Source organism: Sphingomonas hankookensis (genome assembly GCF_022664465.1).
Classification (GTDB): domain Bacteria; phylum Pseudomonadota; class Alphaproteobacteria; order Sphingomonadales; family Sphingomonadaceae; genus Sphingomonas; species Sphingomonas hankookensis.
This window is the reverse complement of record NZ_JAKREV010000001.1, coordinates 1,074,604-1,130,190: the sequence shown is the minus strand read 5'-3', so window position 1 is coordinate 1,130,190 and position 55,587 is coordinate 1,074,604. Positions and strand designations below refer to the sequence as shown.

At 67.2% G+C, this 55,587-nt stretch carries 56 protein-coding genes (2 of these 56 cut by a window edge); 20 read left to right on the top strand and 36 right to left on the bottom strand.

Annotation, left to right across the window (positions count from 1 at the left end):
• Positions 1 to 14 carry the end of a molybdenum cofactor biosynthesis protein MoaE gene (locus MF610_RS05240; protein WP_242193433.1) on the top strand. The gene continues 433 nt to the left of window position 1, outside the view, so the window shows 14 of its 447 coding nt (coding positions 434-447); its start codon lies off the left edge, out of view; the stop codon is at positions 12 to 14.
• A 469-nt stretch (positions 15 to 483) separates the two neighbouring features.
• Here MF610_RS05240 and MF610_RS05235 read toward each other — a convergent pair whose 3' ends face one another.
• Both MF610_RS05235 and MF610_RS05230 read right to left on the bottom strand, forming a co-directional pair.
• Entirely contained in the window at positions 484 to 1,185 is a 702-nt protein-coding gene (locus MF610_RS05235; RefSeq protein ID WP_242193432.1) for a fasciclin domain-containing protein, read from the bottom strand.
• 103 nt (positions 1,186 to 1,288) lie between these two features.
• Complete coding sequence (locus tag MF610_RS05230; protein ID WP_242193429.1) at positions 1,289 to 2,191, bottom strand: hydrogen peroxide-inducible genes activator; 903 nt, start codon at positions 2,189 to 2,191, stop codon at positions 1,289 to 1,291.
• Positions 2,192 to 2,319: 128 nt separating this feature from the next.
• Between MF610_RS05230 and MF610_RS05225 the strand changes: the two genes are divergently transcribed.
• Together MF610_RS05225 and ahpD are read left to right on the top strand one after the other, a co-directional pair.
• A complete protein-coding gene (locus tag MF610_RS05225; protein ID WP_242193428.1) occupies positions 2,320 to 2,862 on the top strand; it encodes a peroxiredoxin in 543 nt (180 codons plus the stop codon).
• A gap of 107 nt (positions 2,863 to 2,969) precedes the next feature.
• The gene (ahpD, locus tag MF610_RS05220; RefSeq protein ID WP_242193426.1) at positions 2,970 to 3,491 is read left to right on the top strand and encodes an alkylhydroperoxidase, AhpD family; all 522 of its coding nucleotides are present in this window, start codon (positions 2,970 to 2,972) and stop codon (positions 3,489 to 3,491) included.
• Positions 3,492 to 3,557: 66 nt separating this feature from the next.
• Here ahpD and MF610_RS05215 read toward each other — a convergent pair whose 3' ends face one another.
• Entirely contained in the window at positions 3,558 to 4,319 is a 762-nt protein-coding gene (locus MF610_RS05215; RefSeq protein WP_242193423.1) for a sulfite exporter TauE/SafE family protein, read from the bottom strand.
• Between the two features lie 150 nt (positions 4,320 to 4,469).
• Here MF610_RS05215 and epsC point away from each other — a divergent pair, with 150 nt between their 5' ends.
• The gene (epsC, locus tag MF610_RS05210) at positions 4,470 to 5,153 is read left to right on the top strand and encodes a serine O-acetyltransferase EpsC (protein WP_242193420.1); all 684 of its coding nucleotides are present in this window, start codon (positions 4,470 to 4,472) and stop codon (positions 5,151 to 5,153) included.
• Positions 5,153 to 5,494, top strand: a complete 342-nt coding sequence (locus MF610_RS05205) for a DUF2794 domain-containing protein (RefSeq protein ID WP_242193419.1) — start codon at positions 5,153 to 5,155, stop codon at positions 5,492 to 5,494. Before epsC ends, MF610_RS05205 begins: the two co-directional genes overlap by 1 nt.
• Positions 5,495 to 5,661: 167 nt before the next feature.
• On the opposite strand, the gene MF610_RS05200 is transcribed toward MF610_RS05205, so the two are convergent.
• From MF610_RS05200 to MF610_RS05150, 11 genes are all read right to left on the bottom strand, one after another.
• A complete protein-coding gene (locus MF610_RS05200; RefSeq protein ID WP_242193417.1) occupies positions 5,662 to 6,687 on the bottom strand; it encodes a hypothetical protein in 1,026 nt (341 codons plus the stop codon).
• A 67-nt stretch (positions 6,688 to 6,754) separates the two neighbouring features.
• Positions 6,755 to 7,168 (bottom strand): VOC family protein, encoded by a 414-nt coding sequence (locus tag MF610_RS05195; RefSeq protein WP_242193416.1) that lies wholly within the window; start codon positions 7,166 to 7,168, stop codon positions 6,755 to 6,757.
• 7 nt (positions 7,169 to 7,175) lie between these two features.
• On the bottom strand, positions 7,176 to 8,069 hold the full coding sequence (locus tag MF610_RS05190) for an SDR family NAD(P)-dependent oxidoreductase (protein WP_242193413.1): 894 nt from the start codon (positions 8,067 to 8,069) through the stop codon (positions 7,176 to 7,178).
• 118 nt (positions 8,070 to 8,187) lie between these two features.
• Positions 8,188 to 8,592 (bottom strand): Fe-S oxidoreductase, encoded by a 405-nt coding sequence (locus tag MF610_RS05185; RefSeq protein ID WP_242193409.1) that lies wholly within the window; start codon positions 8,590 to 8,592, stop codon positions 8,188 to 8,190.
• Between the two features lie 79 nt (positions 8,593 to 8,671).
• Positions 8,672 to 9,364 carry a phosphate regulon transcriptional regulator PhoB gene (gene phoB, locus MF610_RS05180; RefSeq protein WP_056453272.1) on the bottom strand — a complete coding sequence of 231 codons (693 nt, stop codon included), beginning with the start codon at positions 9,362 to 9,364 and terminating at the stop codon, positions 8,672 to 8,674.
• Positions 9,365 to 9,366: 2 nt separating this feature from the next.
• Positions 9,367 to 10,068, bottom strand: coding sequence for a phosphate signaling complex protein PhoU (gene phoU / locus MF610_RS05175; protein WP_242193408.1), 702 nt, complete (start codon positions 10,066 to 10,068; stop codon positions 9,367 to 9,369).
• Between the two features lie 10 nt (positions 10,069 to 10,078).
• The gene (gene pstB / locus MF610_RS05170) at positions 10,079 to 10,861 is read right to left on the bottom strand and encodes a phosphate ABC transporter ATP-binding protein PstB (RefSeq protein ID WP_242193400.1); all 783 of its coding nucleotides are present in this window, start codon (positions 10,859 to 10,861) and stop codon (positions 10,079 to 10,081) included.
• Entirely contained in the window at positions 10,861 to 12,159 is a 1,299-nt protein-coding gene (pstA, locus tag MF610_RS05165; protein WP_380870647.1) for a phosphate ABC transporter permease PstA, read from the bottom strand. Before pstA ends, pstB begins: the two co-directional genes overlap by 1 nt.
• Positions 12,152 to 13,534, bottom strand: a complete 1,383-nt coding sequence (pstC, locus tag MF610_RS05160; protein WP_242193396.1) for a phosphate ABC transporter permease subunit PstC — start codon at positions 13,532 to 13,534, stop codon at positions 12,152 to 12,154. Before pstC ends, pstA begins: the two co-directional genes overlap by 8 nt.
• Positions 13,534 to 14,598: a substrate-binding domain-containing protein gene (locus tag MF610_RS05155; RefSeq protein ID WP_242193395.1), complete on the bottom strand. Its 1,065-nt coding sequence runs from the start codon at positions 14,596 to 14,598 to the stop codon at positions 13,534 to 13,536. The genes pstC and MF610_RS05155 overlap by 1 nt, the downstream gene beginning before the upstream one ends.
• Before the next feature lie 34 nt (positions 14,599 to 14,632).
• Positions 14,633 to 15,835 carry an ATP-binding protein gene (locus MF610_RS05150; protein WP_242193390.1) on the bottom strand — a complete coding sequence of 401 codons (1,203 nt, stop codon included), beginning with the start codon at positions 15,833 to 15,835 and terminating at the stop codon, positions 14,633 to 14,635.
• A gap of 116 nt (positions 15,836 to 15,951) precedes the next feature.
• Between MF610_RS05150 and MF610_RS05145 the strand changes: the two genes are divergently transcribed.
• The 4 genes from MF610_RS05145 to MF610_RS05130 are packed head-to-tail and all read left to right on the top strand — an operon-like array spanning position 15,952 to position 18,479.
• On the top strand, positions 15,952 to 16,347 hold the full coding sequence (locus MF610_RS05145; protein ID WP_242193386.1) for a hypothetical protein: 396 nt from the start codon (positions 15,952 to 15,954) through the stop codon (positions 16,345 to 16,347).
• A 7-nt stretch (positions 16,348 to 16,354) separates the two neighbouring features.
• A complete protein-coding gene (locus MF610_RS05140) occupies positions 16,355 to 16,627 on the top strand; it encodes an HPr-rel-A system PqqD family peptide chaperone (protein ID WP_242193385.1) in 273 nt (90 codons plus the stop codon).
• A complete protein-coding gene (locus tag MF610_RS05135) occupies positions 16,624 to 17,487 on the top strand; it encodes an HprK-related kinase A (protein ID WP_242193384.1) in 864 nt (287 codons plus the stop codon). The genes MF610_RS05140 and MF610_RS05135 overlap by 4 nt, the downstream gene beginning before the upstream one ends.
• The gene (locus MF610_RS05130) at positions 17,484 to 18,479 is read left to right on the top strand and encodes a nucleotidyltransferase domain-containing protein (protein ID WP_380870645.1); all 996 of its coding nucleotides are present in this window, start codon (positions 17,484 to 17,486) and stop codon (positions 18,477 to 18,479) included. The genes MF610_RS05135 and MF610_RS05130 overlap by 4 nt, the downstream gene beginning before the upstream one ends.
• 260 nt (positions 18,480 to 18,739) lie before the next feature.
• Here the strand turns inward: MF610_RS05130 and wecC are convergent, their stop codons facing one another.
• The 4 genes from wecC to MF610_RS05110 all read right to left on the bottom strand — a co-directional run bounded on the left by wecC (position 18,740) and on the right by MF610_RS05110 (position 22,807).
• Positions 18,740 to 19,993, bottom strand: coding sequence for a UDP-N-acetyl-D-mannosamine dehydrogenase (wecC, locus tag MF610_RS05125; protein WP_242193382.1), 1,254 nt, complete (start codon positions 19,991 to 19,993; stop codon positions 18,740 to 18,742).
• The gene (gene wecB / locus MF610_RS05120; protein WP_242193381.1) at positions 19,986 to 21,098 is read right to left on the bottom strand and encodes a non-hydrolyzing UDP-N-acetylglucosamine 2-epimerase; all 1,113 of its coding nucleotides are present in this window, start codon (positions 21,096 to 21,098) and stop codon (positions 19,986 to 19,988) included. Before wecB ends, wecC begins: the two co-directional genes overlap by 8 nt.
• Before the next feature lie 223 nt (positions 21,099 to 21,321).
• The gene (locus tag MF610_RS05115; protein ID WP_242193380.1) at positions 21,322 to 22,107 is read right to left on the bottom strand and encodes an SDR family NAD(P)-dependent oxidoreductase; all 786 of its coding nucleotides are present in this window, start codon (positions 22,105 to 22,107) and stop codon (positions 21,322 to 21,324) included.
• Positions 22,108 to 22,132: 25 nt separating this feature from the next.
• Positions 22,133 to 22,807: an HAD-IA family hydrolase gene (locus MF610_RS05110; RefSeq protein WP_242193378.1), complete on the bottom strand. Its 675-nt coding sequence runs from the start codon at positions 22,805 to 22,807 to the stop codon at positions 22,133 to 22,135.
• A 61-nt stretch (positions 22,808 to 22,868) separates the two neighbouring features.
• Here MF610_RS05110 and glmU point away from each other — a divergent pair, with 61 nt between their 5' ends.
• Together glmU and glmS are read left to right on the top strand one after the other, a co-directional pair.
• Positions 22,869 to 24,227, top strand: a complete 1,359-nt coding sequence (gene glmU / locus MF610_RS05105) for a bifunctional UDP-N-acetylglucosamine diphosphorylase/glucosamine-1-phosphate N-acetyltransferase GlmU (protein WP_242193377.1) — start codon at positions 22,869 to 22,871, stop codon at positions 24,225 to 24,227.
• A gap of 33 nt (positions 24,228 to 24,260) precedes the next feature.
• Entirely contained in the window at positions 24,261 to 26,084 is a 1,824-nt protein-coding gene (glmS, locus tag MF610_RS05100) for a glutamine--fructose-6-phosphate transaminase (isomerizing) (RefSeq protein ID WP_242193376.1), read from the top strand.
• A 217-nt stretch (positions 26,085 to 26,301) separates the two neighbouring features.
• Here glmS and queA read toward each other — a convergent pair whose 3' ends face one another.
• Positions 26,302 to 27,339, bottom strand: a complete 1,038-nt coding sequence (gene queA, locus MF610_RS05095) for a tRNA preQ1(34) S-adenosylmethionine ribosyltransferase-isomerase QueA (protein ID WP_242193375.1) — start codon at positions 27,337 to 27,339, stop codon at positions 26,302 to 26,304.
• Positions 27,340 to 27,354: 15 nt separating this feature from the next.
• A complete protein-coding gene (locus MF610_RS05090) occupies positions 27,355 to 28,038 on the bottom strand; it encodes a peptidylprolyl isomerase (protein ID WP_242193372.1) in 684 nt (227 codons plus the stop codon).
• 251 nt (positions 28,039 to 28,289) lie between these two features.
• Here MF610_RS05090 and petA point away from each other — a divergent pair, with 251 nt between their 5' ends.
• The 5 genes from petA (at position 28,290) to MF610_RS05065 (ending at position 33,176) form a co-directional block, all read left to right on the top strand.
• The gene (petA, locus tag MF610_RS05085) at positions 28,290 to 28,874 is read left to right on the top strand and encodes a ubiquinol-cytochrome c reductase iron-sulfur subunit (protein WP_242193368.1); all 585 of its coding nucleotides are present in this window, start codon (positions 28,290 to 28,292) and stop codon (positions 28,872 to 28,874) included.
• 10 nt (positions 28,875 to 28,884) lie between these two features.
• Positions 28,885 to 30,195 (top strand): cytochrome b, encoded by a 1,311-nt coding sequence (locus MF610_RS05080; protein WP_242193366.1) that lies wholly within the window; start codon positions 28,885 to 28,887, stop codon positions 30,193 to 30,195.
• 10 nt (positions 30,196 to 30,205) lie between these two features.
• Positions 30,206 to 31,072 (top strand): cytochrome c1, encoded by an 867-nt coding sequence (locus MF610_RS05075; RefSeq protein ID WP_242193364.1) that lies wholly within the window; start codon positions 30,206 to 30,208, stop codon positions 31,070 to 31,072.
• The gene (locus MF610_RS05070; protein ID WP_242193362.1) at positions 31,069 to 31,620 is read left to right on the top strand and encodes an adenine phosphoribosyltransferase; all 552 of its coding nucleotides are present in this window, start codon (positions 31,069 to 31,071) and stop codon (positions 31,618 to 31,620) included. The genes MF610_RS05075 and MF610_RS05070 overlap by 4 nt, the downstream gene beginning before the upstream one ends.
• A gap of 809 nt (positions 31,621 to 32,429) precedes the next feature.
• Complete coding sequence (locus MF610_RS05065) at positions 32,430 to 33,176, top strand: hypothetical protein (protein ID WP_242193360.1); 747 nt, start codon at positions 32,430 to 32,432, stop codon at positions 33,174 to 33,176.
• 116 nt (positions 33,177 to 33,292) lie between these two features.
• Here MF610_RS05065 and MF610_RS05060 read toward each other — a convergent pair whose 3' ends face one another.
• The 10 genes from MF610_RS05060 to MF610_RS05015 all read right to left on the bottom strand — a co-directional run bounded on the left by MF610_RS05060 (position 33,293) and on the right by MF610_RS05015 (position 43,197).
• Positions 33,293 to 33,751 (bottom strand): MaoC family dehydratase, encoded by a 459-nt coding sequence (locus tag MF610_RS05060; RefSeq protein ID WP_242193357.1) that lies wholly within the window; start codon positions 33,749 to 33,751, stop codon positions 33,293 to 33,295.
• A gap of 39 nt (positions 33,752 to 33,790) precedes the next feature.
• Positions 33,791 to 35,047 (bottom strand): alkaline phosphatase family protein, encoded by a 1,257-nt coding sequence (locus tag MF610_RS05055; protein ID WP_242193355.1) that lies wholly within the window; start codon positions 35,045 to 35,047, stop codon positions 33,791 to 33,793.
• 43 nt (positions 35,048 to 35,090) lie between these two features.
• Positions 35,091 to 36,191 (bottom strand): redox-regulated ATPase YchF, encoded by a 1,101-nt coding sequence (gene ychF, locus MF610_RS05050; RefSeq protein ID WP_242193353.1) that lies wholly within the window; start codon positions 36,189 to 36,191, stop codon positions 35,091 to 35,093.
• A 69-nt stretch (positions 36,192 to 36,260) separates the two neighbouring features.
• Positions 36,261 to 37,166, bottom strand: coding sequence for a cation diffusion facilitator family transporter (locus MF610_RS05045; protein WP_242193351.1), 906 nt, complete (start codon positions 37,164 to 37,166; stop codon positions 36,261 to 36,263).
• 4 nt (positions 37,167 to 37,170) lie between these two features.
• Positions 37,171 to 37,755: a TIGR02466 family protein gene (locus MF610_RS05040; RefSeq protein ID WP_242193349.1), complete on the bottom strand. Its 585-nt coding sequence runs from the start codon at positions 37,753 to 37,755 to the stop codon at positions 37,171 to 37,173.
• A 357-nt stretch (positions 37,756 to 38,112) separates the two neighbouring features.
• Positions 38,113 to 39,012 (bottom strand): CE1 family esterase, encoded by a 900-nt coding sequence (locus MF610_RS05035; protein ID WP_242193347.1) that lies wholly within the window; start codon positions 39,010 to 39,012, stop codon positions 38,113 to 38,115.
• Between the two features lie 331 nt (positions 39,013 to 39,343).
• Positions 39,344 to 40,204 carry an AraC family transcriptional regulator gene (locus tag MF610_RS05030; protein ID WP_242193346.1) on the bottom strand — a complete coding sequence of 287 codons (861 nt, stop codon included), beginning with the start codon at positions 40,202 to 40,204 and terminating at the stop codon, positions 39,344 to 39,346.
• Positions 40,205 to 40,416: 212 nt separating this feature from the next.
• Positions 40,417 to 40,983 (bottom strand): aminoacyl-tRNA hydrolase, encoded by a 567-nt coding sequence (gene pth / locus MF610_RS05025; protein ID WP_242193345.1) that lies wholly within the window; start codon positions 40,981 to 40,983, stop codon positions 40,417 to 40,419.
• A 340-nt stretch (positions 40,984 to 41,323) separates the two neighbouring features.
• Positions 41,324 to 42,007, bottom strand: coding sequence for a 50S ribosomal protein L25/general stress protein Ctc (locus MF610_RS05020; protein WP_242193342.1), 684 nt, complete (start codon positions 42,005 to 42,007; stop codon positions 41,324 to 41,326).
• 320 nt (positions 42,008 to 42,327) lie between these two features.
• Positions 42,328 to 43,197 carry a TraB/GumN family protein gene (locus MF610_RS05015; RefSeq protein ID WP_242193340.1) on the bottom strand — a complete coding sequence of 290 codons (870 nt, stop codon included), beginning with the start codon at positions 43,195 to 43,197 and terminating at the stop codon, positions 42,328 to 42,330.
• Positions 43,198 to 43,321: 124 nt separating this feature from the next.
• Here MF610_RS05015 and MF610_RS05010 point away from each other — a divergent pair, with 124 nt between their 5' ends.
• The 4 genes from MF610_RS05010 (at position 43,322) to MF610_RS04995 (ending at position 49,586) form a co-directional block, all read left to right on the top strand.
• Positions 43,322 to 44,188 carry a glycine--tRNA ligase subunit alpha gene (locus tag MF610_RS05010; RefSeq protein ID WP_242193610.1) on the top strand — a complete coding sequence of 289 codons (867 nt, stop codon included), beginning with the start codon at positions 43,322 to 43,324 and terminating at the stop codon, positions 44,186 to 44,188.
• Positions 44,185 to 46,623 carry a glycine--tRNA ligase subunit beta gene (gene glyS / locus MF610_RS05005; RefSeq protein WP_242193338.1) on the top strand — a complete coding sequence of 813 codons (2,439 nt, stop codon included), beginning with the start codon at positions 44,185 to 44,187 and terminating at the stop codon, positions 46,621 to 46,623. Before MF610_RS05010 ends, glyS begins: the two co-directional genes overlap by 4 nt.
• 100 nt (positions 46,624 to 46,723) lie before the next feature.
• Positions 46,724 to 49,384 carry a pyruvate, phosphate dikinase gene (gene ppdK / locus MF610_RS05000; protein ID WP_242193333.1) on the top strand — a complete coding sequence of 887 codons (2,661 nt, stop codon included), beginning with the start codon at positions 46,724 to 46,726 and terminating at the stop codon, positions 49,382 to 49,384.
• Positions 49,385 to 49,391: 7 nt separating this feature from the next.
• Positions 49,392 to 49,586 carry a hypothetical protein gene (locus MF610_RS04995; protein WP_242193329.1) on the top strand — a complete coding sequence of 65 codons (195 nt, stop codon included), beginning with the start codon at positions 49,392 to 49,394 and terminating at the stop codon, positions 49,584 to 49,586.
• Between the two features lie 277 nt (positions 49,587 to 49,863).
• On the opposite strand, the gene MF610_RS04990 is transcribed toward MF610_RS04995, so the two are convergent.
• The 6 genes from MF610_RS04990 to MF610_RS04965 form a co-directional block, all read right to left on the bottom strand.
• The gene (locus MF610_RS04990; protein ID WP_242193327.1) at positions 49,864 to 50,379 is read right to left on the bottom strand and encodes a hypothetical protein; all 516 of its coding nucleotides are present in this window, start codon (positions 50,377 to 50,379) and stop codon (positions 49,864 to 49,866) included.
• A gap of 108 nt (positions 50,380 to 50,487) precedes the next feature.
• Positions 50,488 to 51,477: a type II secretion system F family protein gene (locus tag MF610_RS04985; protein ID WP_380870637.1), complete on the bottom strand. Its 990-nt coding sequence runs from the start codon at positions 51,475 to 51,477 to the stop codon at positions 50,488 to 50,490.
• Positions 51,478 to 51,479: 2 nt separating this feature from the next.
• Complete coding sequence (locus MF610_RS04980; protein ID WP_242193320.1) at positions 51,480 to 52,457, bottom strand: type II secretion system F family protein; 978 nt, start codon at positions 52,455 to 52,457, stop codon at positions 51,480 to 51,482.
• A 15-nt stretch (positions 52,458 to 52,472) separates the two neighbouring features.
• Positions 52,473 to 53,768: a CpaE/TadZ family protein gene (locus tag MF610_RS04975; RefSeq protein WP_242193319.1), complete on the bottom strand. Its 1,296-nt coding sequence runs from the start codon at positions 53,766 to 53,768 to the stop codon at positions 52,473 to 52,475.
• Entirely contained in the window at positions 53,768 to 54,415 is a 648-nt protein-coding gene (locus MF610_RS04970; protein ID WP_242193318.1) for a CpaD family pilus assembly protein, read from the bottom strand. Before MF610_RS04970 ends, MF610_RS04975 begins: the two co-directional genes overlap by 1 nt.
• Before the next feature lie 11 nt (positions 54,416 to 54,426).
• On the bottom strand, positions 54,427 to 55,587 hold the 3' portion of the coding sequence (locus MF610_RS04965) for a type II and III secretion system protein family protein (RefSeq protein WP_242193315.1). 486 nt of this gene lie beyond the right edge of the window; the window shows 1,161 of its 1,647 coding nt (coding positions 487-1,647); its start codon lies off the right edge, out of view — the gene reads right to left on this strand; the stop codon is at positions 54,427 to 54,429.

Genomic DNA, 55,587 nt, shown 5'->3' with positions numbered 1-55,587 from the left:
GGGACGGGGCGTAGCGTTTGGGGCCGGTCCTTCGATACGCCATTTCGACAGGCTCAATGGCTACTCAGGACGAACGGGGTTTTTCCAAGCCGTCCTACAGTTCTTGCCCACACCCACACCCAATCTTGCGCCCAGCCCTCAACCACACCGTTTGGTTCGAGTAGCGATCGAGCGAAGTCGAGAGCGCGTATCGAGAACGGGGTTCCGCTGGGCAATTCGCCCCAGTCTGCCACGACGACACACCTCCCTCCGTCACCCCGGGCCTGACCCGGGGTCCCGCTTTCGACCGCAGGCAGAAGAAGAAGCGGGACCCCGGATCAAGTCCGGGGTGACGGGTTGGTTTCGTTTGTGGCGGGCCGTTCTCGACGGACGCTTCTCGACAAGCTCGAAGCTGCTCGAACCAAACGGAGTGGCTCGGGATAGGGCAAACAAAAACCGGGCGGGATCGCTCCCGCCCGGCTGTCGCCTAACCCAAAACCCGGATCAGCCCAGCTTCGGAGCCAGCACGCCGTTCACGACATGGACGATGCCGTTCGACTGTTCGACGTCATACTGCGTGACATAGCTCTTGCCACCGCCGACATCGGTCAGCACCAGCGCGCCGTTCTCCAGCGTCGCCTTCAGCGGCTGGCCCTCGACGGTGGTCAGCGTGGCGGTGCCGCCGCCAGCTTCGACCTGCTTCTTGAGCGCTTCGGCGTCGAGCTTGCCGGCCACGACGTGATAGGTCAGCAGCTTGGTCAGCGACGCCTTCTGCTCCGGCTTCATCAGCTGGTCGAGCGTGCCGGGGGCGAGGCGCTGGAACGCTTCGTTGGTCGGGGCGAACACGGTGAAGGGGCCCGGGCCCGACAACGTCGCGGTCAGGTCGGCGGCCTGTACCGCCTTGACCAGCGTGGTCAGGTTGCTCGCCTTCGACGCGTTGGCAACGATCGTCGCGGTCGGCAGCATCGGCGCGCCGCCGACCGTCACCGGCGCCTTGGCAGCGGCGTTGACGTTGGCATTGGCACCGGTCTGCACCGTGCCGGCCGGGGTGGTCACGGTCGCGGTGGTGCCGGTCTGCGCGCCGGTCGAGGCGGTTGGGGCCGCGGGCACCGGCTGGGCCGGGGCGGGCTGGGTCGTGGTCTGCGCGTTGGCGGCGGCTGCCAGCGACAGGGTCAGCGCGGCGGCGGAAATGGTGGCGCGAATCATCGGTATTCTCCCGGTGGTTGCGGAAAAGGATGCGATACCGAAACGGCATCGACCGGGGAAATACGGTTAGCGGCGGCGAACGGTTCCCCGCGTGCGACCAAACTCAACCGCGATGCGCGGCAAGTACCTCTGCCAGCAACCGAAAATCCCGTTCGCGCGGGGATGCCCGACGCCACACTAGCGCAATGCCCCGCGACGCGTTCTGCGCCTCGATCGGACGCGCGCTGACCGCAGTATTGTCGAGAATGCCGGCGTCGATCGCCATTTGCGGCAGCATGGTGGTGCCAAGGCCGTTGTCGACCATCTGGACGATGGTGTGCAACGACGTGCCCATCATCATCGCCTGTCCCCGCGCCTCGGGCTGCTCGCACGCCCGCAGCGCATGGTCCTTCAGGCAATGCCCGTCCTCCAGCAGCAGCAGCCGTTCGGGATCGATGTCGTCGGCCACCAGCGCTTCGCCGCTACCCGCCGCATCGTTGCCGGGTACGGCGAGGAACAGCCGATCCTCGAACAGCGGCGCGACCTCCACCTCGCCGCAGGCATAGGGCAGAGCGAGTAGGACGCAGTCGGTGCGACCATGGTGCAGTCCCTCGCAGGCCGCCGCGCTCGGTTCCTCGCGCAAATACAGCCGCAGGTCGGGATAATCCTGCCGCAACTGCGGCAGCAGCCGGGGGAGCAGGAACGGGGCGATCGTCGGGATGACGCTCATCCGCATCTCGCCCGACAGCGGCCGCCCGGCGGCGCGTGCCATGTCGGTAAGTTCTTCCGCCTCGCGCAGCACCTTACGCGCCTTGGCAACGATGCTTTCGCCCAGTGGCGTGAAGCGGACGACACGACGGGTGCGTTCGACCAGCACCACGCCAATCAGCGTCTCCAGCTCACGGATACCCGCCGACAGCGTCGACTGGGTCACGAACGACGCCTCCGCCGCGCGGCCGAAATGGCCGGCGTCGCGGAGCGCGACCAGATATTGGAGCTGCTTGAGCGTGGGCAGGTACACCGACATGCCGCCTACTTATTGGCTCCGTCGATCGATCCCAAGGGGAATTCCGATTGGATCGGTCCGGAACGTACACTATATCGCGATGCAGCAATTCACGGTGCGGCAGCGCACCAAATGGAAAGGGCATTTTCATGCTGACCGTTGGCGACAAGCTTCCCGAATTCACCGTTCCCGTCCAGCAGGGCACCGATGCGCTCCCGGCCGGCGAAACGCTGAGCCACGACGCGTTTCCGGGCAAGTGGAAGGTGCTGTTCTACTGGCCGAAGGACTTCACCTTCGTCTGCCCGACCGAGATCGTCGGCTATAGCGAGCTGAAGGAAGATTTTGCCGATCGCGACGCCGTCCTCATCGGCGCATCGACCGACACCGCGCACGTCCATCTGGCATGGCGCAAGTCCGATCCGGATCTGGCCGCCGCCGACTTCCCGTGGATCGCCGATAACGGCGCGGTGCTGGCGAGCAAGCTCGGAATCCTCGACAAGAACGAGCATGTCGCGTTCCGCGCGACCTTCATCGTCGACCCGGACAACATCATCCAGGCGGTGCAGGTCAACGGCCTGAACGTCGGTCGCAACCCGGCCGAAACGCTGCGCGTGCTCGACGCGCTGCAGACCGACGAGCTGTGCCCGTGCAACTGGAACAAGGGCGACGACGTCCTCCAGGTCGCAGCCTGATTTCGACGGGGCGGGCCGAGGCTCGCCCCATGCTTCCGACACCCCAGCGCAGACCGGGTCGCACGGCCCGGTCGGCTGGGGTGTCGTGTATCTGACGGAGTTCCCCCATGTCGCTCAAGGAATTTGCGGGCCAGCTGCCCGATTTCGCCAAGGATATCCGCCTGAACGTCGGCTCGCTGCTGAACGAGACGGTGCTCGATCCGCAGAAGAAGTTCGGGACGATGCTGGCCTGCGCGCACGCCACCGGCCACAAGCCGCTGGTCGATGCCGCCGAGGCGGAAGTCGCCGACAAGCTGTCGCCCGAAGCCGCCAATGCGGCACGCGCGGCGGCGGCGGTGATGGCGATGAACAACGTCTATTACCGCTTCGTCCACCTCGCCAAGAACAAGGAATATGGCAACATCCCCGCCAAGCTGCGGATGAACGTCATCGCCGCGCCGGGGATCGACAAGGTCGATTTCGAACTGTTCAGCCTTGCCGTGTCGGCGATGAACGGCTGCGGCATGTGCATCGACGCGCATGAGGACGTGCTGAAGAAGCACGGTATCAAGGCCGAGGTCATTCAGGGCGCGGTGCGGATCGGCGCGGTGATGGCGGCAGTCGCGACGGTGCACGCGGCGGTCGCGTAAGGCGCTTCCTCACCTGAAACTCTAACGTCACCCCAGCGCAGGCTGGGGTGACGTCGTTTATCTGGATCAGGAAAGCGCGCGATACACGCTGTACAGGCTGGTCACCGTCAGCACGATCCCGACGAGGATCAAGAGCGTCCGCGCCGGGATATGCTTGGCGAACATCGCCCCGAACGGGGCGGCGACGATGCCGCCGATCAGCAGGCCTGCGACCGCAGTGGTGAACGCCTCCAGCCCAAGATGGATCAGGAAGGTGGCCGAGATGCTGACGGTCAGGAAGAATTCGACCGTGTTGACCGTCCCGATCGTCGTGCGCGGCGTGGCGCCCTGGACCAGCAGGTTGGAGGTCACCACCGGTCCCCATCCGCCGCCACCCGCCGCGTCGAGGAAGCCGCCCACCAGCCCCAGCGGGGCGATGACCTTCGGCTCCTTCGGCTCGGGCGGTTTGCGCAGGCCCCGCCACAGCAGATACAGGCCGATCGCCGCGAGATAGCTCATGACGAACGGTCGCGTGACCGACGCGTCGAGCGAGGACAGCAGGTAAGCCCCGGTCACCCCGCCGGCGACGCCGGGCAGCAGCAGCCGCCAGAACAGCTTCCAGTTCACATTCTTGTGCAGCACATGGCTGATCCCCGACACGCCGGTCGTGAAGCATTCCACCACGTGGACGCTGGCGGAGGCGGTGGCGGGCGGTACGCCCAGCACGCTCACCAGCAGCGTCGACGAAATCACCCCGAACGCCATGCCCAGTGCCCCGTCGACGATCTGGGCGGCAAATCCGGCAGCCACGAATTCGGCCAGGCGCGCCCAGTCGATATTCTCGAACATCCAATTTCCTTCGATATCGGCTCAGCGGCGGACAGTGATGACGGCAAACGACAATGCCTACAAGATACATAGGGTTTGTTGCGCCTACAGCACGACTTGGCGGGGGGCGGCCGGCGACCTACATGAACCCTTCGACTAAGGGGACTGCCCATGTTCGCGCGGCTGTTGCGCTATCTGGATTCGATCAAGGCGCGCGACCCCGCGCCGCGGTCGCGCGCCGAAATCCTGACCTATCCCGGCGTGTGGGCGGTGGCGTTCCACAAGGTCGCGCATCGGCTGTTCCGGGCGCGCTGGTATTTCGCGGCACGCTCGGTCAATCATTTCTCGCGCTTCCTGACCGCGATCGACATTCATCCCGGTGCGACGATCGGGCGGCATTTCTTCATCGACCACGGCTTCGTCGTGATCGGCGAGACGGCGGAGATCGGCGACGGCGTCACGATCTACCAGAACGTCACGCTCGGCGGGACCAGCCCCGACAATGGCGTCGCGGGCAAGCGGCATCCGACGATCAGCCATGGTGCGATCATCGGGTCGGGCGCACAGGTGCTGGGCCCGATCACCATCGGCGTGCGTGCGCGCGTCGGAGCGAACGCGGTGGTGACGAAGGACGTGCCCGAGGGAACGACCGTCGTCGGCATCCCGGCACGCCCGACGGTGGTCGAGGGCGGGCAGGCGGCTGATCCGCGCTTCGTCCCCTATGGCACGCCGTGCCGCGACACGTTCGATCCGCAGACGCAGCGGGTCGAGCTGTTGCGCTGCGAGGTGGAAACGCTGCGGGGGCGGCTCGACGAGCTGCTCGCCGAGCAGCGGGACCATCGCGACCGCGCTTGATGGGCATCGTCACCCCCTTTCCCAACCAAAAGCAGCCCGGGCAGGTCGGGTTCGAACGCGTCGAGCTGACCCGCATCCTTGACCTCTATGGCCGGATGGTCGCGGCCGGACATTGGCGCGACTATGCGATAGATCTAGGGCGTGATGCGGCGGTGTTCAGCGCGTTCCGCCGCGCGACCGAACGGCCGGAGTTCCGGATCGAGAAGCGGCCAAGCCTGCGCAACAAGCAGGGGATGTGGGCGCTGGTCGGTGAGGCTGGTGCGGTGGTGAAGCGCGGGCACGAGCTTGGTCCGGTGCTGGCGCCGGTCGAGCGGCGGCTGATGAAGCTGGTCGAGGAATGATGTTCCGTCGCCCCAGCGCAGGCTGGGGCCTCCTGCGGCGAGGCGTGCGCTCGATTACAGGGAGATCCCAGCCCTCGCTGGGATGACGTTCGCGGTGGGGGAAGGCGCACACAAAAAAACGGCCCCGGTTGCCCGGGGCCGTAAGGTTCGCTTCCTAAGGAATGGTTTCAGGCCATCGCCACCGGCGGCAGGCGTTCGCCCAAGCCGCCGACCAGTCCAACCACCGCGCGGCGCATCGGTTGCCAGAAAACCGACAGCGTCAGTAGCGCCGATCCGATGACGAAGGCGGTGAATGCCGCCGACAGCTCGACCGCGCCCGCCTTTTCGAACAGCGCGTAGAGCGCGTAGAGGACATAGGCGAGGCTTGAGACCAGCAGCGCGCGGCGATCGACCGCAAGTGCGACGATCCCGAACAGGATGTAGAGCGCGATCACCACCGCCGCCATCGGCAGCGTGACGCTGGGCCCGAACACGCCCAGCAATTGGAACAGCGAATGCGCGATCAACGGTGCGGCGACGAGGTGCAGCCAGAAGGCGACGTCGCTGCGCCGGGTGCGGCGGTCGCGATCGCTCATGTCCCAACGCATGGCGGCGACGAACACGCCGATGCCACCGATCAGCGTGACGGGATAGAAATTGTCCTTCAGCGACGGCACGGCGGCGACGATCAGTGCCGATACGGTCACGACCAGCGCCGCTGCCCCCGCCGCGACGGTGATCGGCACCATGAACCGGCGCCAGTGCGCCCATGCCGCTCCTGCGGCGACCACGCCGATGCCGGCAAAGATCATCGCGGTCGTCCGGTCGGGCACGTTCTGCGGATCGATTTCGACCACAATCCCGAACAGCGTCGCCGCAACCCCGCCGACGAACGCCAGCAGCAGCAGAATGCTGGGCAGCGCCATGCGCCGCTTCGCCGTGAAATATTCGGCAAGGAACCACGCCGCCCCCGCGACGCCCAGGCCCCCCAGCGGCGTCAGGATCGTGCCGCCGATCCATGCCAGCGATACCAGCAGCAACGCCAGCGCGACCGACACGAAGATGTCGTTGAACCCGGTAAGCAGGCGGAAATGTTCCTCGTCCACCACCGGCGTCGCGCGTTGCTGCGCGATATGGGCCCGCAAAGCGTCGGCAGCGTCGCGTGATAGTATGCCCGCCTCCACCGCACCGTTCAGATCGCTTTCGCTGTACATGCCTCTACCTCCCTGTATTGGTCAGGTATAGCAGTTGTGTGTTGTCGATGCAATACACCTATGCAGGTCAGTAGACCGGCCACAATCCGGGCGTGGCCAGTTCGAGGACATGGCCGTCGGGATCGGTGAAATAGAGGCTGCGCCCGCCGCCGGGCCAGCGGACCTCGCTGGTGATCGCGATGCCCTGTTCGGTCAGGTGGCACTGCCATGGATCGTAGTCGACAGCGGCGATGGCGAAAGCCATGTGCAACCGGCCGCTGCCGTCATGGCCGGGGATGATGCCGCCGGGCGTCGCCATGTCGTCGGCCGACCCGCCGGCGACGAACAGCAGCAACACGCTGCGCCGCCCCGCGTCCAGTGCCGCCATCCGCGCGTTGCGCATCAGCAGCGGACGGCCGAGCGTCTCGGCAAAGAACGCCACCGAGCGATCGAGGTCGCGCACGTACAGCGCGGTTTCGAGGACACCGTCGATCGGCGGCACCGCCACGCTATTGCAACTGCTTCAGGATCGACATCGCCTGTTCGGCGCCCGATCCCGGCACGATCTCGCCACTGCGGTCGGTGATCGCCGCCCAGTGCGCCGCGACCCCCTCCGCCGACAGCTCGTCGCCTGTTAACCGGACGCCGGGGGTCAAGGTGACATAGGCCGCCTGAAACACGCCCGCGCCCGCGCCGACGATCGCGCCCGACGGCGCGTCGTCGGACACGAGATAGACCGCGGCGGGCGCGACGCTGTCGGGGGTGAAGGCAGCGAACGCCTGTTCGGGAAAGATGTCCTGCGTCATGCGGGTACCAGCGGTCGGGGCGATGGTGTTGACGCGGATCCCGTATTTCGCACCCTCCAAGTGCAGCGTCTTGGCAAGGCCGACGATGCCGAGTTTCGCAGCACCATAATTGGCCTGTCCGAAATTGCCGTACAGTCCGCTCGACGACGCGGTCATCAGGATGCGGCCATAGCCCTGCGTCCGCATCGCTTCCCACACCGCGCGGGTGGCGTTGGCCGATCCGGTGAGGTGCACGTCGAGGACGAAGGCGAAGTCCTCCGGCGTCATCTTGGCAAAGCTGCGGTCGCGCAACACGCCGGCATTGTTGATGAGGATATCGACCCGACCGAAGCGGTCGATCGCCTCCGCCACCATCGCCGCCATCGCGGCAGCGTCGGTCACGCTGGCACCGCTGGCGATCGCTTCGCCGCCCAATGCCGCGATCTCCGCGACCACCCGCTCGGCGGCGTCGGATGCGCCGGTGCCGTCGCGGCCGGCGCCGACATCGTTGACGACCAGCTTCGCACCGCGCCGGGCGAGGTCGAGCGCATAGCCCCGGCCGAGACCGCCGCCCGCGCCGGTAACGATGGCGACCCGTTGATCGAAGCGAAGCGGCATGGACGGTCCTTATCTGGTTGCTACCCGCAACCTATCGGTCCGCCATTCCCAGGCAATGAAAAAGGCGCCCCGCCGGGTGGGCGGGGCGCCGTTGCTGGCCGGTCAGGCCGGTGCGGTGTTACTTACCGCCCGGATTGCGGCAGCTGTCCTTCACGGTGCGCGAGCACACCGGATAGCTTTCCTTCGCCGCCGGCGGCGGGGTCATCTGCGGCGGGGCGAACTGGACCTGCGGGGTGCCGGCCATCGGCGCGCCTGCCATCGGAGCGTTCGGAGCCATCGGTGCGCCCGGTGCCGGGGCGGCGGTCGGCGCCATCGGGTCGGCCGGCGGCGTCGTCGGCGCGGCGGCGGGATCGGCCGAAGCGTCGGGTGCCGGCGGCGGGGTCATGTTGTCGGCGGGCGGCGTCGGCGCAGCCGGGGTGCCCGGCTGCATCGTCGTGTCGGCCGGCGGCGTGGTCGGCGGGGTGGTCTGCGCGACAGCGGCGCTGCCCATCAGCAGGGCGGCCATGAATGCAACAGTCTTCATCGGATAGCTCCTTTTTCGACTTTTATCGTTGAGGCTGCGAACCAAACGACCCAAGTCGAAAAGGTTTCCGACGAAGTTTTCAGCCTGTCGCGTCCAGCGCGTACCCTGCCGAACGGACGGTGCGGATAATATCCGGACGATCGCCGACGTTGATCGCCTTGCGCAGACGCCGAATATGTACGTCGACGGTACGCGACTCGATATCCGAATCATGGCCCCAGACTGCATCGAGCAGTCGTTCGCGCGAGAAAACCCAGCCGGGATGTTCGAGGAAGTGCTTGAGAAGACGGAATTCCGTCGGCCCAAGCGGCACGACTTCGCCGCCGCGCCGGACGCGGTGGCCGACCGTATCCATCTCGATATCGGCATAGGTCAGCGCCTCACCCGCCAGTGCCGGGCGGACACGACGCAGCACCGCGTTGACGCGCGCGACCAGTTCGCGCGGGCTAAACGGCTTCGTCACATAATCGTCGGCACCGGTCTCCAGCCCGCGCACGCGGTCCTCTTCCTCGCCGCGCGCGGTCAGCATGATGATCGGCACGTTCTGCGTCTCGGCCTGTCGGCGCAGCTGTCGGCAGACCTCGATCCCCGACAGCCCCTCGACCATCCAGTCGAGCAGGACGATGTCGGGCGTCGCCTCGCGCGCGAGCAGCAACGCTTCCTCGCCCTCGTGCGTGCGGACGACCTCGAAATCCTCGCGCTGGAAATGAAAGGCGATCAGTTCGGCGAGCGCCGCATCGTCTTCCAGCAGCAACATCCGTGCCTTGGTCATGATTATCCTGCGAATTCCGTGGTTTCACGCTCGGCCATCGTCTGGCCGGTCGCGGCGAAATAGACCATTTCGGCGACGTTGGTCGCATGATCGCCGATACGTTCGAGGTTCTTGGCGACGAACAGCAGGTGGGCGACCTGGCTGATCGTCTTGGGGTTTTCGACCATATAGGTCACCAGCACGCGGAAAATGCTGTTGTAATAATCGTCGAGCGCATTGTCGCGCTTGCAGATTTCCACCGCCGCCTGCGCGTCGCGCGCCGAAAAGGCGTTGAGCACGTCATGCACCATGTCCGACGCCAGCTGCGCCATCGCCGGCAGGATGCTGAGCGGTTCGATGCGCGGGTCGTGGGTTTCGCCGTGGATCGACGACACCCGCTTGGCGATGTTCTTCGCATAGTCGCCGATGCGTTCGATCACCGCGGCGATCTTCAGCGCGGCGACGACTTCGCGCAGGTCGTCGGCCATCGGCGCGCGCAGCGCGATGACGCGCACGACCAGCTTTTCGACCTCCGCCTCGATCGCGTCGATCGCCTTGTCCTGCGCCCGAACCTGCTTGGCGAGCGCGGGATCGTTGCGCGACAGTGCCAGCATCGCGTCGGTGATCGCCTGTTCGGCGAGGCCGCCCATCTGCGAAATCAGCGCGCGCAGATGCCCGATATCGCGGTCGAATGCCTTGACGGTATGTTCGTGGCCCGTCGCCATCTCGCCTCCCTCAACCATAACGCCCCGTAATATAGTCTTTTGTGCGCTCTTGCCGGGGGTTGGTAAAGATGTCCGAGGTCCGGCCATATTCCACCAGCGTGCCGAGGTGGAAGAAGGCGGTGCGCTGCGACACGCGCGCCGCCTGCTGCATGTTGTGGGTGACGATCGCGATCGCATAGCGGCCGCGCAGTTCGTGGATCAGCTCCTCGATCTTGGCTGTCGCGATCGGGTCGAGTGCCGAACAGGGTTCGTCCATCAGGATCACTTCGGGATCGACCGCGATCGCGCGGGCGATGCACAGCCGCTGCTGCTGCCCGCCCGACAGTGCGGTGCCGCTGTCGGTCAGGCGATCCTTGACCTCGTTCCAGAGGCCGGCGCGGGTCAGCGAGCGTTCGACGATGCCGTCCATCTCGCCCTTCGAGGTGGCGAGGCCGTGGATGCGCGGGCCATAGGCGACGTTTTCGTAGATCGATTTGGGGAACGGGTTGGGCTTCTGGAACACCATGCCGACGCGGGCGCGCAGCTGCACCACGTCCATCGCGGGGGAATAGATATCCTCGCCATCCAGCCGGATGTCGCCGGTGACCTTCGCCGAAGCAACGGTGTCGTTCATCCGGTTCATCGTGCGCAGGAAGGTCGACTTGCCGCAGCCCGACGGGCCGATAAAGGCGGTGACATGTTCCATGTCGATATCGATCGACACGTCCTTGATCGCCTGTTTCTGGCCATAGAACACGTCGACGCCGCGCGCCGACAATTTCGGCGGTGCGTTGTTGAGTTGGGTGTCGGTCATTACCAGCGGGTCTCGAAGCGATTGCGGAGATAGATGGCGAGCGCGTTCATCGCGAGGAGGAACGCCAGCAGCACGAGGATCGCCGCGCTGGTCTTTTCGATGAAGCCGCGGCTGACCTGATCGGACCACAGGAAGATCTGCACCGGCAGCACGGTCGCCGGGTCGGCAAAGCCCTGCGGCGGCTGGCTGATAAAGGCGCGCATCCCGATCATCAGCAGCGGCGCGGTTTCGCCCAGCGCGCGCGCCATGCCGATGATCGTGCCGGTCAGGATACCGGGCAGGGCAAGGGGGAGGACGTGGTGGAACACGACCTGCACCTTCGACGCGCCGATGCCGAGCGCCGCGTCGCGGATCGACGGCGGCACCGCCTTGATCGCGTTGCGCCCGGCGATGACGATGACCGGCATGATCATCAGCGCCAGCGTCAGCCCGCCGACGATCGGCGCCGAACGCGGCAGGTTCAGCGTGCCGAGGAACACCGCGAGGCCGAGCAGGCCGAAGATGATCGACGGCACCGCGGCGAGGTTGTTGATCGATACCTCGATCAGATCGGTCCAGCGGTTCCGCGGGGCGTATTCTTCCAGATACAGCGCCGAGAGCGTGCCGACCGGGAAGGCGATCAGCAGCGTCACCAGCATCGTCATCAGCGAGCCTTTCAGCGCGCCCCAGATGCCGACCGCGGTCGGATCGGTCGAATCGGCCGATTGGAAGAAGTCGGTGTTGAACCCGGTCGAGATCGCACCGGCGCGCTCCAGCCGGGCGACCATCGCCTCGTTCGCCGGCTCGCCATCGCCCTTGGCGGCTTCCTCCAGCCCCGGCGCGGCGGGGACGGGGATGGCGACCTTGCGCGTCAGGATCGACGGATCGGCCTTGATCGCGTCGCGTACCGTCAGCCACGCGCTGTCGGAGACGACGCGGTTGTCCTCACCAAATGTCGCCGCGGCCGCGCCGTTGACGGCGTTTTCGAGGCCGGCACCTGCAAGCGCCAGATCGGCGCCGCGCCCCTTCAACTGCGCGCGGTCGACCTCCAGCCCCGCGGAGGGGAAGTCGATCGGCAGCGTCACCAGCGTGCGCTGGAACCCGCCGATCCCGCTCATCAACATCGTGATCAGCAGGAAGGCGAGGAACCCGGCCGACAGCGACACGGCGGCAAGGCCGAAGAAGCGGAAGCGACGCTCGGCCGAATAGCGGCGGCGGATGCGTTTCTGCATCGACCCCGTCTTCCAGTTGGTCGGCACGCGCTCGGGCACGTTCCGTTCGACCGCGGGCGATCCGGCGACATTCGCAGGACTATTCATACGCTTCCCGATACCGTTTGACGACGCGCAGCGCGACGACGTTGAGGAGGAAGGTGATCGCGAACAGCGTCAGGCCGAGTGCGAAGGCGGCGAGCGTCTTCGGGCTGTCGAACTCGGCCTCGCCGGTCAGCAGGTCGACGATCTGTTTGGTGACCGTCGTCGCGCTCTCGAACGGGTTCAAGGTGATCGATGCCGCGCCCGAGGCGGCCATGACGACGATCATCGTCTCGCCGATCGCGCGGCTGACCGCGAGCAGCACACCGGCAACCACGCCGGGGAGGGCGGCGGGAAGCAGCACCTTGCCGATCGTTTCGCTGGTGGTGGCGCCCATTGCGAGGCTGCCGTCGCGCATCGACTGCGGCACCGCCGCGATCGAATCGTCGGCCATCGACGACACGAACGGGATGATCATCACGCCCATGACGAGGCCCGCGGCGAGCGCGCTTTCCGAACTGGCGAACGGCATGCCGAGCAGCACCGCAAGGTCGCGGATCGCCGGACCCACGGTCAGTGCCGCGAAATAGCCATAGACCACGGTTGGCACGCCCGCCAGAATCTCGAGGATCGGCTTCATCCACTTGCGCACGGTCGGTTTGGCGTACTGTGTCAGGTAGATCGCGCTCATCAGCCCGAACGGGATGGCGACGATCATCGCGATCACCGCGCCGATGAAGAAGGTGCCCCAGAACAGCGGTACTGCGCCCAAGGTCGCGCCCGGATCGTTCGAGCGGATGACCTGCGGGCTCCAATTGGTGCCGAACAGGAAATCGCCGACCGGCACGATGCGGAAGAAGCGCCAGCTTTCGACGACCAGCGACACGAAGATGCCGAGCGTGGTCAGGATCGCGATCAGCGACGCGACCAGCAACGCCAGCATCACCGCGCGTTCGACCTGCGTGCGCGCGCGATAATCGGGGCGGATACGGGTGAAGGCGAACGCCCCGCCGGCAAAGGCGAGCAGGACGGCGAGCGTCGTGCCGATCCAGTCATAGCGGCTCTGCGCGGCGGCATAGGCGGGGGCCAGCACCTCCGCCTGCTGGTTGAACGCACCGTACGCATTGCCGCTGGCCAGCGCACGCGCTTCCGCCAGAATCGCCGAGCGTTCGAAGCCGGGGCCGGGCAGGCCGGTGGCGCCTGGCGTCGACAGCACCGCATCGCGCACCAGCGCGGGCGATACCGCACTCCAGACGCTCAAGAACAGCAGGGCGGGCGCGGCGATCCAGATCGCCATGTGCCAGCCATGCTGGCTAGGCAATGAATTGGGCCGGTCGGCGGCGGTGACCGGCTTGGCAAAGCGCGCGGCGCGGGCGCGCGCCACCATCCAGCCGATACCGCCGAACCCCAGCATCAGCAGGATCAGGGTGAAACCGTGCATCAGTGCAGCCCCGCCGGGTTCATCGGGGTCTGGTTCTCGATCTCCGCTTTCGATTCGGCGCGGATCGCTTCGGGCGCGGCGATCATGCCGCGGCGGGTCAGCGGCCCGCCGGGGTCCCACGACTTCGCGAAGGTGGCGAGGAAGTCGGTCATGCCCGGTACCGGCTTGATATGCGCCTTCTTCACATAGAGGAACAGCGGGCGGGCGCCGGGATAGCTGCCATCGGCGATGCTGTCATAGCTGGGCGCGATGCCGTCGATCGGCACGCCGTGCAGCCGCGACTTGTTCTCCTCCAGATAGGAATAGCCGAAAATGCCGATGGCGTTGGGGTTGGTCGACAGGTTCTGCACGATCAGATTGTCGTTCTCGCCCTTGTCGACATAGGCCGCGTCCTCGCGGATGCGGGTGCAGATGTCCTCGTAGCGGTCCTTGTCGCTGTCCTTCAGCGCCTTCACCTGCGGCATCGCCGCTTCGCACGCCGGGACCATGATGAGTTCGACCAGTGCGTCACGGGTACCGCTGGTCGATGGCGGGCCAAAGAACTGGATCGGGATCGCGGGCAGCGCCGGGTTGATCTCGTTCCACATCCGCGCGGTGTTGGGCTTGCCCAGCGGATTGGCCGACAGCGCCATGTACACGTCGCGCTTCGAAAGCTGCAGCTTCGGTCCGTTGTTCGATTCGGCCAGCGCGACGCCGTCGACGCCGACCTGGATTTCCATGATGTCCTTCACGCCGTGCGACACGCAATTGGCATATTCGGATTTCTTCAGGCGGCGCGAGGCGTCGAGGATGTCGGGATGCTGCGGGCCGACACCCGCGCAGAACAGCGCCGCGCCGGCGCCGGTGCCGGTCGATTCGACCAGCGGCGCGCGCAGATCGGGGTTGGCGTTCACCAGCATCTCGGCAACCGCGGTGGTGAAGGGATAGACGGTCGACGACCCCACGACGCGGATATGGTCGCGCGACGTCTGCGGCTCGCACGCGGCAAGCGCTAGGCCAAGGGCCAGGACGGACGCGATCCGGCGATACATGCGGTTCCAGTTTCCAGGGGCGTATGCGGACATTCGCGACGCTCGGCGGTGCTGTGTTACCATGGCGTTACGGCTTCATGACACCGTGGAGCGGCAACAGGACGGAAACCGTCGTCCCGTCCCCCACCACGCTGCCGATATCGAGCCGCCCGCGATGCCGCTCGACGATATGCTTGACGATGGCGAGGCCGAGGCCGGTGCCCCCCAGCGCCCGGCTACGCCCCGAATCGACACGATAGAATCGTTCGGTCAGCCGCGGGAGGTGTTCGATCGCAACCCCCTCGCCATGGTCGCGCACAACCAGTTCGGCCATGGTGTCGCGCGGGGTCAGCCGCACCTCGACCGGCGTTCCGGCGCGACCATATTTCATCGCATTGCCCATGATGTTGTGGAGCAGTTGCGACAACTGCGCGCGGTCGCCGATGACGGTGACGTCGCCGTCGATCGTCAGCGCGACATCGGCGCCGCGCGTCGGGTTGGTCGCGGCCAGTTCGTCGCGGACGGCGGGCACCATCGCCGACAGGTCGATCGCCTGATCGGGCGGACGATATTTCTCCGCCTCGATCCGGCTGAGCGAAATCAGGTCGTCGATCAACCGCTGCATCCGGCGCGCTTCGTCGTTCATGACCTTCAGGAAACGTTCGCGCACGCCCGGATCCTCGCCCGCCTCGTCGCGCAGCGTTTCGATGAAGCCCAGCAGCGAAGCGAGCGGGGTGCGCAGTTCGTGGCTGGCATTGGCGACGAAATCGACCCGCATCCGCTCGGTCGCGCGGTTGCCGGTGCGGTCGACCAGATGCACCAGCCGCCGGTCGTGGGTCAGCGGGCGCACCCGCATCTCCCAGCTCTGGTCGCGCGCGCCCAGCCCGACCAGCCCTACGGGCTCGCGATCGTCGCTGGTGCCGAACAGCCGCTCGGCAGCGGCCGGGTGGCGGATGGCGAGGCGGACGTCGCCGCCGACGACATGCTGGCCCAGCAGCGCGAGCGCCGCGGGGTTCGCCGCCTCGACATGGCCCGCGGCAATGACGAGGATCGGTTCGTCGACCGCGTCGATCGCCGACTGGGTCGCGGCGGCGGCATGCTGGCGCGCGGTGTCGGGCGATTCGGTCGGGCTTCGTTCGGGCGCGTGCAGCCCGGCGACCAGCACCGCGGCGACCGCACCTACCGCCACGACCGCGCTGGCGTTGATCCCGGCTCCCAGCAGCAGCGCCAGCAGGGCGACACCGACCGCGATGACGAGGGCGAGGGGCAGGCGGGGGCCGAATTCGTCCATCACCCCCGATTAGGCGGAAGTGTCGCCCAAGGCCAGAGGGGGCGGGCTTGCCCCGCGATCGGACAGGTTAACCCTCTTTGCGATTGCGAATTGTGCCGGGTTGGGGAAGATGGCGCATGACCGACGCTCCCACCCCTTCGCCCGATGGCAAGCTCGCGCGGCGCACGCTGCTGATCGGTGCGGCCAGCGCGTCGGCGGTGGTGTCGATCCGTCCGGCGCTGGCGCAGACCCAGGCGTCGATCATGACCTGCGAGATTCCGATCCCCGATCGCGCCCGCGCTGGACAGATGATCGCCGCCGACGGGCAGACCGTGGCCCCCGGCACGCCCGGCGCCTTCCCCGGCGCCAACCGGCCGTTCACCGGCGAACAGATCAAGGCGGCGATGAAGGGGCAGAACCTGCCTGGCGCCGATGGCGACACGACCCGCGCCTATCTGAAATATGTCCAGCGGTTGCAGAACGGGACCAGCGGCTTCACCTGCTTCGCCTCGCTCCAGATGCCGCGCGGCTGATTCAGCCGTGCCGGCACGCTATCGCGCGCCGCCGGCGGTATCGCTGCGCATCGTGCCGCTCGATGCGCTCAGCGCCGTCTATCACCGCGCGTCGGGACAGACCCATATCGTCGCGCCGCCGGTGCCCGAGATACTTGAACTGATCGCCGATCAGGCGATGACGCCCGAGGAATTGCTGGCAGCGCTGGCCGAGCGGTTCGACCTGCCCGATGGCGATGCAGCGGGGCTGACCGCGCGGCTGGACGAGCTGGTGGATACCGGGCTGGTCGAGCGGCTATGAGATACGCGACGACGCTGCGGATCGGGCCGGTGGGGTTCCGCATCGGCAGTGACTGGCGCAGTCCCGTCGACCAGCTGCGCGATCTCTACCGCGATTATCCGCAGCCGAGCGACGGCATCGTCGATTTCAACGTCCGCCTGTTCGCCGCGCGGCCATGGCGGCGCTTCGTGCGGCCGTCGGTGATGATCGGCGGCGACTTCACCATTCCCGACGCCGCGCCGCTGCCGTTGGCACAAGGGCTGCTGGCAGCAGAGATGGGGATGAATTTGCAGATGGCGCTGGCGCAGCGCCGCTACCTGCTGCTCCACGCCTCGGCGGTCGAGCGCGACGGGCGGGCGTTGCTGATGACCGGCGAATCGGGTGCCGGGAAATCGACGCTGGCGGCGCTGTTGATGACGCGCGGCTGGCGGTTGATGGGTGACGAGTTCGCGCTGCTCGATCCCGCGAGTGGCCAAATCCACGCCTTTCCCCGGCTCGTCAGCCTTAAGAATGAAGCCATCACCGTGATGGAGCGCGCCGCGCCGGACGGGCGGTTCGGGCCGCTGCTGGCCGGAACGCCGAAGGGCGACATCCGCCACCTCGTCCCCGATGCCGCCGCGATCGCCGCGATGGACCGGCCGGCGACCCCGGCGCTGCTGCTGTTCCCGACCTATGGGCAGGCGAGCGACGTACGCGTAGTCGAACCAGCCGAGACGTTCGTGCGGTTGACCCAGGCGTCGACGAACTATGTCGCGATGGGCGAGCGCGGGTTCGATGCGCTGACCGGACTGGTCGCGCGGCTGCCGGTGCGGGCAATCGACTATCCCGACACCGACACCGCGTTGGCGCTGGTCGAGCGGCTGTGGGGGGAGGTGGCGTGAGCGCCCTGTGGCTTGCCATGGCGCTGGAAGACCCGTCGACCTACGACATGTTGGATGCCGATGGCTGGAACGCAGTCATCGCGGCGGCGCGGGCCGAGCAACTGATCGGCAGCCTTGCCGTGCGGCTGGAGGGTCTGACCATTCCCGCCGCGCGCATCATGGCTGATGCTCGCGCCTCGGCCGAACAGGGGCGGGTGGCGGCATTGTGGGAGGCGGAGGCGGCCCGCCGGGCGCTGGCGCCCTTGGGTGTGCCGATCGTGCTGTTGAAGGGTACCGCCTTCGTCGCCGCCGGGCTGGATGCGGGGCGGGGGCGCTCGATCGGCGACCTCGACATCCTCGTGCCGCGCGAGCATCTCGACGCGGTAGAGGCGGCGTTGCTGGCGGCGGGGTGGGAATGGGTGAAGCCCGACCCCTATGACGACGCCTATTACCGCCGCTGGATGCACGAACTGCCGCCGCTGATCCACCGGGAGCGCGATCGGATGATCGACGTCCACCACACGATCCTGCCCCCGACCGCACGGCCGACGCCCGATGCCGGAGCACTGATCGCCGATGCGGTGGCACTCGAGAACGGGCTGTTCGTGCTGTCGAACGAGGACATGGTGATCCACGCCGCCGCGCACCTGTTCGCCGATGGCGACCTGCAGGGTGGCTTGCGCAACCTGTGGGACATCGACCGGCTGGTGCGCGAGTTCGTCGAGCGGGACGCGGGGTTCTTGGCCTCGCTCACGCAGCGGGCGGCGATGCACGATCTTTCCGGAGCGGTCGCGCGGGCGCTGCGGCTGGCGCGGCGGATTTACGGCACGCCCGGCGGCGGGGAGCCGGTGGCGTCGGATGCGCTGTTCGCCCGGCGGTTACTGGCGCGCGATGGCTGGGGGCGGTTAAGGCATAAGGGGACCGAGTTCGGCTTCTACGTCCGCTCGCACTGGCTCAGGATGCCGCCGGCAATGCTGGCGCGGCATTTGTGGACGAAGTTTCGGAAGAAATAGGGTTTTCACGCGAAGGCGCGAAGGCGCGAAGGCGCGGAGAAGAAGAGATTTGTTCGCGCAGAGGCGCAGAGGACGCAGAGGTGTTGTGGAGCAGGCCGTGTCCGCCTGTCTGGCGCAGCCTCGTTTTGGTCGGCGGCCGAGGATGGAGAGCCGCTGTCGCGGCGAGCGCTACACCTCAGCGCTCTCTGCGCCTCTGCGCGAAATCAAAACTTCTTCTTCGTGCCTCCGCGCCTTCGCGTGGAAACCCTATCTTCTTCCGATTACCGCCACATGCCCCGCGTATCGTACAGCTGCTTGCCCGCCCGAGCCTCGACCGACACCGCCTTGAACGCGCTGTGATCGACCAGCACGACCAGAATGTCGTTCGCCAGCCCTTCGTCCAGCGACACCAGCCGCCCGCCGTCCAGCGACCGGGGCAGGGCAGTGACGAACGGCTCGACCAGGTCGACTCGGTCGCCATAGCGAGAGATCAGTTCGGCGGCGACCTTCACCGCCGGGCTTTCGCGCAGGTCGTCGATGTCCGCCTTGAACGCCAACCCCAGCAACGACGCGCGGGCACCTGGCGCCGCGTCCAGCATCGCCACGACCCGGCCGACGACATGGTCGACCTTGCCGTCGTTCACTTCGCGTGCGGTGCGGATCAGCGGGGTCTGTTCGGGGGCGGCATCGACGATGAACCACGGGTCGACCGCGATGCAGTGTCCGCCGACGCCGGGGCCGGGCTTCAGGATGTTGACGCGCGGGTGGCGGTTGGCCAGCTCGATCACGTCCCACACGTTCAGTTCCATCTTGTCGCACACGATCGACAATTCGTTGGCGAAGGCGATGGCGACGTCGCGGCTGGTGTTCTCGACCAGCTTGACCATTTCCGCCGTGCGGGCGGTGGTGACGGTGCAGGCGCCTTCGACGAAGCGGCGATAGAAGCCGCACGCTGCCTCTGCGCAGGCCGGCGTGATCCCGCCGATCGAGCGTTCGTTGGATACGAGTTCGAGGATGATGCGGCCGGGCAGCACCCGTTCGGGGCAATAGGCGACGGCAATGTCGGGCACGTCCGACACACCGGGCAGCGACAGGTCGGGCCGCAATTCGGCCAGCAAGTCGCGAATCTGTTCGGTGGTTCCGACCGGCGAGGTCGATTCGAGGATCACCGTATTGCCCTTCGCCAGCACCGGCGCGATCGCGCGGGTGGCGTTCAGGACATAGCTGAGGTCGGGCACATGGCCCGGTCCGAACGGCGTCGGCACCGCGATGACGAAGATATCCGACGGCGCCGGGGTCGTCGCGGTGGTCAGGCGCCCCAGCAGCACGACGTCGCGCACCAGCGTGTCGAGATCGGCTTCCTCGATATGGATATCGCCGCGCGCCACCGTGTCGACGACATGCTGGCTGACATCGATGCCGATGACCCGCGCGCCCGACCGGGCGACGACCGCAGCGGTCGGCAGGCCGATATAACCCAGCCCCACGACGCACACGTCATAGGTGTCGGCGGCGGCGATCCGCTGTTCAAGCATAGAGGGTCTCCACGATGCGGGCGGACGCATGGCCGTCTCCGAAGGGGTTATGCGCCTTGGCCATCGCGGCGTAGGCGGCAGGGTCGTCGAGCAGCGTGCCGACTTCGGCGACGATGCGGTCCTCGTCCGATCCGATCAGCTTCGCGGTGCCGGCCATCACGCCCTCGGGACGCTCGGTCGTCTCGCGCATCACCAGCACCGGCTTGCCGAGGCCGGGCGCTTCCTCCTGCACCCCGCCCGAATCAGTCAGGACGAGGTGGCACAGGTCGAGCAGGCGGACGAAATGCGGATAGTCCTGCGGCGCAATCATCGCGACGCGGGGATTGGTGCCGAGGATCGCTTCCATCGGTGCGCGAACCTGCGGGTTGGGATGGACCGGAAAGATCACGCCGACGTCTTCGCGTGCGGCGATGCGGGCGATGGCGCGGGCGATATTCTCCATGCCGCCGCCGAAATTCTCGCGCCGGTGGGTCGTCACCAGCACGACGCGCTTGCCCGCGAACCGCTCGGCCAGCGTATCGAGCGCTTGCGTCCGCTGCGGTTCGGCGGCGATCCGCTCGCGCGCCATGTGCAGCGCGTCGATGACGGTATTGCCGGTCACCAGCACGCGCTCCGCCGGCACATTCTCGGCCAGCAGCGCGTCGGCGGCGGTCCGGGTCGGGGCGAAGTGCAGGTCGGCGATGCTGCCGACGATCTTGCGATTCACCTCTTCGGGCCAGGGATGATAGATATCGTGGCTGCGCAGGCCCGCCTCGACATGCGCGACCGGCACCTTGCGGTAATAGGCGGCGAGGGCGGCGACCATCGCGGTCGCGGTATCGCCCTGCACGACCACGCGATCGGGCTGCTCTGCGTCGAACACCGGGCCGAGCGCATCCAGCAGCCGTGCGGTCAGGCCGTCCAATGACTGGCCGGCGGTCATGATGTTCAGGTCGATATCGGGGACGATCCCGGCAAACTCCATGACCTGGTCCAGCATCTCGCGGTGCTGCGCGGTCACGACGACGCGAGTGTCGAAGCCGGGATGGGCGCGCAGGGCATGGATCAGCGGAAACAGCTTGATCGCTTCGGGCCGGGTGCCGAATACGACCAGAATCCGCTGCATCTGCTTGCCCATCATACGCCCCCGCGACCCGGATTGGCCGCTACCACGCCGAAAGTAGCCGGGGGAGCTTAATAATTGGTGGCGCTTCCAGCCCGCCCCGCTCCGCGGGGAGGGGGACCAGCGAAGCTGGTGGAGGGAGGTCGCCATGCGACGCAACGGCTCCGTATGCGGACAACCTCCACCACCACTTCGCGGCGGTCGCCCTCCCCGTACCGGGGAGGATTTAGTTGTGATACCGCTCCGCGATCCGGTCCCGCGACGCATTCGGCGCGATTTTCGCTTCCGCCGCTTCCAGTGCCTCCCAATCCGCCACATCGGGCAGCGACGGGATGCACACCGCCTCGCCCAGCTCCAGCCCGCGCAGCGACGCGACGACCAGATCGTCCGGCTCCATCACCCGTTCGGGCGGGAAGTCGTCGACGCTCTTGCCCGCGACATGGTGGAAATCGGTTGCGGTGACGCCGGGGATCAGCAGCTGGACGCGGATGTTGCCGTCCTTCGCCTCCGCCTGCATCGTGCGGGTGTAATAGGCGACATAGGCTTTGGTCGCGCCATAGCCGGCATAGCCCGGCATCTTGGTGAACAGCGTGCCCGACCCGACATTGATGATCGTGCCCTGGCCGGTGCGCTTCATCCCGGCCATCGCCGCATCGGCGAGCCGGCTGAACGCGACGACGTTGAGCAACAGCATGTCGGTCATGTCGTCGCGGTCGCCTTCGCCGACCTTGCCCATCGCGGCAAAGCCGGCATTGTTGACGAACAGTGCGATCGGATCGCCCGCCTCCAGCCGCTCCTCGACCACGTCGAGGTCGTCGGGGTCGGCGAGGTCGGCGGCGATCACCTCGATATCGATGCCGTGTTCGACCGACAGCTGTTCGGCGAGATCGCGCAGCCGGTCCTCGCGCCGCGCGACGATGACGAGGTCGTGGCCGGTGCGGGCGAGGTGATGCGCGAAGCTCAGGCCGATACCGGACGATGCGCCGGTGATGAGGGCGACGGGGCGGGTCATGGCAATTCCTCGACTGAGAAGGGGGTCAGGCGCCCAAACGCGCGAGCGTCGGGATCAGTTCGTCGAAATGATCGATCACTGCATCGGCCCCCAGTTCGGCGACCGGCTGCATCAGGAAACCGAACGAGCAGGCGATACCCGGAATGCCGGCATTCTTCGCCGCATCGATGTCGAAATGCGAATCGCCGACGAACGCCGCGCGCCCGCCGCCGCAACGTTCGATCATCGCGTCGATCGGTGCGCGGTTGGGCTTGGACTTGCCCGGCCCCAGCGTATCGCCGCCGATGATGCAGCCGAAGCGGCGGGTCAGGTCCAGCTCGTCCAGCAGCCTTACCGCCAGCCCCTCCAGCTTGTTGGTGACGATCGCAACCTTCACGCCCATCGCGTCCAATTGGTCCAGCGCCGCCATCGCGCCGGCGAAGGGCCGCGAATGCACTGCGATATGCGCTTCGTAATGGTCGAGCAGCAGGCGGTGGAGCCGGGTGAGCTCCGCCTCGTCGCAGCCGCCGGTCGCTTCCATCCCCTGGCGCAGCATATGCTTGGCACCGCCGCCGATCATCGGGATGACCTGCTCACGCGACAGCAAAGGTCGCGCCGCATTGGCCAGCGCATGGTTCACCGCATCGGTCAGGTCGCCGCTGGTATCGATAAAGGTCCCGTCGAGGTCGAAGCCGACGATATCGAATGAAATCTTTGTCATGATCGCCGCATTGGCGTGCGCGATATGGAATTGGCAAGGGTCGTGTGCCACAGACGACCCCATGAGCGCACAACCGATCGCCGCCGTGATCCTCGCCGCCGGGCAGGGCACCCGCATGAAGTCGACGAAGCACAAGGTGCTGCACCCGCTCGCCGGGCAGCCGATGCTGTTCCACTTGCTCGACAGCCTGTCCGCCGCGAACGTCACCCGCCGGGTGGTGATCGTCGGCGCGGTCGGCGAACAGGTGGAAAAGGCGGTCGCCGGGCGGGGCGTCGAGATCGCGTGGCAGCGCGAACAGCTGGGCACCGCGCACGCCGCGTTGCAGGCGAAGGAAACGCTGGCCGATCATGACGGCATCGTGCTGGTCTGTTTCGGCGACACCCCGCTGCTGTCGGCGGACACCGTCGCACGGCTGACCGCGCGGCTGGACGGAGCGGACGCTCCGGCGGTCGCGGTGCTGGGCTTCCGCCCGGCCGATGCCGCCGCCTATGGCCGGATCATCGCCGACGATGCCGGCAACATCGCCAAGATGGTCGAATATAAGGATGCCTCGGCAGATGAACGCGCGGTAAACCTGTGCAACAGCGGCGTGACGGCGGTGCGCTCGGCCGATCTGTGGGCGCTGCTCGAACGCGTCGGCAACGACAATGCGGCCGGCGAATATTACCTCCCCGATATCGTGATGCTCGCCATCGCCGATGGACGCGGCGCGGTGGTGATCGAAACCGGTGCGGACGAAGTGGCCGGCATCAACAGCCGCGCCGAACTGGCGGCGGTCGAGGCGGCGTGGCAGGCCAAGCGCCGGCAGCAGGCGATGGCCGACGGCGTCACGCTGGTCGCGCCCGAAACCGTGTTCTTCGCGCACGACACGCAGCTCGGCCGCGACGTGACGATCGAACCGAACGTCGTGTTCGGTCCCGGCGTCACCGTCGCCGACAATGTCGTCATCCACGCCTTCAGCCACCTCGAAGGTGCGACCGTCGCGACCAAGGCGGACGTCGGTCCCTATGCCCGCCTGCGCCCCGGCGCGGTGCTGGGCGAGGGGAGCCGCGTCGGCAATTTCGTCGAGGTGAAGAACACGACGCTGGGCGTGGGCGCAAAGGCTAATCACCTGACCTATCTCGGCGATGCGACGGTCGGTGCGAACGTCAACATCGGCGCGGGCACGATCACTTGCAATTACGACGGCTTCTTCAAATACCGTACCGAGATCGGCGAGGGCGCGTTTATCGGGTCGAACAGCGCGCTGGTCGCGCCGGTCAAGATCGGCGACGGCGCGCTGGTCGCCGCCGGCTCGGTCGTGACCCGCGACGTCGCGGCCGATGCGCTGGCGCTGGTCCGTGCCGAACGCGCCGATCACCCCGGCTGGGCGATGCGCTTCCGTCACAAGCAACAGGCCGCCAAGGCCGCGAAGAAATAACAAGCGGGCCATCCCCGCCGGAGAGAGACGACTATGTGTGGAATTGTTGGCATCATCGGCACCGAGAGCGTCGCCGACCGCTTGCTCGATGGCCTGAAGCGCCTCGAATATCGCGGCTATGACTCGGCGGGCATCGCCACGGTCGAGGGGCAGTCGATCGAACGGCGCCGCGCGTCGGGCAAGCTCAAGAACCTCGCGACCGAACTCGCCGCGCATCCGCTGCCCGGCAATATCGGCATCGCGCACACCCGCTGGGCGACGCATGGCGGCCCGACCACTGACAATGCCCACCCGCACGCGACCAACGAAGTCGCGGTGGTCCACAACGGCATCATCGAGAATTTCAAGCCGCTGCGCGAGGAACTGACCGCGCGCGGCCGGGTGTTCACCAGCGAAACCGATACCGAGGTCGTCGCCCATCTGGTCAGCGAACAGGTCGAGGCCGGCCTGTCGCCGGCCGATGCGGTGAAGGCGGTCCTGCCGCGGCTGCACGGCGCATTCGCGCTCGCCATCCTGTTCCGCCAGCATGACGACCTGCTGATCGGTGCGCGGCTCGGCTCGCCCTTGGTCGTCGGGTACGGCGACGGCGAGGTCTATCTCGGCTCCGACGCGCTGGCGCTGGCGCCGCTGACGCAGCGCATCGCCTATCTCGAGGAGGGCGACTGGGTCGTCTGCCGCCGCGACGGCACCGACATCTTCGACCGCGACAACAACCCCGTCGAGCGTCCGGTCACGCTGTCGGGCGTCACCGGCGCGCTGATCGACAAGGGCAATCACCGCCACTTCATGCAGAAGGAGATTTACGAGCAGCCGATCGTCGTCGCGCAGACGCTGCGCTCGTACCTCCAGCGGTTCGAGGGCAAGGTGACGATGCCGATCCCCGATTTCGACCTGTCGGGCATCAGGCGCGTCACGATCGTCGCGTGCGGCACCAGCTTCTATGCCGGCATGGTCGCCAAATACTGGTTCGAACAATTCGCGCGCGTTCCCGTCGACCTCGATGTCGCCTCCGAATTCCGCTACCGCGCGCCGGTGATGGAGGAGGGCGGCTTGGCCCTCTTCATCAGCCAGTCGGGCGAGACCGCCGACACGCTGGCGGCGCTGCGCCATGCCAAGGGCGAGGGGCAGACGATCGCGGTCGTCGTCAACGTGCCGACCAGCACGATGGCGCGCGAGGCCGACCTGCTGCTGCCGACCCATGCCGGACCGGAGATCGGCGTCGCCTCGACCAAGGCGTTCACCTGCCAGCTGGCGGTCCTCGCCGCGCTCGCCGCGAACCTCGCCAAGGCGAAGGGGCGGCTGAGCGAGGCCGAGGAACGCAGCATCGTGCGCCATCTGGCCGAGGCACCCGCGTCGATCAACGCCGCGCTCGCCTATGACGAGGCGATCGAGGGCATGGCCGGCGTCATCGCCGCGGCGCGCGACGTCCTGTATCTCGGCCGCGGCACCGACTATCCGCTGGCGCTGGAAGGGGCGCTCAAGCTCAAGGAAATCAGCTATATCCATGCCGAGGGCTATGCCGCGGGCGAGATGAAGCACGGGCCGATCGCGCTGATCGACGAACATGTCCCGGTCATCGTCATCGCTCCGTCGGGCCCGCTGTTCGACAAGACCGTCAGCAACATGCAGGAAGTGCAGGCACGCGGCGGCAAGGTCGTGCTGATCTCCGACTATGACGGTATCCAGGCGGCGGGCGACGGCGCGGTGGCGACGATCACCATGCCCAAGGTCCATCCGCTGATCGCGCCGATCGTGTACGCGGTGCCGGTGCAGTTGCTGGCCTACCATGTCGCGGTGGCGAAGGGCACGGACGTCGACCAGCCGCGCAACCTCGCAAAGTCGGTGACCGTCGAGTAATCGGGCGCGGACGTGGATCGGGCTCGCGTGGGTCCGATCCAGCCCGCTGCCCCAAGCGTCATCCCAGCGCAGGCTGGGATCTCCCGGTGACAACGCGCGGCAGAAGCCGCGAGAGGCCCCAGCCTTCGCTGGGGCGACACCCAGACGAATTGACTCGATAAGCTCACCAATTCCATCACCCCGGGTCAAGCCCGGGGTGACGTTTCAGATGGCACGCCTAGCCCGATCGCGGCAGCAACAGGCTCGCGTCGCCGTAGGAATAGAACCGATACCCCTGCGCGATCGCATGCGCATACGCCGCCTGCATCCGCTCGCGCCCCATCAGCGCCGACACCAGCATGAACAGCGTCGACTTCGGCAGGTGGAAATTGGTCATCAGCCCGTCGATGCCCCGGAATCGATAACCGGGCGTGATGAAGATCGCGGTGTCGCCCTCGAACGGCCGCACCCGTCCGTCGGCGTCGCAGGCACTCTCGATCAGGCGCAGGCTGGTGGTGCCGACCGCGATCACCCGTCCGCCGGCGGCACGGACCGCGTTCAGCCGGTCGGCGGTCGCAGCGTCGATCCGGCCCCATTCGGCATGCATCCGGTGGTCGTCGGTATCCTCGGCCTTGACCGGCAGGAAGGTGCCCGCACCGACATGCAGCGTCAGCGTGGCATGGCCGATCCCCGCCGCCGTGAGCGCCGCCATCAACCCCGGCGTGAAGTGCAGCGCCGCGGTCGGCGCGGCGACGGCACCCGCTTCGCGCGCGAACAGCGTCTGGTAATCCTCGGCATCGCGCGCATCGGCCCCGCCGCGCTTGGACGCGATATAGGGCGGCAACGGCATGCGGCCGGCGCGTTCGAGCAGTAGTTCGACCGGCGCATCGCCCTGAAAATCGAGTGCGACGCTGCCGTCCTCCCCCTTGTCACCCGCGATCGCGATGACGCCGGCGCCGAAATCGATGCTGTCGCCGTCGCGCAGCCGCCGCGCATTGCGAACGAAGGCGCGCCAGCGGCGTGGCCCCTCGCGCTTGTGCAGCGTCGCGCCGATCGTCGCATCGCCGCGCTTGCCCTCGAGCTGCGCCGGGATCACCCGCGTGTCGTTGAACACCAACAGGTCGCCGGGGCGCAGGCAGTCGGGCAGGTCGGCGACGCCGCGGTCGAGCGTCGCATCGCCGTTCAACACCAGCATCCGCGCCGCATCGCGCGGGGACGCCGGGCGCAGCGCGATATGGTCGTTCGGCAGTTCGAAGTCGAACAGGTCGACGTGCATCGGTGGCGTTGTGCCTTAGCGCGGGCGGGCGGGCTGGGCGGCGCGCGGCGCGGACGTACGCGGCGTGGTGGCGGGCAGCGGCGCGACCGTTTCGGGCAACGCGACCGGTGCCGCGGCCTGGTAGGGCGGGGGATTGTCGCTGGCGATATAGGCGTGGACGATGCGCGACGGGTTCGCCGGCGGCTCGCCGCGTTCGATCGTGTCGACATATTGCATGCCGCTGATCACCCGCCCGAACACCGTGTACTTCTTGTCGAGCGCGAGGCGCGGGGCGAGCATGATGTAGAACTGGCTGTTCGCACTGTTTTCGTCCTGCGCGCGTGCCGCGGCCACCGCGCCGCGGACGTGCGGCAGGTAGTTGAACTCCTTGTCGACGTTCGGCAGCTTCGATCCGCCGGTGCCGTCGCCATCGGGATCGCCGCCCTGCGCCATGAACCCGTCGATCACGCGGTGAAAGGCGAGGCCGTCGTAGAATTTGTCGCGGGTCAGCGTCTTGATCCGCGACACCATCTTGGGCGCGACGTCGGGACGCAGCCAGATCGTTACCCGCCCGCCGGTCGACAGGTCGAGAATCCACAAGTTGCGCGTATCGGTGGTCGACGGCGGCGGCTCGCGTCCGGGCACGTCGATGACCTGCGCCAGGGCAGGAAGCGCGAAGAACGAGGCGATGAGAGCGAGCAGGATAGCGAGACGACGCATGAACTTCCCGGGATGCGCGAGGGAACACGAAGGTGCAGACGGGGGCGCATAGACCATGTCGCGGCTTGCGCCAATCTGAACATGTCATGGCCGCCGAACGCCATGATACGGCAAAAGGGATTGGCAAACGGTCGAACGCCCGGCTATCACCCGTGTGACTGGACGAAAAACCGATCGGTCCGGCGTCGCCTCAACCGAAGGCGACCGGAGAGGGGCAGGACGCATATGCGTCCGACGACAAGGGCTGTTGAATGGCGACTGACGACGATCAGCACGTACCCGCAGGCGGCGCATCTGCGCTGGACGCCGGGCCGGACAATCCCCGCAGGCGCGACTATCTGTCGATCGGCGCGGTGGCGTTCGCCGGCGTCGGCGCGGGCGTGATCGCGCTGCCGCTCATCAACCAGATGTCGCCGGCGGCCGATACGCTGGCGCTGTCGACGACCGAAATTGACCTGTCGGCGATCGAGCCGGGACAGGCGATCAAGGCGACGTTCCGCAAACAGCCGCTGTTCGTGCGCAACCTGACGCCGAAGGAAATCGCCGAGGCGGACGCGGTGTCGCTCGCCGATCTGCGCGATCCGCAGACGCTGGAAGAGCGCACCAAGACCGGCAAGACCAACTGGCTGATCACGCTGGGCGTCTGCACCCATCTCGGCTGCGTGCCGCTGGGCGCGGGCGAGGGCGAGAACAAGGGGCCGTTCGGCGGCTATTTCTGCCCGTGCCACGGGTCGGCCTACGACACCGCCGGGCGTATTCGTTCGGGTCCTGCGCCGCAGAATCTGCACGTTCCCGAATATGCATTCACGTCCGACACCGTCGTGACGGTCGGCTGAGGAGACAGTCATGAGCTTCCCCTGGGCCAAGCATTACGAACCGAAACAGCCGCTGATGCGCTGGCTGGACGAGAAGCTGCCGCTTCCCCGGTTGGTCTACAACGCGGTCGGCGCCGGTTATCCGGTGCCGCGCAACCTCAACTATTTCTGGAACTTCGGCGTGCTCGCCGGGGCCGCGCTCGCGGTGCAGATCATCACCGGCATCGTGCTGGCGATGCATTATGCCGCCAACGGCGCGGTGGCGTTCGATTCGGTCGAGCGCATCATGCGCGACGTGCCGTCGGGCTGGTTCATCCGCTATGCCCACGCCAACGGCGCGTCGATGTTCTTCATCGTCGTCTACACCCATATCGCGCGCGGCATTTATTACGGGTCGTACAAGGCGCCGCGCGAAATGGTGTGGCTGCTCGGCGTCGTCATCTTCCTGCTGATGATGGCCACCGCGTTCATGGGCTATGTCCTCCCCTGGGGGCAGATGAGCTTCTGGGGCGCGCAGGTCATTACCGGCTTCTTCTCGGCGTTGCCGGGGGTGGGCGAGACGATCCGCGTGTGGTTGCTGGGTGGTTACGCGCCGGACAACGCCGCGCTCAACCGCTTCTTCTCGCTCCATTATCTGCTGCCGTTCGTGATCGCGGGCGTCATCATCCTGCACATCTGGGCGTTGCATATCCCCGGCTCGAACAACCCGACCGGCGTAGAGGTGAAGGGGCCGCAGGATACCGTGCCCTTCCACCCCTATTACACCGCGAAGGACGGCTTCGGCCTCGGCGTGTTCCTGATCGTGTTCGCGTCGCTCATCTTCTTCGCGCCGAACCTGTTGGGCCATCCGGACAACTACATCCCGGCCAACCCGCTCTCGACGCCCGCGCACATCGTGCCCGAATGGTATTTCCTGCCGTTCTACGCGATCCTGAAGGCGTTCACCGTCGACTTCATCTTCCCGGCGAAGCTGTGGGGCGTGCTGGCGATGTTCGGCTCGATCCTGCTGCTGTTCTTCCTGCCGTGGCTGGACAAGTCGCCGGTCAAGTCGGCGAACTACCGCCCGACCTACCGCATCTTCCTGATCGTGCTGCTGCTCGACGTGCTGGTGCTGGGCTATCTCGGCGGGGCGGAAGCGTCGCCGGGTACGGTGCTCGCCAGCCAGATCGCGGCGGGATATTATTTCGCGCACTTCCTGGTCGTGCTGCCGATCGTGTCGGCGATGGAGCGTCCGCGCCCGCTGCCCAACTCGATCACCGAAGCAGTGCTGAAGGGCGAAGGCGGCACCTCGCCTGCGCAGACTGCCGCCCATGGCCATGCCTCGCCGGCCGCGGCCGAGTAAGGGAACAACGATGCTCTCCTTCGCTTCCCGCTTTCTCGCCCGCAACCTGAACCTCGTCGTCGGCGCAGGCTTCCTGTTCGCGCTGCTGCTCGGCATCTTCTCGACCGTCAGCGGCATGATCAACGACACGCCGCTCCATTCGGCGGAGCATGAGTTCCACCTCAAGCCGCGCGACGCGGGGCTGCAGTCGGCCGGCATGTTCGGCACGTTCGACAAGCAGCAGCTGCAGCGCGGGTTCCAGGTCTACAAGGAAGTCTGTTCGGCCTGCCATTCGATCCGGCTGATGTCGTTCCGCGACCTTGAGGCGCTGGGCTATGACGAGGGCCAGGTTAAGACGATCGCCGCCGACTGGGCGATCGAACAGCCCAGCGTCAACCCGGAAACGGGCGAGGCGGCGACGCGCAAGAACCTGCCGTCCGATCGTTTCCCGCTGGTGTTCGCCAACGACGTCGCCGCGCGTGCCGCCAACAACAATGCGGTGCCGCCCGACCTGTCGCTGATGACCAAGGCGCGCGACGACGGCCCCGACTATGTGTATTCGCTGCTGACCGGCTATGGCCCGCAGCCGGCGGAACTGCTCAAGAAGTTCCCCGATGCGAAGACGCCTGCGGGCCTGCACTTCAACCGCTATTTCGCCACGCTGAACCTCGCTATGGCGCCGCCGCTGACCGGGACCGATCAGGTCCAGTATCAGGACGGCACGCGCGCGACGGTCGACCAGATGGCGAAGGACGTGTCGGCGTTCCTGACCTGGACTGCCGAGCCGAAGCTGGAAACGCGCCACACCTGGGGTCTGGCGACGGTGATCTTCCTGCTGATCTTCACCGGTCTCGCGTTCGGTGCCTATCGCAATATCTGGCGGGGCATGAAGCATTGAGCGATACGGATGGCGTCGGGCCGGCAGAGCTTGCCCGACGTATCCGTACCATTCCGGACTTTCCCAAGCCCGGCATCCAGTTTCGCGACATCACCACACTGATCCTCGATCCCGAAGGTTTGCGCCTGTCGGTCGAGGGCATGGTCGCGGCGGTCATGGGACCGATCGATCTGGTCGCGGGGATCGAGGCACGCGGGTTCGTGTTCGCGCCGGCCGTCGCGCTGGCGCTGGGGGCCGGCGTGCTGCTGATCCGAAAGGACGGCAAGTTGCCCGGCGCGACCATCGCCGAAGACTACGCACTGGAATATGGCACCGATCGGATCGCGATCCACGCCGATGCCTGTGCGCCCGGTGCACGGGTGCTGCTGGTCGACGACCTGATCGCCACCGGCGGCACCGCGCGGGCCGCGGTGCGGTTGCTCCGCAAGGCGGGGGCCACGGTCGAGCAGGCGGCGTTCGCGATCGATCTGCCCGATCTGGGCGGCGCGGCGGCGCTCAGGGCCGACGGGATCGCGGTGTCGGCGTTGGTCGCGTTTCCGGGGCATTGAGGCGGGCGGCCGCGGGGTAAGGCGCGTCGGAGCCGATGGCGCGGCGCCGGTATTTCAACCGGTTAGAGCGGTCGATCGGGCCTTGGCTCGGACCCTGTCGGGTGGACTTACGTCGGCGCGGACCTCCACCGAGGTGTATGGGCCGGTGTCGACGCGGGGCTGGTATGCGCCGTGGTTTGTAGCGCCTCCTATGGCACCTCAGGACACAGCGGTGCTTCGCTCGTAGGCTCGGTGCCGGACCGCTCGGGTTGACTCAAGTCACAGCGTTTCGGTCCGGAAGTCGCCGCTCGCTCGACATCGTCGATGCCTGCCCATCGTTACCCCGGACTAGATCCGGGGTCCCGATTCTTGCACCGGCCACAGTAGAAAGCGAGACCCCGGATCAAGTCCGGGGTGACGTAAGGGCGTTTCGGGCGGCAACGAGCGCTCAACGTGGTCGGCGACTATCCTGGAGGTCCACTTCGTCTATTTTGAACTGGACGTCATCCCAGCGAAGGCCGGGATCTTCCGGTGATAGCACGGGGCAAGAGCCGCTCGAGACTCCAGCCTTCGCTGGGGGGACGATTCGGTCAGATGGATTAAACGCCAGAAGGCAGGGCGGCATCCTTTCCCCACCGAAAGCCGCGCACGATCAACCACCTGCGCGATCCGGACAGCCCCCGTTCAGGCACGGGCGCGTACCCGTTGCAGCCTGTGCAGGAACCAGCGGTCGCGACCGACCGTTGCTTGTCCATCATCCAATTCGGCGCCGAGCCCGCAGCCCGTCGCCAGCGGGAGCAAACGCCATGTTTCATCGGCTTCGCGCGATCATGTTGACCTTGGCCATGGGGGCGGGGGCTTCAGCCTGTGCCTATGGCGATTACGGCTATGGTGGGGTCGGCGTGGGCTATGCCTCGCCCGGCTATTATGGCGGCGGTCTCGGTGGCGGATATTATGACGGCTTTGGCGGCGGTTTCGGCGATCCGTACTGGGGCTGGTTCGGCGACTATTATTATCCGGGCACCGGCTATTATGTCTACGACCGCTATCGTCGGCCATTCCGCTGGAACGATCGCCAGCGCTTCTATTGGCAGCAGCGTCGCAGCCAGTGGCGCGGGGATTGGGGTGGCGGGCGGCCCCGCTGGGACAATTGGAACCGGCCGGGCTGGCGTGGGGATCGTCGCCCAGGGTTCGACAATCGTCCGGGCTTCCAGAATGTCCCGCGCGGCAGCAGCCAGTCGCCTTATCCGGGGCGCCCCGGCGGGTGGCGCGATCGGCCGGGCGCGGGGGTCGGCGATGGACGCCCGAATATCGGCGACCGTCCGCGCGGCGAATGGCGTGGCAACCGGCCCGATGCGGTGCCGGGGCAAGCGCGGCCCGGCTTTGACGGGCGTCGCGGGTTCCAGAACGTGCCGCGTGGCAGCAGCCAGTCGGCGGTTCCCGGTCGCCCGGATGCCGGTGCCAGCCGCGGCTTCAACCGGCCCGAGCGGATCGGTGGAAACCCGGGTGCATTTCGAGGTGGCGAGGGGCGTGGACCGCGTGGCGGCGGCGGACGGGGTGGCCGCCGTCCGAACTGATCGGGATCAGGGCGGATCGACTGCCAGCGCGTACCCCCGCTTCCGCAGGGCACGACCGCCCGAAACGCGTCGTGTTCTGTTGAAATCCCTTCGGCTTCGGCGAACTTGGATCGAAGCTAGCCCTTCGTCGCGCCTGCCCTAGTGGCGATCAGCGCGAGCGAGATGAAGGTCACCACGACCTGATCGTCCTGATTGCGGACGGTCACCTTGCTGGCGACGCTGCCCATTTCCGGACGGCTGTTCGACGGTTTGGCCGACAGCACTTCGGTTTCGCACGACAACGTATCGCCGGGATAGACCGGGCGTTTCCAGCGCAACTCGTCGATTCCGGCGGCGCCCAGACTGGCGACCGGATCGGCGTTCCAATGTTCGACCAGCATCGCCATGGTCATCGCGCAGCTGTGCCAGCCACTGGCGGCGAGGCGCCCGAAATGGGTCTGCGCCGCCGCCTCATCCGACAGGTGGAACGGCTGTGGATCATATTGCCGGGCGAAATCGATCACCGCGTCGCGATCGACGGGGTAGGAACCGAAGCGGGCGGTATCGCCGACGGCGATGTCTTCGAAATAGCGCATGCTGTCAGTTTCAACCCGAAACGGGTCGCTCCGCAAGCCCTATCGCAGTGCCGTCGCACCGATCCCCGAATCGCCGTCGAGCGCCCGGTCGGGGGTGAGCCCGAGGATGCGGCGCAGCAGCGGGTGGATCGCGGTATTGCGGAACGCAGGCAGCGTCACGCCCGAACGAAAGGCCGGGCCGCCGGCGACGAACAGCGCCTGCATTTCCGGCGCGGCATCGTCATAGCCATGCGCGCCACCGGTGACCGGGCGTGTCGGGGTGGTCGGCGCGATCGTCCATCCGATTTCCGCCAGACAGAGGAACGAGGCGACCCGCGGGTTGGTGCCGTAGCGTAGCCGTGCCGGGATCGCCGCCTTGGGCCAGCATTGCATATGCGGATGCGGGCGGGCGAGCGCGGTTGCCAGTCCGGCCTGCTTGCCCGGCATCGGTTCGATCGCGGCATAGGGACCGGTTTCGATCAGGCGATAGCTGTCGGCGGGCGCCACCCGGTCGAACGCGATCACCCGGTCGTTGGCGATCGCCGCCATGCCATGATCGGCGACGACGATCAGGTTGGCCGGTTGGCCCAATGCGGCCAGTTCGCGTTGCAGCCGGCCAATCTGTTCGTCGACCCTGCGCATCGCCGTCAGGGTTTCCGGCGTGCCGGGGCCATGGTCGTGCCCGGCGATATCGACATCGTCGAAATAGAGCGTGACGAAACGCGGCCGGGTGGCGGCCGGGCGACGGAGCCAGTCGACGACGGCATCGACGCGCTGCCCGGCGTTGATCGCCGCACTGAACGCCTGCCAGTCCGACGCATGCGCGCCGCCGGCATAGACGCCGTGATCGGGCTTGCCGCTGCCGCCCCACGCGACCTCGCTGCCCGGCCAGAACATCGTCGCGCTGCGGATTCCGGCCTGTTCGGCGGCGATCCAGATCGGCTTGGCGGCGTTCCACCAGAACGGGTCGACCGTCTCCATGGTGAAATGCTCGTCGGGGCGCCGCGCGTCTTCCATCTTGTTGCCGACGATGCCGCTTTGGTCAGGACGGACGCCGGTGGCCATCGTCCAGAAATTGGGAAAGGTCTTGGTAGGGAACGACGGCTGCATCGATGCCGAAACGCCGGCCGCCGCCAGTCGCGACAGGTTGGGGGCGGCAGCGGGCGTCAGATAGTCGGGCCGGGCGCCGTCGACGCCGATTAGGATCGTGACCGGCGCCCGCGCCTCGACCACCGCCGGTGGGGCGGTCTTTGGCATGGGCAGCGTGGTGCAGCCGCACAGCAGGGTGATCGCGGTGAGGAGGGTCGGGATACGCATGACCGGACCTGCTAACGCTCTACGATGACGAGGTCGTGAATGATCAGACGTTGAAGCGGAACAGCATCACGTCGCCGTCCTGCACGACATATTCCTTGCCCTCGGCACGCAGCTTGCCCGCATCGCGTGCGCCGCTTTCGCCCTTGCAGGCGACATAGTCGTCATAGGCGATCGTCTCGGCGCGGATGAAGCCGCGTTCGAAATCGCTGTGGATTTCACCGGCGGCCTGCGGTGCCTTCGCCCCGACCGACACGGTCCAGGCGCGGGCTTCCTTGGGGCCGACGGTAAAGAAGGTCAGCAGGTGCAGCAGCGAATAGCCGGCGCGGATGACGCGGGCGAGGCCGGTTTCGGCGAGGCCGAGGTCGGACAGGAACTCGGCGCGGTCGGCAGGCTCCATCGTCGCGATCTCGGCCTCGATCGCGGCGGAGACCACGACGGCCTCGGCACCCTCTGCCTTCGCCTTGGCGAAGACCTTGGCCGACAGGTCGTTGCCCTCGGCGGCGTCTTCCTCGTTGACGTTGCAGACGTAGAGGACCGGCTTGGCGGTCAGCAGCTGCGCCTGCGCGAACAGGCGTTCCTCTTCCTCGTCCTTGATCTCGGTCAGGCGGGCGGGCTTGCCTTCGCGCAGCAGGTCGAGTGCGCGGCCGAGCACGGTCGCGGCGACCTTCGCCTCCTTGTCGCCCTGCTGCCCCTTCTTGGTCAGGTTGGGCACGCGCTTTTCAAGGCTTTCGAGGTCGGACAGCATCAGCTCGGTCTCGACGGTATCGGCGTCGGCGATCGGATCGACCCGGTCGTCGACATGTTGAATATCGTCATTCTCGAAACAGCGCAGGACGTGGACGATCGCGTCGACTTCGCGAATGTTGCCGAGGAACTGGTTGCCGAGCCCTTCGCCCTTCGACGCGCCGCGGACGAGCCCGGCGATGTCGACGAACGCCAGCTGCGTCTCGATCTTCTTGGCAGAGCCCGCGATGTCCGACAGCGCGTCGAGCCGGGGATCGGGGACGGCGACGTTACCGACGTTCGGCTCGATCGTGCAGAAGGGGTAGTTGGCCGCCTGTGCCGCCTGCGTCTGCGTCAGGGCGTTGAACAGGGTGGACTTGCCGACATTCGGCAGGCCGACGATACCGCAGCGAAAACCCACGTGATGCTATCCCGGTGACGATGGAAAGCCTGCGCCTTAGCCGCTGGCGCCGGGCATTGCAAAAACCTCTTAGATCCAGCGCGGATCGGCGGTGAAGTCGACGCTGAGCCAGGTGCCGGGGCCATCTCCGCCGATCGCGACGGCAAGGTCGTGGCGGATCGCGTCGAGCCGTTCATAGGCGACCGGTAGCGCATCGGGGGCGGCGACCAGCGCCACGTCGACGAATTGCTGCCGCCCAATCCGCGCGACATGCGACCGGCAGTCGATGAAGCCATGCGCCGCTGCGACCGCCCGCGTCGCGTCGCGGACGCGGGCGTCGAGGTCGGCAGGCGCGATCTGCAGCAGCTCGCGTCCCGACCGGCGGATGGTGGCGATCGGAAAGGGGATCAGCGCCAGCGCCACCAGCACCAGCGCGGCGGGATCGACGATTCGCGCCCAGTCGCCATGACCGGCGCGGTGAAGCACCCCCGCGACCCCGAAACCGGCGGCAAGCGCGCCCGACAGCACCGCCCCGGTCGCCCAGCCGCGCGCATCGACCGCGACCAGTTGCGAATCGAGGTCGCGGGCAACCCGGCGCAGGATCGCCCACATTGCGAGGCTCCACAGCCCGCTGACCAGCGCCACGACCGCGCCGGAGCCGAAGCTGACGTCGCGCCCGCCGTTCAGCAGGCCGTTGGCACCGTCGAGCAGCGCATAGCCGCAGGCGAGCGCCAGCGCGATGCCGTTGACGAAGGCGAGCATCGGTTCGAGGTGCCAATAGCCATATTGGAACCGCCGGTCCTCGCCCCGCGCGATCAGCCCGGCGGTGACGATGGCGAGCGCGGTCATCCCGGCGTCGACCACCTCGTACATGCCGTCGAACAGGATCGATTTCGATCCGATCCACAGCCCGGCCACGATACTTCCACCGGCCGACAGCAACGTCGCCGCCAGCGAGAGCGTCAGGACACGGCGTTCGCGGGCGACGGGCTGCACGGCATTACCAGCGGTAGTTGAAGCTGACGCTGATCCGCTCGCCCTTTCCGGCATGCGGCATGACTTCGTGGCGCAGCCAGCTTTCCCACAGCAGCAGCGTGCCGGGCCCCGGCGCTACCGTCTCGAAGGTGCCGGGGCGGGTGGGGGCGGCCATCAGCATCGGCAGCCGCGGGTCTTCGAAGCGGATGCCGCCCGCGCCCTCGGGGACCGCGACATAGACGGTGCCCGACACGACGCTGTGCGGATGAAGATGGCCCGAATGCCCGCCGCCGGGTTTCAGCAGGTTCACCCACAGGCTGTCGAGCTTGAGCTTGCGCCCCCCCAATTCCATCGCGCACGCCGCGGCGAACTTGGCGACATGGCGGTCGAGCACGCGTTTCAGGTCGGCAAAGGCCGGGTCGCGCAACGGCAGGTCGTTGAGCGAGGCATAGGATGTATAGCCGCGATAGCCCTTGTCCTTCGACCAGCGGCGCCCGGCCATGTCGTCCTCGGCCAGCGCGCGGACCGATGCGTCGAGATCGGCGACCAGCGCGTCGTCGGCGAGGTTCGCTTCATAGAGCTGGGTCGGGAAGAGGGTGCGGACGGTCATCCGCGCGGCTTGGCCGATCCGGGGCGATTTGGGAAGGGGCTGGCGATCGGTCCCGATCCCCGCCATTCTGTCATCATGACGTGGTCCGACCGCCTGATCGAGCAAGCCCGACAGGTCCCCACGAAAGGCCGATCCGGCGTTGCGCTCGGATACGGATCTGCATCGGTTCCGGTTCGAGATGCGGCTGCTACTACCGGTTCTGCCCTTCCTGTTGGGGCTGTGGTTCGAATGGGACGGGCGATGGGCGATGCTGCCGTTGTTCCTGACCCTGCTTATCGCAATCGTCCTGCTGCATCGGTTCAGCCTCTGGTGGTATCGACGCAAGGGACGCCGGGACGCAGGGTTCCCCGACTGGCCTTAGCGGCGATGCGCCGACAGGAACGCCCAGAGCGCGTCGTTGTCGACCACCCAGCTATGCCCGCCGCCGACGGTGATCCGCCCGGCCACGTCGGCGCCGTTCCGGCACGTGGTGTAGCGTTCCTCGTACACCTTGGGCGCGACCCAGCGGGTGGTGGGGGCGGCGGTGCAGCCGTTGAGGGCGGCCCAGCGCTGCTCGGCGGCGTGCATGGTGTAGGACCAGTATTTGGCGCCGCCGCCCTGAATGGGGTTGGTGGTGTCGGCATCGCCGGCAAAGGCGATCACCGGCAGCTGCTTCGACGGGCGGCAGGTCGCCGGGTCGGGGCGGGCCGGGTCGCTGGCGAGCGGGTTGCCGGCGCGTAAGCCCACGACGGGTGCGATCGCGGCGAAGCGGTCGGTCGCGACGCAGCCGAGCCACGACGTCATGCGACCCCCGCCCGACAGGCCGGTGGCGTAGACACGGGCCGGGTCGGCACAGCCCGCCTTGGCCAGCTGGTCGATCAGCGCGCCGATGAAGGCGACGTCGTTAGGGGCGTCGGAGCCGGGGATGGCACCGGTGACGGTGGGCACGCCGGGAATGTTCCAGACGAAACCCTTGTCATGCGGGATGCCGGCATCGGGTGCCGCGACGACGAAGCCGTGCTTGTCCGATGCCTCGGCGAGGTGCGAATCGCGTAGCATCGCCGCGCCGGTGCCGCCGCTGCCGTGGAGCAGTATGACGAGCGGGGCGGCGGTGGCGGGATCGAACCCGCGCGGGGTGTGGACCAGGACCGAGCGGCCGTTGCCGATCGCGATCCGCTGATCGCCGCCAGGGGCGAAGGTACAGCGCGGTGCGGCCTGTACGGCGGTGCCGGCGAATAGCAGGAACAGGAAGACGAGCAGTTGCAACGGCTTGGCCATGGGGTGCTTCCTATCGGGCGGGGGCGGCGCGGCGCAAGGTCGGGCCAAAGTTCACTAAGTTCACACTCGTGCGAAATGCGTCCTTGTGTCGGTTTTGTGGTCGGCGGCGGTGTGGTTCGGAGGGCGGACAGGCGATCGGTTCGGCGATCCTGATGGCGGCGGGGCGAGTAGGAAAGTGGTTTTCTGCGAGGTGAGTCGTTGTTTGCCGTACCCACGCGCGGGCGGGGGTCCAGGGCGATATGGAGCCACGGCCTGGCTCCAATAACCCTGGATCCCCGCCTGCGCGGGGATACGCTAAAGGCCTATGCGGCTGGTTTTTGCAGTGGGTATGCTACCGAATCGGCAGGAACAGGTCGGTGATCGCCTCTCCCTCGGCCGCGTCGGGGAAGAAGCGGACGCGCTGGCAGAAGAGCGGGGCGTCGCGCAGTTCTTCGCCGCTGTCGGGCAGCCAGTCGCGATAGAGGTGGAGCGCGGCGTCCTCCAGATCGTCGCTGCGACCGGTCACGCGCAGGACGGCGCAGCGGCCGCCGGGGAGGGTATCGGCGAACACGCCGTCGCTTGCCGGGAACGTGCGGTCGGTGGCGACGCACAGGTCGATGCGGACCGGGCCGGCGGCGAGGTCTGCGGGATCGCTGTGGAAGCGGTTGAAGGTGGCGCTGGTAGCGGGCGACAGGCCGCGCGTGCGGCGCCATGCGATGAAGCGGCGGATGGTGTCGCCGATCGTGGCGGGATCGCCGCGATGTTCCATGATGGCGATGGGCGTGGCGGGGAAGTCGCGGAGGGTGACGGGTGCGAAGGTCATGATCGTCCTCGATTGATCGAGCGGCAGGAGCGCCGCGCGCCACGGTGCCCAGTCGGGCGCGGAACGGAACGACGTCGGCGACTGGCCGAAGCGCCGGCGAAAGGCGCGCGCGAAAGCATCGGGCGCGTCGTAGCCGGCATCCAGCGCGATGTCGGTGACGTGATCGGTGCGGAAGGCGAGCCGGTAGGACGCGCGCTTCAGCCGGGCGAGCTGGACATAGCGGTGGACGGGCAATCCGAAGGTCGCGGTGAACTGGCGATGGAAATGCCAGGGCGAGAAGGCCGCGACCGCGCTGATGGTGGCAAGGTCGAGATCGTCGTCCAGATGGCGGTCGATATGATCGAGCGCGCGCCGCATCCGGTCGTGATAGTTGCGCTGCGCCGGCGTCATGTCCGTTCCTTGTGTGGCACGGGGGTTGTGGCGGGGGAAGGGGCGGGGGCGCTCGACCGATCTTGCGGGGTTTGGGGGGGCGCCGTCTATCTTCCTCGCCGCGAACGTCACCCCAGCGCAGGCTGGGGTATCCCTGTTGGATAGCGCATCGCCCGGCTACGCGGAGACCCCAGCCTGCGCTGGGGTGACGGGTGGCGCTTGGGGAGCGCCGCTCACCCCATCCGCCGGGCGACCTCGTTCATGAACCGTACGTCGTCGCCCGCCGCCAGCCATGGCGCCTCGGCGGCGACGGCGCCCAGCAGGTCGGTCAGGTCGTCCAGCTCGGCCTTGGCGAAATTGCCGAGCACATACGGCGTCACGCGGTCCTTGTGCCCCGGATGGCCGATGCCGAGCCGGATGCGGCGGAAGTCGGGGCCGATATGCGCGTCGGTCGAGCGTAGCCCGTTATGCCCGGCATGGCCGCCGCCGACCTTCACCTTCAGCTTGAACGGCGCGAGGTCGAGTTCGTCGTGGAACACGGTGACGTCGGCGGGGGTGAGCTTGTAGAAGCGCATCGCTTCGCCGACCGAGCGGCCGCTCTCGTTCATGTACGTGCCGGGTTTGAGCAACAGCACCTTTTGCGTGCCGATCCGCCCTTCCTGTACCCAGCCCTGGAACCCACGTTTGGGCGCGGCGAAGTCGTGCACCTCGGCGATGGCGTCGATGGCCATGAAGCCGATATTGTGGCGGTGCATCGCATATTGCGGGCCGGGGTTACCGAGGCCGGTCCAGAGCTGCATCGGGTGTCCTTTGGGTGAAGGTGGTCGCGTGCCGGTCCTATAGACGTCATTCCCGCGGAGGCGGGAATCCATATGCGCTGGCGTCGCAGATGGAAGCGCGGGCGTCGCGTTAAGGGTCCCCGCCTGCGCGGGGACGACGATGGGGAGGTTTCGTCATTCCGGTGCAGGCCGGACTCCATTGGGTCGGGTGTTCTCGATCGGGCCGCGACGTGGCCGTGTCCGTGAATCCCGGCCTGCGCCGCGATGACGTTGGTGCGGATGGCGCGCATCCCCCAAACGAAAAGGGAGCGGGACGGCCTCGGCCATCCCGCTCCCTCGAACGCCGGAAAGGCGGGGCGGATCAGCCCTCGGCCTTGTCCTCGGCTTCAGCGTCTTCGGCCTCGGCTTCGGCAGCCGCTTCGGCCGACTGTGCTTCGGCAACTTCGGCGTCGAGCGCTTCGTCGGCGGCGGTCGGGACCGTCGGCGGGACGATCGTCGCGACGGTGAAGTCGCGGTCTTCCACGGCCGGCTCGGCGCCGTTCGGCAGCGTCACGTCCGAAATGTGGATTGAATCGCCGACTTCGCGACCGGTCAGGTCGATCGTGATCTCGGTCGGGATGTTCGACGCTTCGACGACCAGTTCGATTTCGTGGCGAACGACGTTCAGCACGCCGCCGGCACGCTTGATGCCGGGCGCGTCGTCTTCGTTGGTGAACACCACCGGCACCGCGACGGTCACGGTCGCGTTCTTCGAGATGCGCAGGAAGTCGACATGGATCGGCTGGTCGGTAACGACGTCGAACGCGACGTCCTTGGCCAGCGTGCGGACCTTCTTGCCGCCGACATCGACCATGATGACCGAGTTCATGAAGTGGCCGGTCATCAGCTGCTTCATGAGTTCGCGGGCGTTCAGGTGGATGCCTTCCGGATCCTGCTTGTTGCCATAGATCACGGCGGGGACGCGGCCTTCGCGACGCAGGGCACGGGAGGCTCCCTTGCCTGCCCGATCGCGCGTCTCGGCCGACAGGTGCAGCGTGTCGCTCATCATGTCTTCCTTAAGATACGTGGATTGTCAGTCTTGCGCGGCCGGGCCTCCAGGGATGACCCCGGCACGAACAAGCGCGGGCGCATAGGTTAGTTCGGGGGAAAAGGCAAGGTTGGGGGTGTTGCTTCCTTCTGTTCCCGTCCGTTTGTTTCTTCCTCCCCCCACCACACACACGCACACCGTTTGCTTCGAGCCTGTCGAGAACCGAAGTCGAGAGGGGGGTGCCCCAAGCGACCAAGTTCTCGACGGACGCTTCTCGACAAGCTCGAAGCTGCTCGAACCAAACGGTGTGCGTGGGGGAGAGTGTGAGGAGAGTGGCGCTACTGCACCCGCGACACCTCGATCCCCATCGCCGCCAACCGCGCCTGCACGCTGCCTTTCCCCGACAGATGCCCCGCGCCGACCGCGACGAAGCGCGTAGCCGGCTGGCGCATCCACCGGGCGATCGTCCTCGCCCACGCCGCATTGCGCCGCTCGAGCAAAGCCGCCCGCACCGCCGGACCAGCCTCATCCATGTCGTTCGCCAGCAACCGGTCGAGCGCGGCGACATCGCCCTTGCCCCATGCGGCGACCACCCGGTCCATCGCAGCCACCGGATCGCGATCGTCGAGCACGCGCGCCAGCATCGTGCGCTGCGCCGGTTGCGGGAGCGCGGCGAAGGTCTGCAATTGTCCGTCCAGCGTTTCGAGCGGTTCGATCGCGGTGCCGCGGCGATCGGCGAGCGTCGCCAGCAGCGTCTCGGGCGCCGGCACCGCGCTATAGCCGGCGCGGGCGAGCGGCTGGGCACCAAGGGTCGTCGCCGCGAACCACGGGTCGGTCGCGTCGAAGGCGTTGGCCGGAAAGCCCAGCGCCCGCGCGCGCTGGCGCAGTCGCCGGTCGAGCGCGGGCGGCAGCGGTGCGGGGCGGACCGGCGCGACCGCGACCAGCGCCGCCGCCATTGCCGCCGGATCGGTCGGCGCGATCTCGAGCGTCAGCACGTCGCTGCTCGCAAACGCCCGCGCCACCGCTCCACTCAGCCACGGCGTGCCGGCGCGCAGCTGATGCACCGTGCCGAACAGCCAGATCACCGTGTCGCCGTCGCGCGCGACCCACAGCGCCGGGGCCAGCGCCGCCGGCGCCGCGACCGGGCTGGCCAGCGACAGCCAGCCGAGCAGGGCAAGGATCGCGGGCAGGAAGCGGCGAAGCGACATGCGGTCGGCTTAGCGGGGCGGGCACCCCGGCGGCAACCTTGACCCGCGCTCCGCCCAAGCGCTAGGCGCCATGGCTCTTGCACTCAAAGGCGAAACCATGGCCGCCCCGCTCAGCTTCCAGAAAATGATCCTGACGCTCCATGATTACTGGAGCGATCGGGGCTGCGTCATCCTGCAACCCTATGACATGCGGATGGGGGCGGGGACGTTCCACCCGGCGACCACGCTGCGCGCGCTGGGGCCGGAGCCGTGGAATGCGGCGTTCGTCCAGCCCTCGCGCCGGCCGACCGATGGGCGCTATGGCGAGAACCCCAACCGGTTGCAGCATTATTACCAGTATCAGGTGATCCTGAAGCCGTCACCGCCCGATCTGCAGGAACTGTATCTGGGGTCGCTGGCGGCGATCGGGATCGACTTCACGCAACACGATATCCGCTTCGTCGAGGACGATTGGGAATCGCCGACGCTGGGCGCGTGGGGGCTTGGCTGGGAAGTGTGGTGCGACGGGATGGAAGTCACCCAGTTCACCTATTTCCAGCAGATGGGCGGCTTCGATTGCAAGCCGGTCGCGGGCGAGCTGACCTATGGGTTGGAGCGGCTAGCGATGTACATCCAGGACAAGGACAGCGTGTACGACCTGGCGTTCAACGATGCCGGCGTGACGTACGGCGACGTGTTCCTCGAAAACGAACGGCAGATGTCGAAATGGAATTTCGAGGTCGCCGATACCGACGGGCTGTTCGACCTGTTCAGGAAGGCAGCGGCCGAGTGCGAGAATGCGCTGGCCAACGATGTGCCGATCGCGGCGTATGAACAGGCGATCGAGGCGAGCCATGTCTTCAACCTGCTCAATGCGCGCGGGGTAATCTCGGTCGCGGAGCGGCAGGCCTATATCGGTCGGGTGCGCGATCTGGCGAAGGCGTCGTGCGCCAAGTTTATCGAGACGCAGACGCCCGTGTGGCAGGCGAAATATCCGGGGTGGGTGGCATGACCGACTTTCTGCTCGAACTGCGGTCGGAAGAAATTCCGGCGCGGATGCAGGCGAAGGCTCGCGAGGACTTGTCGAAGCTGTTCGTCGGCGAACTGGCGAAGGCTGGGATCGCCGCGCCGCGGATCACGACCTATGCGACGCCGCGCAGGCTGGTGCTGATCGCGCACGACCTGCCCGAGCGGACCGAGGCGGTGCGCGAGGAAGTGAAGGGGCCGCGGGCGTCGGCGCCGCCGCAAGCGCTGGAAGGGTTTCTGCGCAAGACCGGGCTGACGCGCGAGGCGCTGACCGAGCGGGACGGCGTGTTGTTCGCGGTGACCGAGGTGCCGGGGCGCGAAACGGCGCAGGTGCTGGCGACGGCGATCCCTGCGATCGTGCGGGCGTTTCCGTGGCCGAAGTCGATGCGCTGGGGCGCGGCGTCGCTCAGCCCGGAAAGTCCGCGCTGGGTGCGGCCGCTCCAGGGGATCGTCGCGCTGTTCGGCAGCGACGTGGTGCCGTGCGAGGTCGCGGGCGTGACCAGCGGGGCGGTGACGCTGGGCCACCGTTTCCACCATGCGGGACCGATCACGATCGGGTCGGCGGCCGACTATGTCGAGAAGCTGCGGGCCTGCCATGTCATCGTCGATCAGGACGAACGCGCCGCGATCATCGCGGTGGGTGCCAAGATGGCGGCGCAGGGTGCGGGCTTGCGGCTGGTCGAGGACGAGGGGCTGTTGGCGGAGAATGCCGGGCTGACCGAATGGCCGGTGCCGTTGATCGGGCGGTTCGACGAAGCGTTCCTCGCCGTGCCGCCGGAAGTCATCCAGCTGACCGCGCGGGTGAACCAGAAATATTTCGTGTGCCGCGATGGGGCGGGGCAGTTGGCCAACGCGTTCGTCTGCACCGCGAATATCGACGCGGCGGACGGCGGCGAGCGGATCGTCGCAGGCAATGCCAAGGTGCTGGCGGCGCGGCTGTCGGATGCGAAGTTCTTTTACGAGACCGATCTGAAGACGCGGCTGGAGGACCAGTTGCCGAAGCTCGACAAGATCGTGTTTCATGAGAAGCTGGGGACGGTCGCCAACAAGGTCGAGCGGGTCGCGAAGCTCGCGCGGTGGTTGGTGGAGAGTGGCGTCGTTGGTGCGGAGATCCTCCCCGGCACGGGGAGGGGGACCGCCGGCGCAGCCGGTGGTGGAGGGGGGGCGCCAGCAGCGGTACCGCCTGCGGACACCCCCCTCCACCATCCTGCGGATGGTCCCCCTCCCCGTACCGGGGAGGATATGTCGCTCGCCGACATGGCCGAGCGTGCGGCACGTCTCGCCAAGGCCGATCTGGTCACCGGCATGGTCGGCGAGTTCCCCGAATTGCAGGGGCTGATGGGCGGTTACTATGCCGCCGCGCAGGGCGAGCCGTTTGAGGTCGCCGAGGCGGTGCGCGATCATTACAAGCCGGTTGGGCAGGGGGATGACGTTCCGACTGCGCCGGTGACGGTTGCGGTAGCGCTGGCGGATAAGCTGGATACGATCACACAATTCTTCCGCGTTGATTTGCAGCCAACCGGATCGAAAGATCCATTCGCGTTGCGGCGTGCGGCACTTGGCATCGTGAGTTTGGTTCGAACCAATCATCTCCGTCTTTCAATTGTGACGTCTTCTTTCATCGCGGCACTCGAGGGACTGGGCACTGGGTGGCCGGCACGAGATGCTCAGGCCGGAACGTTGCGCGAAACTATTGCGCAATTCGAACCGATAGCGGCACTAAAGGCTCTCGCTGCCTTGGCTCCGTCGCTTCCAAAGCCCGGTACTCCGAACCCAGAAAATTTTGAGAAGGCAGTTCGAGCCGCTGCGTCGGTTCGCGATTTCATGCTTGAACGTTTGGAGTTCGCCGAAAGAAGCGGTGGTGCACGGGTGGATTTTATCCGGGCAGCGGTCATTATTGATGGTGCCAATGCGCGCGAGGACGACCTCGTCCGCCTGCTCGCCCGCGTCCATGCCCTGCAAGCCTTCGTCACGACCGAGGACGGCGCGAACCTGCTCGCCGGGTACAAGCGAGCGGCCAACATCCTGAAGAAGGAAGCGCCGGGCTCCAGCAAGCATATCCCCGAAACCGGCGAGGAAGACCCGCTGGCGATGGTCGAGGACCCGGACTTCGCGCCCGTGGTCGCCGAACTGGCGCGGACCAACCGGGAAGCGCGGGACTATGATCGTGAACTGGCCGAGGCGGCGCTGGTCGCCGCGCTCGATGCCGCCGAGCCGCGCGCCGAAGCGGCGATCGACGCCGAGGATTTCGCGGGGGCCATGGCGGCACTTGCGTCGCTGCGCGCCCCGATCGATGCGTTCTTCACCGACGTGACGGTCAACGATGCCGACTCGCACAAGCGGACCGCGCGCCTCGCGCTGCTCGCCCGCGTGCGCGATGCGGTACACCGGGTCGCCGATTTCTCGAAAATTGAGGGCTGACCTGCCGGTTTAACCCGTTTAACGGGGCGTCAGGCGAATAGCCTTCGAATCGGATACCCCGTCGCGGCACGACCGCGTCGGAGAGCATGGGGACACGAGCATGACGCAGTATGTCTATCGCTTCGGCGGCGGGGTTTCGGACGGGGGGTCGGGCGACAAGGTGTTGCTGGGCGGCAAGGGCGCGAACCTTGCCGAAATGGCGTCGATCGGCTTGCCGGTGCCGCCGGGCTTCACCATCGCGACGACCATGTGCACCCGCTATTACGAAGAAGGGCAGACTTTCCCGGAAAGCGTGCAGGACGAGGTGAAGACCGGGATCGCCCATATCGAGGGGATCACGGGTAAGCGCTTCGGCGACGCTGCGGACCCGTTGCTGGTGTCGGTCCGCTCGGGCGCGCGCATCTCGATGCCCGGCATGATGGACACGGTGCTCAACCTCGGCCTGAACGACGACACCGTCGAGGGGCTGGCGAGCGTGTCGGACGATGCGCGTTTCGCGTGGGACAGCTATCGCCGCTTCATCCAGATGTATTCGGACGTCGTGCTCGAACTGGACCATGGCCGGTTCGAGGAAGCGCTGGAGATCGCGAAGGAAGATCGCGGCTATTATCTCGACACCGATCTCACCGCCGACGACTGGCGCGCGCTGGTGGCGCAGTACAAGGATATCGTGGTCGAGCTGTGGGGCAAGCCGTTCCCGCAGGACGTGCATGACCAGCTCTGGGGTGCGATCGGCGCGGTGTTCGGGTCGTGGCAGGCGGACCGGGCGAAGGTCTATCGCCGGTTGAACGACATTCCGGGCGACTGGGGCACGGCGGTCAACGTGCAGGCGATGGTGTTCGGCAACATGGGCGACACCTCGGCGACCGGCGTCGCCTTCACCCGCGATCCGTCGACCGGCGACAATGCCTATTATGGCGAATTCCTGATCAACGCGCAGGGTGAGGACGTGGTGGCGGGCATCCGCACGCCGCAGTACCTGACCACGGCAGCCCGCGCGGCGGCGAACGCCAAGCCGCTGTCGATGGAAGAGGCGATGCCCGACGCCTATGCCGAACTGGCTGCGGTGTTCGACCGGCTGGAGCGGCATTACCGCGACATGCAGGACATCGAATTCACGGTGCAGCAGGGCAAGCTGTGGATGCTGCAGACCCGGTCGGGCAAGCGCACCGCCAAGGCGGCGCTCAAGATCGCGGTCGACATGGCCGAGGAAGGGCTGATTTCGCGCGAGGAGGCGATCGCGCGCGTCGATCCGCAGGCGCTGGACCAGTTGCTCCACCCGACGCTCGACCCCGATGCCAAGCGCGACGTGCTGACCAAGGGGCTGCCGGCCTCGCCGGGTGCCGCCAGCGGCATCGCGGTGTTCGACAGCGATACGGCCGAGCGGCGTTCGAACGCGGGCGATGCGGTGATCCTGATCCGCACCGAAACCTCGCCGGAAGACATTCACGGCATGCACGCGGCGCGCGGCATCCTGACGGCGCGGGGCGGCATGACCAGCCACGCGGCGGTCGTGGCGCGCGGCATGGGCCGGCCGTGCGTGTCGGGTGCCGGCAGCATCTCGATCGATGCGAAGGCGGGCGTGATGAAGGTCGCCGGCCGCGAAATCCGCGAAGGCGATATCGTCACGATCGACGGCGCGACTGGCGAGGTGATGGCCGGTGCCGTCGCGACGGTGCAGCCCGAGCTGGCCGGCGATTTCGCCACGCTGATGGAATGGGCCGATGGCGTCCGTCGCCTGAAGGTCCGCACCAACGCCGAAACCCCGCTTGATTGCCGCACCGCGCGCGATTTCGGCGCGGAAGGGATCGGCCTGTGCCGGACCGAGCATATGTTCTTCGAACAGTCGCGGATCACCGCCGTGCGGCAGATGATCCTGGCCGAGGACGAGGCCGGTCGGCGCGTGGCGCTGGAGCGGTTGCTGCCCGAACAGCGCAGCGATTTCGTCGAGATTTTCGAGGTGATGGTCGGGCTGCCGTGCACCATCCGCTTGCTCGACCCGCCGCTGCACGAATTCCTGCCGCATGAAGAGGCCGAGTTCGCCGAAGTCGCGCAGGCGGCAGGGATCGAGGTCGAGCAGCTCAAGCGTCGTGCGAGCGAGCTGCACGAGTTCAACCCGATGCTGGGCCATCGCGGCTGCCGGCTGGGCGTGACCTATCCCGAAATCTACGAGATGCAGGCGCGTGCGATCTTCGAAGCGGCGGTGATCGTCGCGGAGAAGTCGGGCGAGGCCCCGATACCGGAGGTCATGATCCCGCTGGTCGGTACCAAGCGCGAGCTGGAGCTGATGAAGGCGGTGGTCGACAAGGCCGCGCAGGACGTGTTCGCCGACAAGGGGCGGACGATCGAGTATCTGGTCGGCACGATGATCGAACTGCCGCGCGCCGCGCTGAAAGCCGGTGAGATCGCCGAAGCCGGGCAGTTCTTCTCGTTCGGGACCAACGACCTGACGCAGACGACGCTGGGCGTCAGCCGCGACGATGCCAGCCGCTTCCTAGGCGCCTATGTCGAAAAGGGCATTTACGCGCGCGACCCGTTCGTCTCGATCGATGTCGAGGGGGTGGGCGAGCTGATCGAACTGGCCGCCGAGCGCGGGCGCAAGACGCGGCCCGACATCAAGCTCGGCATCTGTGGCGAGCATGGCGGCGACCCGGCGTCGATCGCCTTCTGCGAACAGGTCGGGCTCGACTATGTATCGGCCAGCCCCTACCGGGTGCCGATCGCCCGGCTGGCAGCGGCGCAGGCGGCATTGAAGAAGTGAGAAGCGTATGACGAACGATGCGGCACGGGTGACGAAGGACGGGTTCGACCGCATCGGTCCGTTCCACCCCGCGTTCGTCTGGGGCGCGGTGATCGTGCTCGACCTGATCATCGTCCTCGCCGTGCTGCTGGCGGTCACCAAGATCGGCGACAAGGTCGAGGACGTGGTGTTTCCGGGCGGGCCGGAATGGGTGACGTTCTGACGTAGCGCGACCCCGGAACGGATACGGGGTCCGTTCGGGAGTGTCGATTACCGACCCTTTGGCGCCCTCCGCGCAGGCGGGGGCCCAAGGCCCCCAGCGCAAGCGGTTGTCTGCGTGGCTCTGGACCCCCGCCTGCGCGGGGGTACGGTGAGTTCGCGGTTCAGTCCGACACCTTCACAGAAACATCGGCTCTAGTCAGCGTCCCGCTTTCTAACGCGCATCGAAGAAAAAGCGGGACCCCGGATCAAGTCCGGGGTGACGGATGGTTGTCCGGGCCTCACCCCCAGCGGCTGCGATGGTCGTCGTCATGGCCTTCGCGCAGCATCGCCGCCTGTTCGCGCCAGCGTTCGCTGTCGATCGTGCCGGGACGCAGGCGCAGATCGTCCTCCAGTGCGCGTTCGTCGGCTTCGCTGAGGTTTTCGATCGCGCGATAGGTCTTGATGCCGCGCTGGCCCAGCGCGTGTTCCAGATCGGCGTCGATGCCGCGGATGCGCGAGAGGTTGTCGCGACCCCAGCCGAAGAAGCCGCCGCCGCCGCCGCCGCTGCTGCTGGCGGTCGCCGCCGCGGTGGTGGTCGCTGCGGCAGCGGTCGCGGTGCCGCGTTCCTTGGCCAGCCGGTCGCGCTCGACCTCGACTTCGCGCAGGCGTTCGTCGCGGGCCTTCAGGTCGGTTGCGACTTCGGCGCGATAGGCCTTGTGCGCGGCTTCCTCGTCGCGGAACCGCTGCTTCCATTTCTTGCCGCCCGAAGAGGAGGCGAGGCCGAACAGCCAGCCGGCGAAGAGCAGGAGGGCCAAGACTGCGAACTGGGTCGGCGTCTGGAACAACATGGTCGGCGGGCCCCTATAATGGTTACGGGGCGATAACGGTCGGGGGCAGGCGGCGTTCCCGCCTGCCCCATCGGCTTACTTGCCGAACGCGTCGCTGATGCTGCAGGCCGCCGGACCCAGGATGACGACGAACAGCGTCGGCAGGATGAACAAGATCAACGGCACGGTCATGATCGCGGGCAGGCGCGCGGCCTTTTCCTCGGCACGCATCATGCGTTCGTTGCGGAATTCGGCCGAGAGGACACGGAGCGCGGAGGCGAGCGGCGTGCCGTATTTCTCGGTCTGGATCATGGTGGTCACCACGCCCTTCACCGCGTCGAGGTTGATGCGCAGCGCAAGGTTCTCGAACGCCTGCCGCCGTTCGGTCAGGAAGCCCAGCTCGATCGCGGTCAGCGAAAATTCCTCGCCCAGCTCGGGATAGGCCCGGCCCAGTTCGCGTGCGACGCGGTTGAAGGCGGCATCGACGGTCAAGCCCGCCTCGGCACAGATCACCAGCAGATCGAGCGCATCGGGCAGGCCCTTGCGGATCGCGTCCGACCGTTTGGTGATCTTGTTCTTCAGATAGATGTCGGGCGCCTTGTAGCTCAGGATAAAGGTACCCGCGACCAGTCCGTAGGCCTTCAGCGGCGACCAGTCGGCGAAGGTATCGGTGCCATAGACGATGTAGAGCATCGGCAGGCCGAGCACGATCGGCAGCACCAGCCGGCCGAAAATGACCGCGACCGCCCAGTCCTTCGACCGGATGCCCGCCTGCATCAGCTTGAGCTGCGCGACCTTCAGCTGCGAATCCTGCAGCACCTTCAGCGTCGACAGCAGGTCGCGGATGCGGTCGGTCGCCTCGTTCTTCTGCACCAGCTTCGCGCGGCGCTTGCTGGTCGATGCGGTGATGCCGGCCTTCAGCTGTTCGCGACGGTCGTTCAGTGCCTTGACCCGCCGCGTCATCGGATCGCGGCTAGTGGTGGCGACGTAAATCGCGAGCATGATCGACAACGCGGCGATGCCCGACAGGATCGTGGCGGCGTTGACGATATCGATACCCATCAGGGTCGGATTGGAGCTGGCCATCATCAAATCTCGAAATTGACCATCTTGGCCATGATGAACGCGCCGATCCCCATCCACAGCGCCCCCCCGAGGCCCGCGATCATCAGCCGCGGATCGACGAAGAAATTCTGCATATAGGTGTCGTTGATCGTCCAGATCATGCCGAACACGATGAAGGGCAGCGACCCGACGATATAGGCCGACGCCTTGGATTCGGACGACATCGCCTTGATCTTCAGCTTCATCTGCGACCGCTTGCGCAGCACATCGGCGAGGTTGGCGAGCGTTTCGGCAAGGTTGCCGCCGGTTTCGCGCTGGATGGCAATGGTGATGATGAAGAACTGGAATTCGGGCGTGCCGAGCCGGTCGCCGGTTTCCTGCAACGCGGCGTCGAGCGAGCGGCCGATCTTCATCCGGTCGCTGACCAGACGGAATTCCTCACCCACCGGGCCGTCGACCTCCTGCCCGACGACGGTCATCGTCTCGGTGATCGGCAGGCCGGAGCGCAGGCCCCGGACGAGCAGTTCGATCGCGTCGGGGAATTTGGCGGTGAAGCGGGCGATGCGCTGCTTGATGAAGAAGCTGACCAGGAAATGCGGCAGGCCCATGCCCATCACGAGGCCGAGCAGCAGCGCGAGGATCAGCGGCAACCCCTTCAAGGCAAGGAACGCGGTGACGACGACGATGATGCCGAGCGTCACCTTGCCATATTGCGACAGCGTCCAGTTGCGGCCGGTCTTTTCGAGGCGGAGCTTCAACTGTTCGACATTGGGCAGCAGCCGGGCGGCGGCGCGATCGCCCTTGGTCGTGCCGCGGTTGCCGATGCGGCGCATCTGCGCCTCCATCGCCGTCGAACTGGCGGCGGAGGCATGGCGTTCGCGCACCGCGAGCAGGCGGCGGTTGCGCGCCCGCTCGCCCGAGGGCCCCGAAAAGGCAAGGACGACGAGGACGAGCGTCATCGCCGCGCCTATCGCCAGCAGCAGGATCGGCAGCATGTCCATCGCCCGGCCCGCGCCCTACTTCTTGGCCCGGGCGGGCAGACGCGCGCGCAGCCCGGCGATCTTGCCGATCAACGACGTGCCGCCGCCGGCCTTGCCTTTACCCTTGCCCTTGGCGGCGGCATCGTCGTCGCAATTGTCGCTGAGCTGGCACAGTTTACGCGCGATGTCGCTCAGCGGGGCGACCGCGCGATTGCCCTTGCCGGCTTCGGCCATCGGCTTGCCGAGCTTCGCTGACTGTGCGGCCAGCTTGCCGTCATGGTTGATGACGAAGTCGAGCTTGCGTTCGATCGACCCTTCGAAATCCTTGCGGCTGATTTCCTGGCTGACCGCGGGTTGCAGCTTGTTGGCGACCAGCAGCACGGTGACGTGCGAGGCGTTCGACCGGAACCACGACAACAGACGGATGGTGTCGCGTGCCGCCGCCAGCGTGAGTTCGGTGACGATGACCGCGGTGCGGACTTCCTCGATCAGATGCGGGTGGTTGACCAGCATCGCCCGCGGCAGGTCGACGATCGTGCATTCGAACGCCGCGCGCATTTCCTCCTGCAATTGATAGAAGGCACTGCCGTCGGTCTGGATCGGGGCGTTGATCGGCGCTTCGGCCGACAGCACCGACAGCCGTTCGCCCGCGCGCACCATCGCGCGTTCGATGAACAGCCCGTCGATGCGGCTGGGATTTTCGATCGCGTCGGTCAGCCCGCGGCCGGGTTCGAGGTCGAGCCCGAGCGCGCCGGTGCCGAAATGGACGTCGAGGTCGAGCAGCGCGGTGCTGCGCTGTTCCTGTTCGCCCATCAGCCATGCGAGCGAAGTGGCGATGGTCGACGCCCCCGCGCCGCCGCGCGTGCCGATGACGGCGATCGCGCAATGCGGCCGCTCGACGCTCGCCTCGGCAGCCTTCGGCGCGTTCAGCAGCGCCTGCGCCTGCGCGATCGATTCGCGCACCATGTCGGGGTTGAGCGGCTTGAGCAGGTAGTCGTGGATTCCGCTGGACAGCAGGTCGCGGTACAGGCGGACGTCGTTGACCTGACCGGTCGCAATCACGATCGTGCCGGGTTCGCAGACTTCGGCGAGGCCGTTGATGTCGTTGAGCGGATCGCCCGATTCGGACAGGTCGACGAACAATACGTGCGGGCTGGCGGAGACCGACAGCGTCTGCACCGCGTTGCGCAGGCCGCCCTTCATGATCTTTTCGACCGGCCAGCCATGGCCGCCCGCGACGCCGCGCAGCGTCTCGGCCGAATTTTCGTCGCAGACGAAGGCGACGAAGGGATCGCGCTGGGCCGTGCGGGCGAGATTGAACGGGGCGTTCATTACTTGTTGCCTCCCCCGCTGCCGGCGCTGCCGACCGACGAACTGACCTGTCCGCCATTGCCGCTGGGTGCGGCGCGGCGCAGGGCGCCGACCGCCTTGGTGTTGACCATCGTATCGGTGGTGTCGGCATTGCCGCGACCGAGGACGAGGTCGCCCGGACGGGCGATCATCGCCGCGAGGTTGGAATTGGTCGCGCAACCGAAGTCGGACGAGGTGTGCGCGCCGAAATTGGGCTGGTAGGTGCGCGAATTGTCGGGGCATCCGGGCACGCTTGCCGCCATGCGCGACACGACGATGCGGACGGTGCCGGGTGCCAGCGCGCCGGGGGTCGGCGGGACCGCGTCGGCGAGCAGCAGGCCGACGCGCGCGGCTTCGGCGGCCACGTCGCTGCGGACCGCGTCATCGCCGCTGCCACCGTCGTCGACGCCGATCTCGTCGCCATAGCGCAGGCGCATCGCCTCCAGCCATCCGGCAAGGCGGGCGCGTTCGCCCGGTGCCAGCCCGGCGGGACCGGCGGCGACGTCGAACGAATAGGCGGACCGGGTAACGACCGGCTGGTGGACCGATTCGACGCCGCGATTGGGCGTGCCGGTGCAGCCGGCGATGCCGATCGCGGTGCCGAGCGTGAGGATACGGAGGAGGGTCATCGGAACGTGCCTCACTGGATGCTGAAGCCGGGCGCGGCGGGCTTGGGATCGCGGCCGCGCTTGCGCGGGGGCTGCGGGACGGGGTCGGCACCGGCGGCAGGGGCCACCGGGACCGGCGCGGTCAGGCCGACCGCGGGCTGGACCGGCGCGGACGGGGCCATGGTCGGCACCGGGCGCGGATCGGGGCGACGCTGTCCGGACAACTGGCCCATCAGCACCCGCTCGACGTCGCCGGGGCTGGAATAGGCGTCGGTGGGCAATGCGATCCGCGACTGGCTGTCTACCGGCTTCACCAGATAGGGGGTGATGACGATGACCAGCTCGGTTTCGTTGCGGGTAAAGCCGTTCGAGCGGAACAGCGACCCCAGGATCGGCAGGTCGCCGAGGCCGGGCGCCTTGTCGATCGAATTGTCGTGGCTGTTCGACAGCAGCCCGCCGATCATCATGCTCTGCCCCGACCCCAGCTCGACCGTGGTTTCGGCCCGGCGGGTGGACAGCGCGGGGACCGTCGTGCCGTTGATCTGCACCGCGCCCGCCGCCGACAGCTGCGAAACTTCGGGACGGACGCGCAGCGAGATGCGGCCGTCGGCCAGCACGGTGGGCGTGTAGGCGAGGCTGACGCCGTACTGCTTGTATTCGACCGACACTGCGCCAAAGCCCTGGCTGATCGGGATCGGGATTTCGCCACCCGCCAAGAACGAACCGGTCTCGCCCGAAAGCGCGGTCAGGTTCGGATTGGCGAGCGTCGTGACCTGTCCGATACGCTCGCCCAGATCGAGCGCGCCGAGCAGTTCGAGGCCGAGCAGGCGTCCGGCGAGGTTGAGCGTGGTGCCGTTGGTCGCCTTGGTCGGGAAGCCGAACAGCGTGCCGCCGGGGCGTCCCCCTGTCGGAAGGATCGTGGGATCGCCCGGCGTGCCCGGAATGGTGGTGATCGTGCCCTGCCGCCCCTGCGCGATGCCGAACAGGAAACCGCCCGAATTGTCGCGCGACGTCAGGTTGACGCCGATATTCTTGACGAAGTTGCGGCTGACTTCGGCGATGCGGACCTGCAGGTTCACCTGCAGCGGGGTGGCGAGCTTCAGCCGGTTGACCACCGCGACTTTCAACGCGGCATTGGGGTCGGTGGTGGCGACGCCCGGGTTCAGCAGCGACGTAACCAGCCGTTCGGCCTG

Excerpts from the sequence above, each read along its gene's own strand:
- MF610_RS05235 (WP_242193432.1), bottom strand. The coding sequence starts at position 1,185 with ATGATTCGCGCCACCATTTCCGCCGCCGCGCTGACCCTGTCGCTGGCA.
- MF610_RS05230 (WP_242193429.1), bottom strand. The coding sequence starts at position 2,191 with ATGTCGGTGTACCTGCCCACGCTCAAGCAGCTCCAATATCTGGTCGCG.
- MF610_RS05225 (WP_242193428.1), top strand. The coding sequence starts at position 2,320 with ATGCTGACCGTTGGCGACAAGCTTCCCGAATTCACCGTTCCCGTCCAG.
- ahpD (WP_242193426.1), top strand. The coding sequence starts at position 2,970 with ATGTCGCTCAAGGAATTTGCGGGCCAGCTGCCCGATTTCGCCAAGGAT.
- MF610_RS05215 (WP_242193423.1), bottom strand. The coding sequence starts at position 4,319 with ATGTTCGAGAATATCGACTGGGCGCGCCTGGCCGAATTCGTGGCTGCC.
- epsC (WP_242193420.1), top strand. The coding sequence starts at position 4,470 with ATGTTCGCGCGGCTGTTGCGCTATCTGGATTCGATCAAGGCGCGCGAC.
- MF610_RS05205 (WP_242193419.1), top strand. The coding sequence starts at position 5,153 with ATGGGCATCGTCACCCCCTTTCCCAACCAAAAGCAGCCCGGGCAGGTC.
- MF610_RS05200 (WP_242193417.1), bottom strand. The coding sequence starts at position 6,687 with ATGTACAGCGAAAGCGATCTGAACGGTGCGGTGGAGGCGGGCATACTA.
- MF610_RS05190 (WP_242193413.1), bottom strand. The coding sequence starts at position 8,069 with ATGCCGCTTCGCTTCGATCAACGGGTCGCCATCGTTACCGGCGCGGGC.
- MF610_RS05185 (WP_242193409.1), bottom strand. The coding sequence starts at position 8,592 with ATGAAGACTGTTGCATTCATGGCCGCCCTGCTGATGGGCAGCGCCGCT.
- phoB (WP_056453272.1), bottom strand. The coding sequence starts at position 9,364 with ATGACCAAGGCACGGATGTTGCTGCTGGAAGACGATGCGGCGCTCGCC.
- phoU (WP_242193408.1), bottom strand. The coding sequence starts at position 10,068 with ATGGCGACGGGCCACGAACATACCGTCAAGGCATTCGACCGCGATATC.
- pstB (WP_242193400.1), bottom strand. The coding sequence starts at position 10,861 with ATGACCGACACCCAACTCAACAACGCACCGCCGAAATTGTCGGCGCGC.
- pstA (WP_380870647.1), bottom strand. The coding sequence starts at position 12,159 with ATGAATAGTCCTGCGAATGTCGCCGGATCGCCCGCGGTCGAACGGAAC.
- pstC (WP_242193396.1), bottom strand. The coding sequence starts at position 13,534 with ATGCACGGTTTCACCCTGATCCTGCTGATGCTGGGGTTCGGCGGTATC.
- MF610_RS05155 (WP_242193395.1), bottom strand. The coding sequence starts at position 14,598 with ATGTCCGCATACGCCCCTGGAAACTGGAACCGCATGTATCGCCGGATC.
- MF610_RS05150 (WP_242193390.1), bottom strand. The coding sequence starts at position 15,835 with ATGGACGAATTCGGCCCCCGCCTGCCCCTCGCCCTCGTCATCGCGGTC.
- MF610_RS05145 (WP_242193386.1), top strand. The coding sequence starts at position 15,952 with ATGACCGACGCTCCCACCCCTTCGCCCGATGGCAAGCTCGCGCGGCGC.
- MF610_RS05135 (WP_242193384.1), top strand. The coding sequence starts at position 16,624 with ATGAGATACGCGACGACGCTGCGGATCGGGCCGGTGGGGTTCCGCATC.
- wecC (WP_242193382.1), bottom strand. The coding sequence starts at position 19,993 with ATGCTTGAACAGCGGATCGCCGCCGCCGACACCTATGACGTGTGCGTC.
- wecB (WP_242193381.1), bottom strand. The coding sequence starts at position 21,098 with ATGCAGCGGATTCTGGTCGTATTCGGCACCCGGCCCGAAGCGATCAAG.
- MF610_RS05115 (WP_242193380.1), bottom strand. The coding sequence starts at position 22,107 with ATGACCCGCCCCGTCGCCCTCATCACCGGCGCATCGTCCGGTATCGGC.
- MF610_RS05110 (WP_242193378.1), bottom strand. The coding sequence starts at position 22,807 with ATGACAAAGATTTCATTCGATATCGTCGGCTTCGACCTCGACGGGACC.
- glmU (WP_242193377.1), top strand. The coding sequence starts at position 22,869 with ATGAGCGCACAACCGATCGCCGCCGTGATCCTCGCCGCCGGGCAGGGC.
- glmS (WP_242193376.1), top strand. The coding sequence starts at position 24,261 with ATGTGTGGAATTGTTGGCATCATCGGCACCGAGAGCGTCGCCGACCGC.
- queA (WP_242193375.1), bottom strand. The coding sequence starts at position 27,339 with ATGCACGTCGACCTGTTCGACTTCGAACTGCCGAACGACCATATCGCG.
- MF610_RS05090 (WP_242193372.1), bottom strand. The coding sequence starts at position 28,038 with ATGCGTCGTCTCGCTATCCTGCTCGCTCTCATCGCCTCGTTCTTCGCG.
- petA (WP_242193368.1), top strand. The coding sequence starts at position 28,290 with ATGGCGACTGACGACGATCAGCACGTACCCGCAGGCGGCGCATCTGCG.
- MF610_RS05080 (WP_242193366.1), top strand. The coding sequence starts at position 28,885 with ATGAGCTTCCCCTGGGCCAAGCATTACGAACCGAAACAGCCGCTGATG.
- MF610_RS05075 (WP_242193364.1), top strand. The coding sequence starts at position 30,206 with ATGCTCTCCTTCGCTTCCCGCTTTCTCGCCCGCAACCTGAACCTCGTC.
- MF610_RS05065 (WP_242193360.1), top strand. The coding sequence starts at position 32,430 with ATGTTGACCTTGGCCATGGGGGCGGGGGCTTCAGCCTGTGCCTATGGC.
- MF610_RS05060 (WP_242193357.1), bottom strand. The coding sequence starts at position 33,751 with ATGCGCTATTTCGAAGACATCGCCGTCGGCGATACCGCCCGCTTCGGT.
- MF610_RS05055 (WP_242193355.1), bottom strand. The coding sequence starts at position 35,047 with ATGCGTATCCCGACCCTCCTCACCGCGATCACCCTGCTGTGCGGCTGC.
- MF610_RS05040 (WP_242193349.1), bottom strand. The coding sequence starts at position 37,755 with ATGACCGTCCGCACCCTCTTCCCGACCCAGCTCTATGAAGCGAACCTC.
- MF610_RS05035 (WP_242193347.1), bottom strand. The coding sequence starts at position 39,012 with ATGGCCAAGCCGTTGCAACTGCTCGTCTTCCTGTTCCTGCTATTCGCC.
- MF610_RS05030 (WP_242193346.1), bottom strand. The coding sequence starts at position 40,204 with ATGACGCCGGCGCAGCGCAACTATCACGACCGGATGCGGCGCGCGCTC.
- pth (WP_242193345.1), bottom strand. The coding sequence starts at position 40,983 with ATGCAGCTCTGGACCGGCCTCGGTAACCCCGGCCCGCAATATGCGATG.
- MF610_RS05020 (WP_242193342.1), bottom strand. The coding sequence starts at position 42,007 with ATGAGCGACACGCTGCACCTGTCGGCCGAGACGCGCGATCGGGCAGGC.
- MF610_RS05015 (WP_242193340.1), bottom strand. The coding sequence starts at position 43,197 with ATGTCGCTTCGCCGCTTCCTGCCCGCGATCCTTGCCCTGCTCGGCTGG.
- MF610_RS05010 (WP_242193610.1), top strand. The coding sequence starts at position 43,322 with ATGATCCTGACGCTCCATGATTACTGGAGCGATCGGGGCTGCGTCATC.
- glyS (WP_242193338.1), top strand. The coding sequence starts at position 44,185 with ATGACCGACTTTCTGCTCGAACTGCGGTCGGAAGAAATTCCGGCGCGG.
- ppdK (WP_242193333.1), top strand. The coding sequence starts at position 46,724 with ATGACGCAGTATGTCTATCGCTTCGGCGGCGGGGTTTCGGACGGGGGG.
- MF610_RS04995 (WP_242193329.1), top strand. The coding sequence starts at position 49,392 with ATGACGAACGATGCGGCACGGGTGACGAAGGACGGGTTCGACCGCATC.
- MF610_RS04985 (WP_380870637.1), bottom strand. The coding sequence starts at position 51,477 with ATGGCCAGCTCCAATCCGACCCTGATGGGTATCGATATCGTCAACGCC.
- MF610_RS04980 (WP_242193320.1), bottom strand. The coding sequence starts at position 52,457 with ATGGACATGCTGCCGATCCTGCTGCTGGCGATAGGCGCGGCGATGACG.
- MF610_RS04975 (WP_242193319.1), bottom strand. The coding sequence starts at position 53,768 with ATGAACGCCCCGTTCAATCTCGCCCGCACGGCCCAGCGCGATCCCTTC.
- MF610_RS04970 (WP_242193318.1), bottom strand. The coding sequence starts at position 54,415 with ATGACCCTCCTCCGTATCCTCACGCTCGGCACCGCGATCGGCATCGCC.